Annotated in this window: 51 protein-coding genes (2 of these 51 cut by a window edge); 22 read left to right on the top strand and 29 right to left on the bottom strand. The window is 72.1% G+C overall.

Translation table 11 applies throughout. The features are described 5' to 3' along the window. From EV684_RS20015 to EV684_RS20000, 4 genes are all read left to right on the top strand, one after another. Window positions 1-114 carry the final stretch of a GFA family protein gene (locus tag EV684_RS20015; protein ID WP_132649114.1) on the top strand. The gene continues 402 nt to the left of window position 1, outside the view, so only the last 114 of its 516 coding nucleotides appear in the window; its start codon lies off the left edge, out of view; the stop codon is at window positions 112-114. Then, complete coding sequence (locus EV684_RS20010) at window positions 114-1,040, top strand: alpha/beta hydrolase (protein WP_132649113.1); 927 nt, start codon at window positions 114-116, stop codon at window positions 1,038-1,040. Before EV684_RS20015 ends, EV684_RS20010 begins: the two co-directional genes overlap by 1 nt. After that, complete coding sequence (locus EV684_RS20005; RefSeq protein ID WP_132649112.1) at window positions 1,037-1,738, top strand: class I SAM-dependent methyltransferase; 702 nt, start codon at window positions 1,037-1,039, stop codon at window positions 1,736-1,738. The genes EV684_RS20010 and EV684_RS20005 overlap by 4 nt, the downstream gene beginning before the upstream one ends. 67 nt (window positions 1,739-1,805) lie before the next feature. Next, window positions 1,806-2,267, top strand: coding sequence for a methyltransferase family protein (locus EV684_RS20000; RefSeq protein ID WP_243651227.1), 462 nt, complete (start codon window positions 1,806-1,808; stop codon window positions 2,265-2,267). 1 nt (window position 2,268) lies between these two features. Here EV684_RS20000 and EV684_RS19995 read toward each other — a convergent pair whose 3' ends face one another. Both EV684_RS19995 and EV684_RS19990 read right to left on the bottom strand, forming a co-directional pair. Beyond that, on the bottom strand, window positions 2,269-2,862 hold the full coding sequence (locus tag EV684_RS19995; RefSeq protein ID WP_132649110.1) for a L,D-transpeptidase: 594 nt from the start codon (window positions 2,860-2,862) through the stop codon (window positions 2,269-2,271). 133 nt (window positions 2,863-2,995) lie between these two features. Continuing rightward, on the bottom strand, window positions 2,996-3,430 hold the full coding sequence (locus EV684_RS19990; RefSeq protein WP_132649109.1) for a response regulator: 435 nt from the start codon (window positions 3,428-3,430) through the stop codon (window positions 2,996-2,998). Window positions 3,431-3,640: 210 nt separating this feature from the next. Here EV684_RS19990 and frdA point away from each other — a divergent pair, with 210 nt between their 5' ends. From frdA to ccoG, 11 genes are all read left to right on the top strand, one after another. Beyond that, window positions 3,641-5,410 carry a fumarate reductase (quinol) flavoprotein subunit gene (gene frdA / locus EV684_RS19985; RefSeq protein ID WP_132649108.1) on the top strand — a complete coding sequence of 590 codons (1,770 nt, stop codon included), beginning with the start codon at window positions 3,641-3,643 and terminating at the stop codon, window positions 5,408-5,410. Window positions 5,411-5,415: 5 nt separating this feature from the next. Further along, window positions 5,416-6,195, top strand: a complete 780-nt coding sequence (locus tag EV684_RS19980) for a succinate dehydrogenase/fumarate reductase iron-sulfur subunit (protein ID WP_132649107.1) — start codon at window positions 5,416-5,418, stop codon at window positions 6,193-6,195. Further along, entirely contained in the window at window positions 6,192-6,587 is a 396-nt protein-coding gene (locus EV684_RS19975; protein ID WP_132649106.1) for a fumarate reductase subunit C, read from the top strand. The genes EV684_RS19980 and EV684_RS19975 overlap by 4 nt, the downstream gene beginning before the upstream one ends. Continuing rightward, a complete protein-coding gene (gene frdD, locus EV684_RS19970) occupies window positions 6,584-6,940 on the top strand; it encodes a fumarate reductase subunit FrdD (protein ID WP_009858618.1) in 357 nt (118 codons plus the stop codon). The genes EV684_RS19975 and frdD overlap by 4 nt, the downstream gene beginning before the upstream one ends. A gap of 73 nt (window positions 6,941-7,013) precedes the next feature. After that, entirely contained in the window at window positions 7,014-10,502 is a 3,489-nt protein-coding gene (locus EV684_RS19965; RefSeq protein ID WP_132649105.1) for a pyruvate carboxylase, read from the top strand. A 115-nt stretch (window positions 10,503-10,617) separates the two neighbouring features. Continuing rightward, window positions 10,618-13,341: a pyruvate, phosphate dikinase gene (gene ppdK / locus EV684_RS19960; RefSeq protein ID WP_132649104.1), complete on the top strand. Its 2,724-nt coding sequence runs from the start codon at window positions 10,618-10,620 to the stop codon at window positions 13,339-13,341. Window positions 13,342-13,420: 79 nt separating this feature from the next. After that, on the top strand, window positions 13,421-15,046 hold the full coding sequence (locus EV684_RS19955; protein WP_132649103.1) for a FecR domain-containing protein: 1,626 nt from the start codon (window positions 13,421-13,423) through the stop codon (window positions 15,044-15,046). Further along, window positions 15,034-17,424: a hybrid sensor histidine kinase/response regulator gene (locus EV684_RS19950; protein ID WP_132649102.1), complete on the top strand. Its 2,391-nt coding sequence runs from the start codon at window positions 15,034-15,036 to the stop codon at window positions 17,422-17,424. Before EV684_RS19955 ends, EV684_RS19950 begins: the two co-directional genes overlap by 13 nt. An 89-nt stretch (window positions 17,425-17,513) precedes the next feature. Next, on the top strand, window positions 17,514-17,645 hold the full coding sequence (locus tag EV684_RS19945; RefSeq protein WP_132649101.1) for a DUF2249 domain-containing protein: 132 nt from the start codon (window positions 17,514-17,516) through the stop codon (window positions 17,643-17,645). A 7-nt stretch (window positions 17,646-17,652) separates the two neighbouring features. Continuing rightward, a complete protein-coding gene (fdxA, locus tag EV684_RS19940; RefSeq protein WP_132649100.1) occupies window positions 17,653-17,976 on the top strand; it encodes a ferredoxin FdxA in 324 nt (107 codons plus the stop codon). A gap of 58 nt (window positions 17,977-18,034) precedes the next feature. Continuing rightward, a complete protein-coding gene (gene ccoG / locus EV684_RS19935; protein ID WP_132649099.1) occupies window positions 18,035-19,492 on the top strand; it encodes a cytochrome c oxidase accessory protein CcoG in 1,458 nt (485 codons plus the stop codon). A gap of 10 nt (window positions 19,493-19,502) precedes the next feature. Here the strand turns inward: ccoG and EV684_RS19930 are convergent, their stop codons facing one another. The 5 genes from EV684_RS19930 to EV684_RS19910 form a co-directional block, all read right to left on the bottom strand. Then, the gene (locus EV684_RS19930; protein WP_132649098.1) at window positions 19,503-20,633 is read right to left on the bottom strand and encodes an acyl-CoA dehydrogenase family protein; all 1,131 of its coding nucleotides are present in this window, start codon (window positions 20,631-20,633) and stop codon (window positions 19,503-19,505) included. Window positions 20,634-20,697: 64 nt separating this feature from the next. Continuing rightward, window positions 20,698-22,071 (bottom strand): type II toxin-antitoxin system HipA family toxin YjjJ, encoded by a 1,374-nt coding sequence (gene yjjJ, locus EV684_RS19925; protein WP_132649097.1) that lies wholly within the window; start codon window positions 22,069-22,071, stop codon window positions 20,698-20,700. Window positions 22,072-22,160: 89 nt separating this feature from the next. Next, window positions 22,161-23,408, bottom strand: coding sequence for an acyl-CoA dehydrogenase family protein (locus EV684_RS19920; protein ID WP_132649096.1), 1,248 nt, complete (start codon window positions 23,406-23,408; stop codon window positions 22,161-22,163). Window positions 23,409-23,427: 19 nt separating this feature from the next. Continuing rightward, window positions 23,428-24,507 (bottom strand): CaiB/BaiF CoA transferase family protein, encoded by a 1,080-nt coding sequence (locus EV684_RS19915; RefSeq protein ID WP_132649095.1) that lies wholly within the window; start codon window positions 24,505-24,507, stop codon window positions 23,428-23,430. After that, window positions 24,504-25,682: an acetyl-CoA C-acetyltransferase gene (locus EV684_RS19910; protein ID WP_132649094.1), complete on the bottom strand. Its 1,179-nt coding sequence runs from the start codon at window positions 25,680-25,682 to the stop codon at window positions 24,504-24,506. Before EV684_RS19910 ends, EV684_RS19915 begins: the two co-directional genes overlap by 4 nt. Window positions 25,683-25,789: 107 nt before the next feature. Between EV684_RS19910 and EV684_RS19905 the strand changes: the two genes are divergently transcribed. Both EV684_RS19905 and EV684_RS19900 read left to right on the top strand, forming a co-directional pair. Then, window positions 25,790-27,340: a L,D-transpeptidase family protein gene (locus EV684_RS19905; RefSeq protein ID WP_165908548.1), complete on the top strand. Its 1,551-nt coding sequence runs from the start codon at window positions 25,790-25,792 to the stop codon at window positions 27,338-27,340. Between the two features lie 14 nt (window positions 27,341-27,354). Then, window positions 27,355-27,912, top strand: coding sequence for a YcbK family protein (locus tag EV684_RS19900; RefSeq protein ID WP_132649092.1), 558 nt, complete (start codon window positions 27,355-27,357; stop codon window positions 27,910-27,912). Window positions 27,913-27,963: 51 nt separating this feature from the next. On the opposite strand, the gene EV684_RS19895 is transcribed toward EV684_RS19900, so the two are convergent. From EV684_RS19895 to EV684_RS19815, 17 genes are all read right to left on the bottom strand, one after another. Continuing rightward, window positions 27,964-28,974, bottom strand: coding sequence for an FAD:protein FMN transferase (locus EV684_RS19895; protein WP_132649091.1), 1,011 nt, complete (start codon window positions 28,972-28,974; stop codon window positions 27,964-27,966). 23 nt (window positions 28,975-28,997) lie between these two features. Then, the gene (locus tag EV684_RS19890) at window positions 28,998-29,852 is read right to left on the bottom strand and encodes an FAD-binding oxidoreductase (protein ID WP_132649090.1); all 855 of its coding nucleotides are present in this window, start codon (window positions 29,850-29,852) and stop codon (window positions 28,998-29,000) included. 11 nt (window positions 29,853-29,863) lie between these two features. Beyond that, window positions 29,864-30,070 (bottom strand): hypothetical protein, encoded by a 207-nt coding sequence (locus tag EV684_RS19885; protein WP_132649089.1) that lies wholly within the window; start codon window positions 30,068-30,070, stop codon window positions 29,864-29,866. A gap of 1 nt (window position 30,071) precedes the next feature. Then, window positions 30,072-30,653, bottom strand: a complete 582-nt coding sequence (locus EV684_RS19880; protein ID WP_132649088.1) for an electron transport complex protein RnfA — start codon at window positions 30,651-30,653, stop codon at window positions 30,072-30,074. A gap of 1 nt (window position 30,654) precedes the next feature. Further along, window positions 30,655-31,341 (bottom strand): electron transport complex subunit RsxE, encoded by a 687-nt coding sequence (gene rsxE / locus EV684_RS19875; protein ID WP_132649087.1) that lies wholly within the window; start codon window positions 31,339-31,341, stop codon window positions 30,655-30,657. Further along, window positions 31,338-32,039, bottom strand: coding sequence for an FMN-binding protein (locus tag EV684_RS19870; RefSeq protein WP_132649086.1), 702 nt, complete (start codon window positions 32,037-32,039; stop codon window positions 31,338-31,340). Before EV684_RS19870 ends, rsxE begins: the two co-directional genes overlap by 4 nt. Continuing rightward, window positions 32,036-33,181 (bottom strand): RnfABCDGE type electron transport complex subunit D, encoded by a 1,146-nt coding sequence (locus EV684_RS19865; protein WP_132649085.1) that lies wholly within the window; start codon window positions 33,179-33,181, stop codon window positions 32,036-32,038. Before EV684_RS19865 ends, EV684_RS19870 begins: the two co-directional genes overlap by 4 nt. A 13-nt stretch (window positions 33,182-33,194) precedes the next feature. After that, complete coding sequence (gene rsxC / locus EV684_RS19860; RefSeq protein WP_132649084.1) at window positions 33,195-34,583, bottom strand: electron transport complex subunit RsxC; 1,389 nt, start codon at window positions 34,581-34,583, stop codon at window positions 33,195-33,197. Window positions 34,584-34,635: 52 nt separating this feature from the next. Beyond that, a complete protein-coding gene (locus tag EV684_RS19855) occupies window positions 34,636-39,723 on the bottom strand; it encodes a 2-oxoacid:acceptor oxidoreductase family protein (protein WP_132649083.1) in 5,088 nt (1,695 codons plus the stop codon). A 49-nt stretch (window positions 39,724-39,772) separates the two neighbouring features. Then, a complete protein-coding gene (locus tag EV684_RS19850) occupies window positions 39,773-40,651 on the bottom strand; it encodes a (Fe-S)-binding protein (protein WP_132649082.1) in 879 nt (292 codons plus the stop codon). 403 nt (window positions 40,652-41,054) lie between these two features. Beyond that, the gene (gene nhaD, locus EV684_RS19845; protein ID WP_132649181.1) at window positions 41,055-42,335 is read right to left on the bottom strand and encodes a sodium:proton antiporter NhaD; all 1,281 of its coding nucleotides are present in this window, start codon (window positions 42,333-42,335) and stop codon (window positions 41,055-41,057) included. Window positions 42,336-42,585: 250 nt separating this feature from the next. Then, complete coding sequence (locus EV684_RS19840; RefSeq protein WP_132649081.1) at window positions 42,586-44,844, bottom strand: helicase-related protein; 2,259 nt, start codon at window positions 44,842-44,844, stop codon at window positions 42,586-42,588. A 56-nt stretch (window positions 44,845-44,900) separates the two neighbouring features. Continuing rightward, a complete protein-coding gene (locus EV684_RS19835) occupies window positions 44,901-46,247 on the bottom strand; it encodes a phenylacetate--CoA ligase family protein (RefSeq protein ID WP_132649080.1) in 1,347 nt (448 codons plus the stop codon). A 67-nt stretch (window positions 46,248-46,314) separates the two neighbouring features. Beyond that, window positions 46,315-46,866 (bottom strand): 1,2-dihydroxy-3-keto-5-methylthiopentene dioxygenase, encoded by a 552-nt coding sequence (locus tag EV684_RS19830; RefSeq protein ID WP_132649079.1) that lies wholly within the window; start codon window positions 46,864-46,866, stop codon window positions 46,315-46,317. Between the two features lie 14 nt (window positions 46,867-46,880). Then, window positions 46,881-47,705 carry a MetQ/NlpA family ABC transporter substrate-binding protein gene (locus tag EV684_RS19825; protein WP_132649078.1) on the bottom strand — a complete coding sequence of 275 codons (825 nt, stop codon included), beginning with the start codon at window positions 47,703-47,705 and terminating at the stop codon, window positions 46,881-46,883. A 36-nt stretch (window positions 47,706-47,741) separates the two neighbouring features. Beyond that, window positions 47,742-48,404 carry a methionine ABC transporter permease gene (locus EV684_RS19820; RefSeq protein WP_132649077.1) on the bottom strand — a complete coding sequence of 221 codons (663 nt, stop codon included), beginning with the start codon at window positions 48,402-48,404 and terminating at the stop codon, window positions 47,742-47,744. Further along, the gene (locus tag EV684_RS19815; protein ID WP_132649076.1) at window positions 48,397-49,239 is read right to left on the bottom strand and encodes a methionine ABC transporter ATP-binding protein; all 843 of its coding nucleotides are present in this window, start codon (window positions 49,237-49,239) and stop codon (window positions 48,397-48,399) included. The genes EV684_RS19820 and EV684_RS19815 overlap by 8 nt, the downstream gene beginning before the upstream one ends. 188 nt (window positions 49,240-49,427) lie before the next feature. On the opposite strand from EV684_RS19815, the gene EV684_RS19810 reads away from it, so the two are divergent. The 3 genes from EV684_RS19810 to EV684_RS19800 are packed head-to-tail and all read left to right on the top strand — an operon-like array spanning window position 49,428 to window position 51,085. Beyond that, window positions 49,428-50,003, top strand: coding sequence for a DJ-1/PfpI family protein (locus EV684_RS19810; protein WP_132649075.1), 576 nt, complete (start codon window positions 49,428-49,430; stop codon window positions 50,001-50,003). A 30-nt stretch (window positions 50,004-50,033) separates the two neighbouring features. Then, window positions 50,034-50,411, top strand: coding sequence for a ribbon-helix-helix domain-containing protein (locus EV684_RS19805; protein ID WP_132649074.1), 378 nt, complete (start codon window positions 50,034-50,036; stop codon window positions 50,409-50,411). A 47-nt stretch (window positions 50,412-50,458) separates the two neighbouring features. After that, window positions 50,459-51,085 carry a LysE family translocator gene (locus tag EV684_RS19800; RefSeq protein WP_132649073.1) on the top strand — a complete coding sequence of 209 codons (627 nt, stop codon included), beginning with the start codon at window positions 50,459-50,461 and terminating at the stop codon, window positions 51,083-51,085. A 76-nt stretch (window positions 51,086-51,161) separates the two neighbouring features. Here EV684_RS19800 and EV684_RS19795 read toward each other — a convergent pair whose 3' ends face one another. The 5 genes from EV684_RS19795 to EV684_RS19775 form a co-directional block, all read right to left on the bottom strand. Continuing rightward, window positions 51,162-51,395 carry a thioredoxin family protein gene (locus tag EV684_RS19795; protein ID WP_132649072.1) on the bottom strand — a complete coding sequence of 78 codons (234 nt, stop codon included), beginning with the start codon at window positions 51,393-51,395 and terminating at the stop codon, window positions 51,162-51,164. Between the two features lie 47 nt (window positions 51,396-51,442). Further along, window positions 51,443-52,495, bottom strand: coding sequence for a permease (locus EV684_RS19790; protein ID WP_132649071.1), 1,053 nt, complete (start codon window positions 52,493-52,495; stop codon window positions 51,443-51,445). A gap of 75 nt (window positions 52,496-52,570) precedes the next feature. Continuing rightward, window positions 52,571-53,161 carry a sigma-70 family RNA polymerase sigma factor gene (locus tag EV684_RS19785; RefSeq protein ID WP_132649070.1) on the bottom strand — a complete coding sequence of 197 codons (591 nt, stop codon included), beginning with the start codon at window positions 53,159-53,161 and terminating at the stop codon, window positions 52,571-52,573. Between the two features lie 50 nt (window positions 53,162-53,211). Next, complete coding sequence (locus EV684_RS19780) at window positions 53,212-54,102, bottom strand: arsenite methyltransferase (protein WP_132649069.1); 891 nt, start codon at window positions 54,100-54,102, stop codon at window positions 53,212-53,214. Between the two features lie 36 nt (window positions 54,103-54,138). Then, window positions 54,139-54,480, bottom strand: a complete 342-nt coding sequence (locus EV684_RS19775) for an ArsR/SmtB family transcription factor (RefSeq protein ID WP_132649068.1) — start codon at window positions 54,478-54,480, stop codon at window positions 54,139-54,141. Window positions 54,481-54,662: 182 nt separating this feature from the next. Between EV684_RS19775 and arsD the strand changes: the two genes are divergently transcribed. Both arsD and arsA read left to right on the top strand, forming a co-directional pair. Then, on the top strand, window positions 54,663-55,022 hold the full coding sequence (gene arsD / locus EV684_RS19770) for an arsenite efflux transporter metallochaperone ArsD (RefSeq protein ID WP_132649067.1): 360 nt from the start codon (window positions 54,663-54,665) through the stop codon (window positions 55,020-55,022). Between the two features lie 17 nt (window positions 55,023-55,039). After that, window positions 55,040-56,008, top strand: the 5' portion of a protein-coding gene (gene arsA / locus EV684_RS19765; RefSeq protein WP_132649066.1) for an arsenical pump-driving ATPase. Its footprint extends 792 nt past the window's final position; the window shows 969 of its 1,761 coding nt (coding positions 1-969); the start codon lies at window positions 55,040-55,042; its stop codon lies off the right edge, out of view.

The following is a 56,008-nucleotide window of genomic DNA, read 5'->3' as shown; positions in this document are numbered from 1 at the left end:
GTTCCCGAGTACTACGACGCCGCCGAGGTCTGGCGCCCCGAGAGCCTGGAACGACGCCGCGCGCTGAAGCCGCGCATCGACGCCTGGCGGGCCGCCGGCCGGGCCTGGGACTGATGCTGGTCACCACCGCAGGCGTCGCCGCCGGCGCCGTCGCGCTGCGCACGCTGGCGCACCAGGCCATCCTGCGCGGGCTGCGTGCGCCGCGCATGGCGCACGACGGGTCGCACGCGCGCCACACGCTGACCGCCTCGCGCGTGCACGAAGTCCGCATCCCCGGGCCGCGCGGGCGCAGGTTGTTCGGCTGGCTGGTCTTGCCCGGAAGCACCGATCACAAGCCGGCACCCGCGGTGCTGGCGATGCACGGCTGGGGCGCCAACGCGACGACGATGTGGCCGGTGGCGCCGCCGCTGGTCGAAGCCGGTTTCGCCGTGCTGCTGCTGGACGCCCGCTGCCACGGCGACAGCGAAGACGAGGCCTTCACGTCGATGCCGCGTTTCGCCGAGGACATCGCCGCCGGCCTGGCCTGGCTGGGCACGCGCCCCGAGGTGCGGGCCGACCGGCTCGCGCTGGTCGGCCACTCGGTCGGCGCCGCGGCGTCGCTGCTGCACGCGGCGCGTGCGGGCGGCGTGCGCGGTGTCGTCAGCCTCTCGGCCTTCGCCCATCCCGACGAGGTGATGCGGCGCTTCCTGGCCGAAAAACGCGTGCCCTACCGGCCGCTGGGCTGGTACGTCATCCGCCACGTGCAGCGCGTGATCGGCGCGCGTTTCGACGACATCGCGCCGCTGGCCACCGTGCGCCGCGCCCGCTGCCCGGTGCTGCTGGTGCACGGCCGCCACGACACGACGGCGCCCTTCGACGACGCGCTGCGCCTGCAGGCCGCGGCGGCGCCCGGCACCGGCCTGCTGGCGGTCGACGGCGACCACGACCTGCGCGAGGCGCTGGCGCCGCATGTCGCGGACATCGTCGGCTTCCTGCGCCAGGCCTGCAGCGACGCGCCGGATACCATTGCCGGTATCGAAACCCCGCCCGCCGACCGATGAACCCGCCCACGCTCTGCCAGGACGAATACGAGGTGCTCTCGGCACTGGTGCCGCTGGCCGGGCGCCGCATCGTCGAACTCGGCTGCGGCGACGCCCGCCTGGTGCGCGGCGTGCTGCAGCGCCATCCCGACTGCCGCGTCACCGCGCTCGAGGTCGACACGGTGCAGCACGCGAAGAACCTGGCCGCGCCGCCGACATCGGGGCTGTGCTTCGTCGACGGCCGCGCCGAAGCCGTGCCCGCGCCGGACGCCAGCTTCGACCTGGCGCTGATGCTGAAGTCGCTGCACCACGTGCCGATCCCGGCGATGGCGCAGGCGCTGGCCGAGGCGGCGCGGGTGCTGGCGCCGGGCGGCCTGCTCTACGTCAGCGAGCCGGTCTACGACGGCGGCCTCAACGACATCGTGCGGCTGTACAACAACGAAGGCACGGTGCGTGCCGCGGCCCAGGCGGCGCTGGACGACGCGCTGGCCCGCGGCCCCTGGACGGAGGTCGTGCGCCACCGCTTCGTCCAGCCGGTGCGTTACGCCGATTTCGCCGACTTCGAGCGCCGCATGCTGCATTCCAGCTTCGCCACCTACAGGCTGGACGACGCGCTGGTCGAGCGCGTGCATGCGGCCTTCATGCCGCACTGCGGCCCCGACGGCGCGGCCTTCGAGCGGCCGTTGCTGGTGCGGCTGCTGCGCCGCGAGGCGGCATGAGCCACCCGGACTTGTCCGGGGCTCGTTCCCGCCCGGCGGGACCGGCCGAAGGCCGAAGGGTGCTCCCGTGAGCACCGCGGGCGACCGGCGTGCCGGCGCCGTGCTCGTGCTGCTGCAGTTCGTGCTGCTGGCGGCGCTGGCCTACGGCACGGCGCCGGCCTGGGCCGACCCGGCGGCGCCGTGGCTGGCGCTCGCGCTGGCCGCGGCATCGCTGGCCGTCGGGCTCGCGGCGGTCATGGCCAACCGCCCCGGCAACTTCAACGTGCACCCCGAGCCTCGCGCCGGCGGCCGGCTCGTCGAACACGGCGTCTACGCCTGGATACGGCACCCGATGTACAGCGCGCTGCTGCTGCTCGCGCTGGCCGCGATCGCGGTCTCGCCGGGCGCGACGACCTTGTGCGCCGGCGCCGCGCTGGCCGCGGTGCTGTGGGCCAAGTCCTCGATCGAGGAGCGCTGGATGGGCGAGGTCCACCCCGGCTACGCCGCCTACCGGGCCCGAACGAAACGTTTCGTTCCAGGGCTGTTCTGAATCAGCCCGGATCGGCGAACAGCGTGCGCCAGTCGCGTGTCTCGGGCAGCACGTAGACCACCGAACGACCGCGGCCGAGCCGCGCCAGCACGACCCGTTCGAAGAATTCCGGCTCGACGACGACACAGCCGGCCGAGATGCGGTTGTCTTCGGGCGTCGGCGAGGCCAGGCGCTGGGGCCGGCGTTCGGCCCACGGCGCGGGCCTCAGGCGATGGATCGCGAACGCCGTGTCGTACTCGACCCAGAGCACGGCCTCGCCGCGCAGGTTGCGCCCCGGTTCGGCCTCGAAACGCCCGGCCGGCGTCGTACGTTGCTCGGGCGGCAGATGCGCGGCCCGTTCACCGACGCCGGGCGCCGAGTCGTCGCCCCGCGCCAGGCCCAGCAGCACCGCGGTCTCGGCGACGAGCCGGCCCTCGGCGTCGAAGACGCTGAGCCGCGCCGTACCCTTGTCCACGACGGCCCAGGGCCGGCCGCCGGCATCCTGCGTCGCACGCACGTGCGCCACCAGCGCCTCGGCGGCCGTTCGCGGCGCCTCGGCAGCGGCTGCCATGCCCATCGTCAGCGCGCAGGCCCACGCCGCCAGCACTGGCTTCATCTCGCACTCCGTCCCGGCCCGCGGGAAGGGAGCCGACGTCGGCCATGCTAGGCAGCGCCCGACGGGGCCAACGAAGCAACAGCCGGGCAAAGCCGGCGCTGATCGCGCGCCAGCGCCCCGGGGTTGCGGCCTGTCAGCGGCCGGGTGTCTGCTGGCGCTTGGCCAGCAGCGCGCGGCGCACGCAGTCCTCGATCGTGCGCACCTCGACGGGTTTCACCAGGTACTCGAAGGCGCCCAGGCTCATCGCCTTCAGCACGTCCATCGTCAGCGTGTCGGCGGTGAGGATGGTGATGCGCAGCCGGCGCTCGGCGATCTCCTCGCTCAAGCGGCGCACGACCTCGAGCCCGGAGATGTCGGGCAGGTGCATGTCCAGCAGCACGAAGTCGGGCCGGCACTCCTGCACCATGCGCACGCCGTCCAGACCGTTGGCCGCACGCAGCAGCCGGATGCCGGGATGGCGTGCGAGGATGCCCTCGACGACGGCATAGTTCATCTCCACGTCCTCGATGTAGAGAACGGTTCCCTGGAGCTCTTCCAGCGGGGGGGCGGCAGGTGGAATCGAGGGCATGCAAAAAAACGCGACGGGAAACCGCCCCGGCGCGCAGCGGGCAAGCATAGTGCTTGTGGCCAGCCCTGCAACGCTCGGGGAGGGAGACATGGTCGGCAATGCACCGACCGTGTGCGCAAAACCGGGGGTGCGCGAAAGCCAATCCCGGTATAAGGGCGACCGGCGCGCGGGCCGCGTTCTGCGGCGCGGGCGGAGGATATCGGAGTTTCGATGGAAATCATCCAAAGCGACATCGTGATCGTCGGGGGCGGAGGCGCCGGCCTGCGCGCGGCGATCGCGGTCCAGGAAGCGGACCCCAGACTGAAGGTCGCGCTCGTGTCCAAGGTGGTGCCGATGCGCAGCCACACGGTGGCCGCCGAAGGCGGCTCGGCCGGCGTGATCCGCGACGACGACTCGCTGGACAACCACTTCGACGACACGGTCTCGGGCGGCGACTGGCTCTGCGACCAGGACGTCGTGCGTTTCTTCGTCGAGCGCTGCACCGAGGAGATGGTGCGTCTGGAGCACTGGGGCTGCCCCTGGAGCCGCAAGGACGACGGCAGCATCAACGTGCGCTTCTTCGGCGGCATGAAGGTGCAGCGCACGTGGTTCGCGGCCGACAAGACCGGCTTCCACATGCTGCACACGCTGTTCCAGACCTCGCTGCAGTACCCGGGCATCCAGCGTTTCGACGAGTTCTTCGTCGCCGAGCTGCTCGTCGAGGACGGCCGCGTTCAGGGCGTGCTGGCGATCGAGATCGCCACCGGCAAGTTCTTCCTGCTGCGCGCCAAGGCCGTGATCCTGGCCACCGGCGGCGCCGGCCGTGTCTACAGCCAGAACACCAACGCCGGCATCGTCACCGGCGACGGCATGGGCCTGGCCTACCGCCACGGCGTCGCGCTGCGCGACATGGAGTTCGTGCAGTACCACCCGACCGCCCTGCCCGGCAGCGGCATCCTGATCACCGAAGGCTGCCGCGGCGAAGGCGCGATCCTGACGAACAAGGACGGCCACCGCTACCTGCAGGACTACGGCCTGGGCCCGCTGGACCCGTGGCCGCGCCCGAAGGCGATGGAGCTGGGGCCGCGCGACCGGCTGTCGCAGGCCTTCTGGCACGAGGAGCGCAAGGGCAACACCATCGCCACGCGTCACGGCAGCGCCGTCAACCTCGACCTGCGCCACCTGGGCGCGAAGAAGATCCACGAGCGCCTGCCGCTGATCACCGAGGTCGCCAAGACCTTCGCCGGCATCGACCCGGTGCACGAGCCGATCCCGGTGCGCCCGGCGGTGCACTACACGATGGGCGGCATCGCCACCAACGGCCGCACCGAGACCACGCTGGCGGGGCTCTACGCCGCCGGCGAGTGCTCCAGCGTCGGCATCCACGGCGCCAACCGGCTGGGCTCGAACTCGCTGTCGGAGATCGTCGTCTTCGGCCGCGTCGCCGGCGAAGCCGCGGCGCAGTACGTGCGCTCGGCGAGCGCCGCGGCGCCGGCCTCGCTGGAACGCCAGGCCCGGGCCGCGGTCGCACGCCTGGAAGCGCTGCACCAGCACGAACGCGGCGAACGCGTGGCCGTGCTGCGCGACGCGCTCGGCGAGTGCATGGAGAAGAACGTCGGCATCTACCGCGAGGAGGCCGGCCTGGCCGAAGCCTGTTCGACGCTGGCCGAGCTGCGCGCGCGCTGGCGCGCCGGCGTCAGGCTCGACGACCGCAGCCGCGCCTTCAACACCGAGTGGCTGTCGGCGATCGAGCTCGGCTCGATGCTCGAGGTGGCCGAGGCGATGGCGCACTCGGCGCGCGAGCGCAAGGAGTCGCGCGGCGCCCACCAGCGCCTGGACGGCTACACCGAACGCGACGACGAACGTTTCCTCGTGCACACGCTGGCCGAACGCCGCGGCGACGAGGCCCCGGCGATCTCGCACCGCCCCGTCGTCATCACCACCTCGGCGCCGCGCGCGCGCAGCTACGGCGGCGCCGGCACCAAGGCCATCCTGACCTGAGCCCCATGACGGACACGAACCCGACGCCCGCGACCGGGCGCACGATCGAGATCGAATGCCTGCGCTTCGATCCCGAGAAGGACAGCGCCCCGCATTTCCAGAGCTGGCAGGTGCCGTTCGACGACGACACCTCGGTGCTGCAGGGCCTGCAGTACATCAAGGACCACTTCGACGGCAGCCTGACCTTCCGCTGGTCCTGCCGCATGGCGATCTGCGGCAGCTGCGGCAAGATGATCAACGGCGTGCCGCAGCTGTCCTGCCACGCCTTCCTGCGCGACTACTGGCCGAACAAGGTGCGCGTCGAGCCGCTGGCCAACTTCGCCATCGTGCGCGACCTGGTCGTCGACCAGAACGAGTTCCTCGACAAGCTGGAGTCGGTCAAGCCCTGGATCCAGCCCTGCGAGAACCGCAGCGTCGCCGACGGCCCGAGCCGGCAGACGCCGGCGCAGCTGGACCAGTACTACCAGTTCTCGCAGTGCATCAACTGCCTGCTGTGTTACGCCGCCTGCCCGCAGGTGGGGCTCAAGCCCGAGTTCATCGGCCCGGCGGCGCTGGCGCTGATGCACCGCTACAACGCCGACTCGCGCGACCGCGGCTGGGAGGCGCGGGCCGACGTCGCCAACGCCGAGGAAGGCGTCTGGGGCTGCACGCTGGTGGGCTACTGCTCCGAGGTCTGCCCCAAGGGCGTGGACCCGGCGCACGCGATCAACCAGAACAAGGTGAACAGCACGATGGACTACTTCGGCGTGCGCAAGCTGCTCGCGCCCAAGGGAGGCGCCCGATGAGCCGCTACAAGCCCACGCTGAAGACCTACCAGCGCCCGATGGCCGGCTGGTGGACGAAGAACCCGTTCTACGTGCTCTACATGATCCGCGAAGGCAGCGCGGTGCTGCTGGCGGCCTACGCCCTGGTGCTGCTCGTCGGCCTGGCGCGGCTGGCCCAGGGCGAGGCCGAGTACGAGGCCTGGCGCGCGGCGCTGGCCTCGCCGCTGGCGATCGGATTCCACCTCGTCGCCGCGGCGCTGGTCACGTACCACAGCATCACCTGGTTCGGCGTCATGCCCAAGACGGCGCCCAAGCTGCCCTTCCCGGGGCGGCTGGTCACCATCGGCGGCTGGATCACGGCGCTCGTGGTCTCGATCGGCCTCGTCGCCGTCGTCGCGGGGGTGACACGATGAAACGTTCGCACGAACCGATCTTCTGGTCGCTCTTCGGCGCCGGCGGGGTGCTGTCGGCGCTGGTCGGCCCGGCGCTGATCCTGATCACCGGGGTGCTGGCGCCGCTGGCCATCGTGCTGTCGCCCGACGCGCTCAGCTACGCCCATGTGCACGCCTTCGTGCTGCACCCGCTGGGCAAGCTGGCGGTGCTGGCGGTGATCGCGCTGTTCCTGTTCCACGGCTGCCACCGCATGCTGCACAGCCTGCACGACCTGGGCGTGCACGCCGGGCACGGCGCGGCGGTGTTCTTCTACGGCTTCGCCACCGTGGGCAGCCTGGTCTGCGCGGCGCTGCTGTTCGCGATCGGGTTCTGACTCCCCTTCAGGCGCGCCGGCGGACGGGCGGCGGCGCGCCAGGACTGCATCGACCGCCCGCGCGGGAGCCTCGATGGAGTTTCGTCCGATCCGGTCCATCCTGATCGCCAACCGGTCCGAGATCGCGATCCGCGTGATGCGCGCGGCCAGCGAGATGCGCATGCGCACGGTGGCGATCTATTCCCAGCAGGACCGCCAGGCGCTGCACCGCTTCAAGGCCGACGAGAGCTACCTCGTCGGCGAGGGCAAGAAGCCGCTGGAGGCCTACCTCGACGGCGAGGACATCCTGCGCATCGCACGCCGCGCCGGCGTCGACGCCATCCACCCGGGCTACGGCTTCCTGTCGGAGAACCCCGAGTTCGCCGAGCGCGTGATCGCCGCCGGGCTGCAGTGGATCGGGCCCTCGCCCGAGGTGATGCGCACGCTGGGCAACAAGGTCGCCGCGCGCCACGCCGCGGTGGCCGCCGGCGTGCCGGTGATGCCGGCGACACCGCCGCTGCCGCGCGAGGTCGACGAATGCCGCCGCCTGGCCGAGCAGATCGGCTTCCCGGTGATGCTCAAAGCCAGCTGGGGCGGCGGCGGCCGCGGCATGCGGGTCGTCGAGAGCGCGGCCGAGCTGCCGGCGGCGCTGGAGTCGGCGCGCCGCGAGGCGCTGGCCGCCTTCGGCAACGACGAGGTCTATTTCGAGAAGCTGATCCGCCGCGCGCGGCACGTCGAGGTGCAGATCCTCGGCGACCGGCACGGCAACCTCGTGCACCTGCACGAGCGCGACTGCACCGTGCAGCGCCGCAACCAGAAGGTCGTCGAGCGCGCCCCGGCGCCCTACCTCGACGCCGCGGCGCGCGCCGAACTCTGCGACAGCGCGCTGCGCCTGATGCGCTCGGTGGGCTACACGCACGCCGGCACCGTCGAGTTCCTGATGGACGCCGACACCGGCCGCTGCTGGTTCATCGAGGTCAACCCGCGCATCCAGGTCGAGCACACGGTGACCGAGATGATCACCGGCGTGGACATCGTGAAGGCGCAGATCCGCGTCACCGAAGGCGCCTGGATCGGCGTCGGTGACGACGACCCCGCACGCCCGTCGGCCGGCGTGCCGCCGCAGGCGCAGATCCCGCTCAACGGCCACGCGCTGCAGTGCCGCGTGACGACCGAGGACCCCGAGAACGGCTTCCTGCCCGACTACGGCGCGATCGCCGCCTACCGCAGCGCCGCCGGCTTCGGCATCCGCCTGGACGCCGGCACGGCCTACGGCGGCGCCGTCATCACGCCTTACTACGACTCGCTGCTGGTCAAGGTGACGGCCTGGGCGCCGACCGCCGGCGAGACCATCCAGCGCATGGACCGCGCGCTGCGCGAGTTCCGCGTGCGCGGGCTGGCGACCAATCTGCAGTTCCTCGAGAACGTCATCAACCACCCGAAGTTCGCGTCGGGCGACGTGACGACGCGTTTCATCGAGCAGACGCCCGAGCTGCTGGCTTTCGCCGCGCGCCGCGACCGCGCGACCAAGCTGCTGCGGTTCCTCGGCGAGGTCACGGTCGACGGCAACCCCGAGGTGCGCGGCCGCACGCTGCCGCCGCTGCCGCTGCCCAAGCCGGTGCTGCCGCGCGTCGACGACGAGACGCCGCCGCCTGCGGGCACGCGCCAGCGGCTGCAGCAGCTGGGCGCCAAGGGCTTCGCCGACTGGATGCTGGCGCAGAAACGTGTGCTGATGACCGACACGACGATGCGCGACGCGCACCAGTCGCTGCTGGCCACGCGCATGCGCACCGCCGACATGCTGCCGATCGCGCCGTACTACGCCCGTGAACTCCACAGCCTCTTCTCGCTGGAGTGCTGGGGCGGCGCGACCTTCGACGTCGCGATGCGTTTCCTGAAGGAAGACCCCTGGGAACGCCTGGCGGCGCTGCGCACGCGCGTGCCCAACGTCCTGTTCCAGATGCTGCTGCGCGGCTCCAACGCGGTCGGCTACACGAACTACGCCGACAACGTCGTGCAGCAGTTCGTGCGCACCGCGGCGAAGGAAGGCACCGACCTGTTCCGCGTCTTCGACTCGCTGAACTGGGTCGAGAACATGCGTGTCGCGATCGACGCCGTGCTCGACACCGGCGCCCTCTGCGAAGGCGCGATCTGCTACACGGGCGACCTGTTCGACGGCTCGCGCGGCAAGTACGACCTGACCTACTACGTCAAGACCGCGCGCGAGCTGCAGAAGGCCGGCGTGCACGTGCTGGGCATCAAGGACATGGCCGGCATCTGCCGGCCGCGCGCCGCCGCCGCACTCGTCAAGGCGATCAAGGAGGAGACCGGGCTGCCGGTGCACTTCCACACCCACGACACCAGCGGCGCCGCCGCGGCCTCGGTGCTGGCGGCGATCGACGCCGGCTGCGACGCGGTCGACGGAGCGCTCGACGCGATGAGCGGGCTGACCTCGCAGCCCAACCTGTCCTCGATCGCCGCGGCGCTGGCCGGCACCGAACGCGACCCCGGCCTGCCGCAGGAGGCGCTGCACGCCGCGTCGATGTACTGGGAGGGCGTGCGCCGCTTCTACGCGCCGTTCGAGTCCGAGATCCGCTCCGGCACCGCCGACGTCTACCGCCACGAGATGCCCGGCGGCCAGTACACCAACCTGCGCGAGCAGGCCCGTGCGATGGGCCTGGCGCACCGCTGGACCGAAGTGTCGCAGGCCTACGCCGACGTCAACCGGCTGTTCGGCGACATCGTCAAGGTCACGCCCACGTCCAAGGTCGTCGGCGACATGGCGCTGATGATGGTCGCCCAGGACCTGACGCCGGCCGACGTCGCCGACCCGGCACGCGAGATCGCCTTCCCCGAGTCGGTGGTCTCGCTGTTGCGCGGCGAGCTCGGTTTCCCGCCCGACGGGTTCCCCGAGGCGCTGTCGCGCAAGGTGCTGAAGCTGGCGCCCGAGGCCTCACCGCCGGCGCCCTACCGCCCCGGCGACCGCATCCCGCCGGTGGACCTGGCTGCCGCGCGCGAAAAGGCCGAGCGCGAATGCGGCACCAAGCTCGACGAGCGCGGCCTGGCCTCCTGGCTGATGTACCCGAAGGTGGCGCGCGAGTACCACGAGCACCTGCGCCGCTACGGCGACGTCTCGATGCTGCCGACGCCGGTGTTCTTCTACGGCCCGCAGCCGCAGCAGGAGATCGCCGTCGAGATCGACCCGGGCAAGTCGCTGCTGGTGATGCTGCAGAGCGTCGCCGCCGACGGCGACACGGCGCACAAGGTGCAGTTCGAACTCAACGGTCAGGCGCGCACGGTGCGTGTGCCGCGCGCCGGCGTGCAGGCCGCCGCGGCGCGGCCGATGGCCGAACCGGGCAACCCCTGGCAGGTGGCGGCGCCGATGCCCGGCGCCATCGTCAGCGTCGCCGTCGCCCCGGGCCAGCACGTGGCCGCCGGCGACACCCTGCTGGCGCTGGAGGCGATGAAGATGGAGACCCACGTGGCCGCCGACCGCGAGGCGGTCGTCGAGGCGGTGCACGTCAGGCCAGGCGAGCGTGTGCAGGCCAAGGAACTCTTGATCGTACTGCGGCCGGTGGGCTGATCCACCGGCCGCCGAGCGTGTCGTGGCGGCTCGGGCAGGGGACTGGACGAGCGGACGGCGTTGCGCAGAATGGCCGCAGAGGCTGGCAGCCGCCGGCCATCCGAAAGGTGTGGGCATGTCCGCGACGAAATACGTCTACCTGTTCGGCTCCCGTGTCACCGAAGGTGCGGCCGGAATGAAGAACCTGCTCGGCGGCAAGGGCGCCAACCTCGCGGAGATGTGCCGCCTGGGCATCCCGGTGCCGCCCGGCCTGACGATCAGCACGCAGGCCTGCACCGCCTACACGACGCTGGGCCGTGACCGTGTGCTGGAGATGATCCGCGACGAGGTGCTCGCCGGCATCGGCTCGATCGAGGCCGAGATGGGCAAACGTTTCGGCGACGCCGCCGACCCGCTGCTGCTGTCGGTGCGTTCGGGCGCGCGCGCGTCGATGCCCGGCATGATGGACACCATCCTCAACCTCGGCCTCAACGACGAAGCCGTCGACGGCCTGGCGCGCAAGGCCGGCAACGAACGTTTCGCCTGGGACTCCTACCGTCGCTTCGTGCAGATGTACGGCGACGTGGTGATGGGCCTCAAACCCGTGTCCAAGGAGGAGCACGACCCCTTCGAGGTCGTCATCGACATGGTCAAGGAGGCCCGCGGCGTGCAGCTCGACACCGAGCTCGACGCCTCGGACCTGAAGGAGCTGGTCGCGCGCTTCAAGGCGCTGATCCGCGCGCGCATCGGCCGCGAGTTCCCGACCGACCCCTGGGAACAGCTCTGGGGCGCGATCGTCGCCGTCTTCGACAGCTGGAACAACGACCGGGCGCGCGTCTACCGCGAACTGAACGACATCCCCGAGTCCTGGGGCACGGCGGTCAACGTGCAGGCCATGGTCTTCGGCAACCTGGGAGACCACAGCGCCACCGGCGTCGCCTTCACGCGTGACGCCGGCACCGGCGAGGACCTGTTCAACGGCGAGTTCCTGGTCAACGCGCAGGGCGAGGACGTCGTCGCCGGCATCCGCACGCCGCAGCAGGTGTCGCTGGTCGGCTCGCGGCGCTGGGCCGAACTGGCCCTCGTGCCCGAGGCCGAACGTGCCGAGAAGTACCCGTCGCTCGAGGAGCTGATGCCCGATCTGTACCGCCAGCTCATCGAGGCCGAGACCACGCTGGAGAACCATTTCCGCGACATGCAGGACCTGGAGTTCACGATCCAGGAAGGCCGGCTGTGGATGCTGCAGACACGCAACGGCAAACGCACCGGCGCGGCGATGGTGCGCATCGCGATGGAGATGCTCGAGCAGGGCATGATCGACGAGAAGACGGCGCTCGAGCGGGTCGCGCCCGACCGCCTGAACGAGCTGCTGCACCCGATCTTCGACCCGCGGGCGCTGGCCGCGGCGGCGCCGCTGGCGCGCGGCCTGCCGGCATCGCCCGGCGCGGCGACCGGCCAGATCGTCTTCTTCGCCGACGAAGCCGAGGCCTGGGCCCAGCGCGGCCGCGAGGTGATCCTCGTGCGCCAGGAGACCTCGCCCGAGGACCTGCGCGGCATGAGCGTCGCCAAGGGCATCCTGACCGCACGCGGCGGCATGACCTCGCACGCGGCCGTCGTCGCACGCGGCATGGGCAAGTGCTGCGTCAGCGGCTGCGGCGCGGTGCACGTCGACCTGAAGGCGCGCACGATGACCATCGACGGCACGGTCTACGCCGAAGGCGAGTGGATCTCGCTGAACGGCTCCACCGGCGAGGTCTACGCGGGGCGCATCGCCACGCGCGACGCCGAGCTGTCGGGCGACTTCGGCAAGCTGATGGCGCTGACCGACCAGTACCGCCGGCTGGAGATCCGCACCAACGCCGACACGCCGGAGGAAGCCGCCGTGGCGCGCAAGTTCGGCGCCACCGGCATCGGCCTGTGCCGCACCGAGCACATGTTCTTCGAGGGCGACCGCATCCTCGCGGTGCGCGAGATGATCCTCGCCGACGACGAAGCCGGCCGCCGCAAGGCGCTGTCCAAGCTGCTGCCGATGCAGCGCGGCGACTTCGAAGGCCTGTTCCGCGAGATGGACGGGCTGCCGGTGACGATCCGCCTGCTCGACCCGCCGCTGCACGAGTTCGTGCCGCACGACGACGCCGGCCAGCTGGCGATGGCGCGCGACATGGGGGTCTCGCTGGGCCGCATCAAGCTGCGGGTCGAGCAGCTGCACGAGTTCAACCCCATGCTCGGCCACCGCGGCTGTCGCCTGGGCATCAGCTTCCCGGAGATCACCGAGATGCAGGCGCGCGCGATCTTCGAGGCCGCGCTCAACGCCAAGGCGCGCGGCACGGCGGTGGTGCCCGAGATCATGGTGCCGCTGGTCGGCACGATCCGCGAGCTCGACCAGCAGGCCGCCGTGATCCGCCGCGTCGCCGAGCAGGTGTTCGCCGAACGCGGCGAGACGCTGCACTGGATGCTGGGCACGATGATCGAGACGCCGCGCGCGGCGCTCGTGGCCGACAGCATCGCCAGGAGCGCCGAGTTCTTCTCCTTCGGCACCAACGACCTGACGCAGATGACGATGGGCTTCTCGCGCGACGACGCGGGCAGCTTCCTGCCGCGCTACCTGAAGCTCGGGCTCTACGAGCACGACCCCTTCCGCTCGATCGACCAGAAGGGCGTGGGCCAGCTCGTCGAGATGGCGGTGGCCAAGGGGCGCGCGACGCGGCCGGACATCGAGCTGGGCGTCTGCGGCGAACACGGCGGCGACCCGGCCTCGATCGCCTTCTTCCACCGTGCCGGGCTGCGCTACGTGAGCTGCTCGCCGTTCCGCGTGCCGATCGCGCGGCTGGCCGCGGCCCAGGCGGCGATCGTGTCATGAGCTGATCGTCGGGATCAGGTCCGACCCGTAGAATCTTTCGCATCCTTACGCGACGGCTTCGGGTCGTCGGTCGCACGGCATGTCGTACCTTCCGAGACACCGCGGCGTCCTGCCCGGTCTGCTGGCCCTCGTCGCGTCGACCTCCCCGGTGCTGGCGGCCGCCGACGGTCCGCTCTGGGCCTACCGCGTGCGCCAGGGCGACACGCTGATCGCGCTGCAGGCGCAACTGCTGCGCCCCGGCATCGGCTGGCAGGCGCTGCAGCAGCGCAACCAGGTGGCCGACCCCCGCCGCCTGCCGATCGGCCAGACGCTGCAGATCCCCGTGGCCTGGCTGCGTTCGCGGCCCGTCGAGGCCGAGGTGCTGTTCGTGCACGGCGAGGTCGAGCTGCGCCGCCACGGCGAGGCGCCGCGGCCGCTGGCCTCGGGCGAGCGTGTCGCCGACGGCGACGAGATCGTCACCGGGCCGCGTTCGTCGTCCACGGTGCTGCGTTTCGACGACGGCTCGCGCCTGCTCGTCGAGCCTGCGAGCCGGCTGCGCATCGAGGCGCTGATCCGCCGCGGCGCCAGCGCCTACCGCGAGTCGCGGCTGCGGCTGGACGGCGGCGCCGAAGCCAGCGTGCAGACCCAGCCGCCGGCCCCGCCGCAGCCGCGCCTGCAGATCCGCACCCCGGTCGTGAATCTGGCGGTGCGCGGCACCGAGTTCCGCGCCCGCAGCGACGACAGCGGCACCCGGCTGGAAGTGCTGCAGGGCCGCGTCGCCGCCGGTGCACGCCCGGTGGCCTCCGGGCTGGGTGTCGTCGCCACCCGCAGCGGCGTGCAGCGCGCAGCGCCGCTGTTGCCGGCACCGGCGCTGCAGGCGCCGGCCGCGCCGATGGAACGGCTGCCGCTGGCGTTCTCCTGGCCCCCCCTGCCCGGCGCGGCCGCCTACCGCGCCCAGGTGCTGGACGCCGACGGCGACACCCGGTTGCGCCTGGACGGCCGCTTCGACGCCCCGGCCGCCGACTGGCCCGACGAACTGCCGGACGGCCGCTACCTGCTGCGTGTGCGCGCCATCGGCGCCGACGGCCTGGAAGGTCTGGACGCTCGCGCCGTGATCGAGCTGAAGGCCCGGCCCGAGCCGCCGATGCCGATGCTGCCGACACCCGGCGCACGCGTGGACGCCGGCCGCGTCCTGCTGCGCTGGACGCGCCATCCCGAGGCCGGGCACTACCGCCTGCAGATCGCGGCCACCGCAGACTTCGCCACGCCGCTCGTCGACCGGGAAGTGACGGCCACCGAGGCCGAGGCCGAGCTCGCACCGGGCGACTACGTCTGGCGGCTGCGCAGCGTGCGTGCCGGCGGCGACGCCGGCCCCTGGGGCGAGGCGCTGCCGCTGCAGGTCGTCGAGCCGCCGCCGGCCGAACCACCGAAGGCCGAGGCCGGGTCCGACCGTGTCTCGCTCGCCTGGGCCGCCTCGCCGCGCCCGGGCGTGCACTACGAGATCCAGGTCGCGCGCGACGCCGGCTTCGCCGAACCGGTGGCCGAAGGCCGCGCCGACACGCCGGCCTGGAGCTTCGAGCCCCCGGGCGCCGGGCTGTACCACGTGCGCGTACGCACCGTCGGTGCCGATGGGCAGCCCGGCGGCTGGGGCGCCGCGCAGCAGTTCGAAGTCCCTGGTGCCTGGCGCTGGTGGTGGTTGTTGCCGGCGCTGTTGTGGCTGCTCTGAGCCCTGATCCACGCCGCTGGAGCATCCCCGCCGCAGGCCTGGCCGCCGCCCTGGTGGTGGCGCTGACGCCGCTGCAGTCCTGGTGGTCGCGGCCCCTGGAAGACTGGGCTCAGCGCAGCGCGACACCCTCGGACGCACCTGCCGGCGTGCTGGTCGTCGACGCCGACGACCGATCGATCGAGGAACTCAAGGGCAACGGCGCCTGGCCCTACTCGCGCGACACGCACGCGCTGCTGATCGACGGCCTGCGCCGGCACGGCGCACGCGCCGTGGTGCTGCAGCTGCTGCTGGCCGAGCGCCGCGACACCGTCGACGGCCGCCCGGTGAGCGGCCCGGCCACCGACGGCCGCAGGCTCGACGATCGCCGGCTGGCCGCTGCCATCGGAGCCGGCGGTGCGCCGGTCGTGCTGGCCGCCGCCGGCATCGAGGCCATGGCGCCATCGCCGGCCATCGACGCGGAGACCGCCGCCCAGCGCTGGCGCGAGCTGCTGCTGCCCGCCGGCTCGGTGCAGCCCGACAACCCGGCGGCGCTGCGGCTGGGGGTCGTGACGACGCCGCTGGACGAAGACGGCGTGCTGCGCCACGTGCCGCTGTGGCATGCCGCGGGCAGCCAGCGCCTGCCGGGCATCTCGCTGGCGGCGCTGATCGCCGCAGGCGGCCGGGTCGACTCCCGCTGGCCGGTCGACGCCCAGGGCCGCGTCCAGCCGCTGCTGGGGCCGCCGGGCCGCGTGCCGCGCCTGTCCTACCGCGACGCCTGGATGCTGGCGACGGCCGGCCCCGACGCCCTGCCGCGCGGCCATGAGCTGGCCGAGGCCGTGCGCGGCCGCGTCGTCTTCGTCGGCAGCAGCGCGCTGCTGGCCGGGCGCACGATGACGGTGGCCGGCCAGGCCGACGCCACCGAGATCGCGGCGCAGACCTACACCGCCCTGCGCGACGGCCAGCTCGTGCGGCCCGCGCCCGTGGCGCTGCAGGCGGCCCTGCTGCTGCTGGCGCTGCTGCCGGCGCTGGCGGCCGCGACGACGCGCCTGGGAATGCGCGTTCTGCTGGCGGGCTCGGTGCTGGTCGTGCTGGCGCTGCTGGCCGCCGCCGCGGCGGTGATGCACGCGGCCGCGACGAGCCTGCCGCTGGCAGCCCCGCTGGCGGCAGTGGCGGCCGCGCTGGTCGCGCTGCTGGTGCAGCAGCGGCGCGAGCAGTCCGAGTGCGAGCGCCGCCTGGCGCTCGAACGCGAGGTCGCCGCACGTTCCAGCGCCGCCAAGTCGGCGTTCCTGGCCACCGTCAGCCACGAGATCCGCACGCCGCTGAACGCGGTGCTCGGCGTTGCCGACCTGATGGCCGGCACGGTGATGTCGGCCGAGCAGCGCCGCCACGTCGAGGTCTTCCGCCACGCCGGGCAGACGCTGGCCGCGCTGATCGACGACCTGCTGGATCTGGGCAAAGTCGAGGCGGGGCGCCTGGAGCTGGCGGCGGAGCCCTTCGTGCTGCGGGCGTCGATCGCCTCGGTCGACGGCCTGCTGCGCCCGCGCGCCGAACACAAGGGGCTGCGTTTCGTCGTCGAACTGGCGGATGACCTGCCGGACGGCGTGATCGGCGACCGACGCCGCATCGAACAGGCGCTGACCAACCTGGTCGGCAACGCGATCAAGTTCACCCCTCGGGGCGAGATCGCTCTGCGCGTCTCGCGCACCGCGGCCGGACGCATCGCGTTCGTGGTGAGCGACACCGGCATCGGCATCACGCCCGATCAGCAGCGGCTGGTGTTCGAGCCCTTCGTGCAGGCCGACGAACGCATCTCGCGCGACTACGGCGGCACCGGGCTGGGCCTGGCGATCACGCGGGCGATGGCGCGGCAGATGGGCGGCGAGGTCTCGTTGAGCAGCCAGCCGGGCCTGGGCTCGACCTTCACGCTCGAACTGCCGCTGGCAGCGCAAGACATCCCGGATGCCGCGCCCGCCGGGCCGCCACCGCGGGCGCCCGCCGAGGCTGGGCCGCCGCAGCTGCAGCAGGTGCTGCTGGCCGAGGACAACGAACTCAACGTCTACATCGTCAGCGCCATGCTGGAGGGGCACGTCGGCCGCCTGGAGGTCGCCAACGACGGCCGCGAGGCGCTCGAACGCCTGCGCACGCAGCACTACGACCTGGTCTTCATGGACGTCCAGATGCCGGTGCTGGACGGCCTGTCGGCCACGCGCGAGCTGCGCCGGCGCGAAGCCGAGCAGGGGCTGCCGCGCACGCCGGTGGTGGCGCTCACGGCCAACGCCTATGACGAGGACGTGCGCGACAGCCGCGAAGCCGGCTGCGACGCGCACCTGGCCAAACCCGTGTCGCGCGCCGCGCTGCTGGAGGCGCTGCAGCGTTGGGGCACGCAGCGGCCCGGCTGAGCGCCGAAAGGCCTAAAGGTGCATTCCTGAAGTTGCTTTGCGACTTGACGCGCGTTAATATGCTCGCGTCATACACCTTAGTGCCGACCATGAGCTTCCCCTGCCCCTCCGTCCTGGACCTGCGCGGCGTCGCGCCGGCCGAGCGTCACGCCCTCGTCTTCGGCCGCCTGGCCGAGCTGGCCGCCGGCTCCTGCGGCTCGGAAGGCCGCTGCGGCGGCTGAGCGCCCGATGACCTTCGTCGTCACCGAAGCCTGCATCCGCTGCAAGTACACCGACTGCGTCGACGTCTGCCCAACCGACGCCTTCCGCGAAGGCCCGAACTTCCTCGCCATCGACCCCGAGGACTGCATCGACTGCGCGCTCTGCGTGCCCGAGTGCCCGGTGCAGGCGATCTACGCCGACGCCGACGTGCCCGGCGACCAGCAGGACTTCGTGGCGCTGAACGCCGAGCTGGCGCGCGCCTGGCCGGCGATCACGCGCTCGCACGCCGCGCTGCCCGACGCCGAGGCCTGGGCCCCGGTGAAGTTCAAGCGCACCGAGCTGAAGCGCTGAGCGCTTCTCCCCGTTCCCCCCGGCCGGCGCGGCGACGCGGCGGCACCCCGGAGTGCCCGTGACCAAGCTGCCCGATGCCCGCGTGATCCCGATCCGCCCCGTGGCCGCCGCCGCCGGGGCGCCGGAAGTCGTCTCGCTCTACCAGAAGCGCCAGCCGATCTACGCGCGCGCCGTCAGCGGCCGCTACGCCACCTGGCGCTGGGTCTTCGTCTGGCTGACCCAGCTCTTCTTCTACGGCCTGCCCTGGCTGCAGACCGGCGGCCGCCAGGCGGTGCTGTTCGACCTGGACGCGCAGCGTTTCTACCTCTTCGACCTGGTGCTCGTGCCGCAGGACCTGATCTTCCTGGCCGCGCTGCTGGTGCTGTCGGCGCTGGCGCTGTTCTTCTTCACCGCGGTCGCCGGGCGGCTGTGGTGCGGCTACGCCTGCCCGCAGACGGTCTACACCTCGATCTTCATGTGGATCGAGCGCCAGTTCGAAGGCGACCGCCTGGCGCGGATGCGCCTGGACCGTGCCCCCTGGAGCGCCGCCAAGGTCGCCCGCCGCAGCGGCAAGATCGCCGCGTGGACCGTGTTCAGCCTGTTGACCGGCCTGACCTTCGTCGGCTGGTTCACGCCGATCCGCGAGTTCGTGCCGGCCACGCTGCAGGGCGACATCGGCGGCTGGAGCGCCTTCTGGGCGCTGTTCTACGGCGCCTTCACCTACGGCAACGCCGGCCTGCTGCGCGAGCAGATGTGCAAGTACATCTGCCCCTACGCGCGTTTCCAGAGCGCGATGATCGACCGCGACTCGCTGGTCATCGCCTACGACAGCGGCCGCGGCGAACCGCGCGGCGCACGTTCGAAGAAAGCCGACGCCGGCGCGCTGGGCCTGGGCGCCTGCGTCGACTGCACGCTGTGCGTGCAGGTCTGCCCGACCGGCATCGACATCCGCCACGGCCTGCAGAACGAGTGCATCGGCTGCGCCGCCTGCATCGACGCCTGCGACGGCGTGATGGACAAACTCGGCTACCCACGCGGGCTGATCCGCTACTCGACCGAGAACGCGGTGGCCGGCGGCTGGAGCCGGCGCGAGACGCTGCGCCGCGTGCTGCGCCCGCGGGTGCTGATCTACGGCGCGCTGCTCGCGGCGCTGACGCTGGCCTTCGCCGCCAGCCTGGCGCTGCGCAGCCCCTTCCAGTTCGACGTGCTGAAGGACCGCAGCACGCTGGCGCGCCTGGTCGACGAGGGCGCGATCGAGAACGTCTACCGGCTGCAGGTGACCAACCGCAGCGAGCACCCGAAGCAGCTGGCCGTCACCGCCGAAGGCCCGGCCGGGCTGGTGGTCGACGCGCCGACCATCGCCGTCGACGCTGCCGGCGCGGCCCAGGTCGTCGTGCGGCTGCGCCTGCCGGCCGAAGCCGCAGCGCCGCTGGCCGGGCAGTCGGTGCCGGTGACCTTCGTGCTGAGCGAGGCCGCGCACGACGGCGAACCGGCGCTGTCGCGGCGCGAGAAGTCGACCTTCCTCGTGCCGCGCTGAGGCGCGCCCGTCAGGCCAGCGCGCGGCCGATCAGGATGCGCTGCACGTCGCTCGTGCCTTCGTAGATCTGGCAGACGCGCACGTCGCGGTAGAGGCGCTCGACCGGGAAGTCGTTGACGTAGCCGTAGCCGCCGAAGGTCTGGATCGCGGTGCTGCAGACACGCTCGGCCATCTCGCTGGCGAAGAGCTTGGCCATCGCCGCCTCCTTCAGGCAGGGCAGCCCAGCATCCTTCAGCGCCGCGGCATGGTGCACGAGCTGGCGCGCGGCCTCGATCTGCGTCGCCGCGTCGGCGAGGCGGAACTGCACCGCCTGGTGCTCGAAGATCGGCTTGCCGAAGGCGACACGCTCCTTGGCGTAGGCGGTGGCCGCCTCCAGCGCCGCACGCGCCATGCCGACACACTGCGAGGCGATGCCGATGCGCCCGCCTTCCAGCCCCGACAGCGCGACCTTCAGGCCCTCGCCTTCGGCGCCGATGCGGTTCGCGGCCGGCACGCGGCAGCCTTCGAAGACGATCTGCGCGGTGTCGCTGGCGTGCTGGCCCATCTTGTCCTCGAGCCGGGCGACGACGTAGCCCGGCGTCGAGGTCGGCACGAGGAAGGCGCTGAAGCCCTTCTTGCCGGCGTCCTTGTCGGTGACGGCGATGACGATCGCGACGTCGCCGTTCTTGCCGCTGGTGATGAACTGCTTGACGCCGTCGATGACGTAGTCGTCGCCGTCGCGGCGCGCCGTGGTCTTCAGCCCCGAGGCCTCGGAGCCGACCTGCGGCTCGGTCAGGCAGAAGGCGCCGAGCATCGTGCCGCGCGCCAGCGGGCGCAGCCACTGCGCCTTCTGCGCCTCGTCGCCCCAGGCCATCAGGATGCTGCAGACGGGGCAGTTGTTGACGCTGACGATGGTGCTGGTGGCGCCGCAGCCGGCGGCGATCTCCTCCAGGATCAGCGACAGCGCCAGGTAGTCGAGCCCGGCGCCGTCGTACTCGGCGGGCACCGCCACGCCATAGCAGCCGAGTTCGGCGAGCCCGGCCAGTGCCTCGCGCGGGAAGGTGTGGGCGCGGTCCCATTCGGCCGCGTGCGGCGCGATGCGGTCCTGCACGTAGGCGCGCACCGCGTCCTGCACCGCGCGGTGGTCGTCGTCGAGGATCATCGGGTCTCCGGTCTGGTGTCGAACGGCCAGCCTAGCCCAGGCCTGACGTGCGCGGCATCCGGATTCAGCCCAGCAGCGCGGCCAGCCGGCGCGTGTTCTCGGCGCAGACGGCGCGGAACCCGGCGCTGATGCGCTCGTCGGCCGCGGCACGCTGCCAGAAGGCCAGCGCCACCGGCGCCGCCGCCTGCCAGGCGGCGGCGTCCTGCGGCAGCGGCAGCTCGGGCCGGTACTCGCGCGGCGGCAGTTCCACGCCGCGGGCCGGCGCGTAGAGCATCGGCAGCATGTCGTAGACCGGCGCGATGCGAAGCGGCACAGCGCCCTCTCCAGGCCGGAACGACAGGTTGCCGTCGTGCATGTCGGTGTTGGCCAGCAGCCGGCCGAACTGCCACAGCCGTGCCAGCGCCTCGGCGTCCTGCGCGGCCAGCCAGCCGCGCGCCGCCAGCGCCCGCCCGGCCTCGGCCCAGGAGCGCCCCGCGAGGCCGAAACACTCGCCGTTCAGCGCGCCCCAGGACAGCAGCCCCGAGCGGCCCAGCGCGCCGTGGCGGTCGAACCGTTCGACTTCCAGGAAGGTCCGCCCGCCGGCCTGCACGATGCGCGAGACGGCCGCCGGCAGGCCCAGCGCCGGCAGCACGCCGCCGGCGAGGTGTTCGCAGACCAGCAGGTCGGCCCATCGCCGTGTGCCGGGCGAATCGTCCGAGCCGCTGAACTTGACGAGAACCGCCTGCGGCCGACCGTCTGCGCCGTCGCGCCAGGCCGTGAACTTGGGGAACTCGCCCCCGGCCGAAGAGCCCGGCAGGCCAGCGGCCATCGCGGCGTCGGCCTGCGCGGGATAGGCCTGCGCCAGCGCCGCCTCGCGCAGCGGCGCCTCGGCCTCGCCGGCACGCACCGCGCGCACGCGCTGCAGCCAGCGCCGGCAGGCCGCTTCGCCGACGATCAGGTCGCCGGGTGCGTCCTCGCCGAGCAGCGACAGCGCGTGCAGCGTGTCGTCGTCGCTCCAGGCCGCCGGGTCCTCGGCCACCTGCAGCGTGGCCGCGTGGTGGCGCGCGAAGGCGCGGCCGAGGAAGCCTTGCGGCCGCAAGTCCTGCAGCGGGTACGGCAGGCCGTCGAACCAGCCGTCGCGGGCGGCCTCGTCCAGCGGCCAGCCCAGCGGCTGCAGCATCTCCAGTGCCGAGCCGTCGGGCGCCGTCAGGTGCAGCCAGGCGATCTGCTGCGGCGTGCCCTCGGCGTCGACGCGGTAGACCGGCAGCGGCGCCGCCTGCCCGCGCAGCGCCCGGCGCGCGGCGTACTGGGTGCGGCGCGCGGCACCACGCACGACGAGCTCGTCGCCCGCGGCGCGCACGGCCCGCATCAGCGTCGCGCGGCTGATGCCCAGCTGTTCGGCGAGCGCGCCGGCCGCTTGCCGGCCGCGGCGCCGCAGGAAGTCGACGATCGGGAGCACGATGAAACGATCCTCGTCGCCATCAAATCTTTTGGCGACAAGGCATTAGAGCACTTCACGGGCCCCGCGTGAAACGATTTATGAAACGATCAACCGATCAGGTAATAAGCCGCCGTCGAACCGCGCCGTGCCTTGGCCTTGGCCAGTTCATCGCGCGCGACGACGCGGCAGTGCACCTCGTCGGGGCCGTCGAAGAAACGCATCGCACGCCCCCAGCTGAACATCTGCGCCAGCGGCGTGTCGGGCGTCAGGCCCATCGCGCCGAAGACCTGGATCGCGCGGTCCAGCACGCGCTGGTGCAGCTGCGCGGCGACGAGCTTGATCGCCGAGACGTCGATGCGCGCCGCCTGGTTGCCGGCGCGGTCCATCTTGGCGGCGGCGCGCAGCACCAGCAGCCGCGCCTGGTCGACCTCGACACGCGAATGCGCGATCCAGTCCTGGATGTTGGCGAAGTCGGCCAGATGGCGGCCGAAGGCGCGGCGCTCCAGCGCGCGCTCGCACATCATCTCGATGGCCAGCTCGCACTGGCCGATCGTGCGCATGCAGTGGTGCACACGCCCCGGGCCCAGGCGCGCCTGGGCGAGCGCGAAGCCGCTGCCCTCTTCGCCCAGCAGGTTGGCGACCGGCACGCGCACGTCGCGGTAGACGATCTCGCAATGGCCGTCGGGCGCGAGGTGCGACAGCACCGCGACGTTGCGCACCACCTGCACGCCCGGCGTGTCCAGCGGCACGAGGATCATCGAGTGGCGGCGGTGGCGGTCGGCGTCGGGGCGCTCGTCGGTGACGCCCATCACGACGGCGACCTTGCAGTTCGGGTGCGCGGCGCCGGTGGAGAACCACTTGCGGCCGTTGACGACGTAATGCTCGCCGTCGCGGCGGATCGTGGTCTCGATGTTGGTGGCGTCGGAGCTGGCGACGTCGGGCTCGGTCATCGAAAAACACGAGCGGATCTCGCCGGCCAGCAGCGGTTTCAGCCAGCGCTCGTGCTGCTCCGGCGTGGCGAACAGGTGCAGCAGCTCCATGTTGCCGGTGTCCGGCGCGTTGCAGTTGAAGACCTCCGAGGCCCAGCCGATGCGGCCCATCAGCTCGGCCAGCGGCGCGTACTCCAGGTTGCTGAGCGCGGTGCCGGGCTCGTCGGCCTTGAGCCCCGGCAGGAAGAGGTTCCACAGGCCGAGCTCGCGAGCGCGCGCCTTCAGCGGCTCGACGACCTCGGTCGGGTAGCGGCCTTCGTCGGCGATGCGGTGCCAGTCGCGGTTGCGTGGCAGCACCTCCTCGTCGAGGAAGCGGCGCAGCGTGCGCTGCATCTCCAGGTTCTCGGGGCTGTATTCGAAGTCCATCGTGGTGCTCTCTCGGGGGTCAGCGCGCCGGCCAGGCGGCCAGCGCGGCGGCGAGCGTCGTCGCCGTCGGGGGTTCGGGGGTTCGCGCCGCGGTGCGCGAGAAACGCGGCGCCGGCGCCGGCTGCATCACGCCGCCGGCCTCCAGCCAGTTGCCGCGTGCGGCGTTGTGCGAGTGATGCGGCGCCTCGTCCCAGTCGAGCACCGGGGCGAAGCAGGCGTCCGTGCCTTCGAGCAGCGCACACCACTCGGCGCGCGTGCGGGTGCGGAAGACGGCGGCCAGCCGGTCCTTCAGCTCGGGCCAGCGCCCGGCGTCGAGCTGGGCGTCGAAGGCCGGGTCGTCGAGCCCGGCGCGGCGGCGCAGCTCGGCGTAGAACTGCGGTTCGATCGCGCCGACGGCGATCGGCTTGCCGTCGGCACAGTCGTAGCAGGCGTAGAAGTGCGCGCCGCCGTCGAGCATGTTCTCGCCGCGCGGGCGCGACCACAGGCCTTGCGCCTTCCAGCCGACCATGAAGGCCGACAGCAGCGCCGCGCCGTCGCACATCGCGGCGTCGACGACCTGGCCGCGGCCCGAGCCGCGCGCTTCCAGGAGCGCCGCGAGCAGGCCGACGACGAGCAGCATCGCGCCGCCGCCGAAGTCGCCGAGGTAGTTGGCCGGCGGCACCGGCGGCCGGCCGGGCACGCCGATGGCGGCCAGCGCGCCGCTGATCGCGATGTAATCGATGTCGTGGCCGGCGGCCTGCGCCAGCGGGCCGTCCTGGCCCCAGCCGGTCATGCGGCCGTAGACCAGCGAGGGCCGGCGCGCCAGCACCACGTCCGGCCCCAGGCCCAGGCGCTCCATCACGCCGGGGCGGAAACCTTCGATCAGCAGGTCGGCACGGGCCGCCAGCGCCAGCGCGGCGGCGGCGCCGTCGGGGTCGCGCAGGTCCAGCGCCAGCGCCGCGCGGCTGCGGGTCGTGACGTCGCGCGGGTCGGGCTCGACACCCGGGCGCGTGATGCGCAGCACCTCGGCGCCCAGGTCGGCCAGCAGCATCGCGGCGAACGGCGCCGGGCCCAGGCCGGCGAACTCGATCACACGCAGGCCGGCGAGCGGGCCGCTCACAAGCGCTCCACGATGGTGACGTTGGCCAGCCCGCCGCCTTCGCACATCGTCTGCAGCCCCCAGCGCCCGCCACGGCGGCGCAGCGTGTGCACCAGCGTCGCCATCAGCCGCGTGCCCGAGGCGCCCAGCGGGTGGCCGAGCGCGATCGCGCCGCCGTGCACGTTGAGCCGCGCCGGGTCGGCGCCGGTGGCCTGCAGCCAGGCCAGCGGCACCGAGGCGAAGGCCTCGTTGACCTCGAAGCAGTCGATGTCGGCCAGCGCCAGCCCGGCCTTCTGCAGCGCCGCGGCGGTGGCCGGGATCGGCGCCTCCAGCATGATCACCGGGTCGTGGCCGATGACCGTCATCGTGTGGATGCGCGCCAGCGGCGCCAGCCCCAGCGCCCGCAGGCCACGTTCGTTGACGACGAGCACGCCGCTGGCACCGTCGGCGATCTGGCTGGCGTTGGCGGCGGTGATGCTGCCGCCTTCGCGCAGCAGGCGTACGCCGGCGATGCTCTCGGCGCTGGCGTCGGCGCGGATGCCTTCGTCATGCGCCAGCGGCTCGGCCTCGGTCGTGCCGTCGGCGCGGCGCACGGCCAGCGGCAGGATCTCGGCGGCGAAGGCGCCGTCGCGTGTCGCAGCGGCAGCGCGCTCGTGGCTCTGCAGCGCCCAGGCGTCCAGCGCCGGCTTCGCCAGGCCGTACTTCGTGGCCAGCCTCTCGGCGCCGGTGAACTGGCTGAACTCGGCGCCCGGGTAACGCGCCGCGATGGCCGGGCTGAGGTAGTGGCCGAAACCGGCCTGGCGCGGCAGCTCCATCGGCAGGCCCATCGGCACCCGCGACATGCTCTCGACGCCGCCGGCGATGACGCAGTCCATCGTGCCCGACATCACCGCCTGCGCAGCGAAGTGCAGCGCCTGCTGCGACGAGCCGCACTGGCGGTCCACCGTCGTGCCCGGCACCGACTCGGGCAGCGACGAGGCCAGCACCGCGTTGCGCGCGACGTTGGCCGCCTGCTCGCCGACCTGGCCGACGCAGCCGAGGATCACGTCGTCGACCGCCGCCGGGTCGATGCCGCAGCGTGCGACCAGCGCGTCGATGACCTGCGCTGCCAGCTCGGCCGGATGCCAGCCGCTCAAGCGGCCGTTGCGGCGCCCGCACGGGCTGCGCAGCGCGGCGACGATGAAGGCTTCGGCCATGGCGGGCTCCTCGAATGGTCTGCGAGCCATTCTGCGGCGCTGGCCGGCGGCGCGCCGTCACCATGGCGACGCTGGCCCGCCTGCGGGTCGAGGCGGACAATGGCCGCATGCGCCCTGCCCCGTTCCCACGCCGCATCGCCGCGCTGGCCCTGGTGTTCGCCACCGCCGCGGCGCAGGCGTCGCCCTGGTTCGACGCCGGCGCCCGCCCCGGCCCGCGGGCCCACGAAGCCGTCGCGCTGCTGGCCGCCGCACCCGAGCACGGCCTCGTCGCCGAGGACTACCGCGTCGCCGCGCTGGCCCAGGCGCTGGACGCCGCAGCGCACACGCCCTCGCGCGAGGCCGCCATGCGGCTGGAAGCCGAGCTCGACGCCGCGATGCGCCGCTACCTGGCCGACCTGCACCAGGGCCGGCTCGACCCGCGCACGCTGTACCGATCGCTGACGCTGCCCGAACGCCCGCCCTTCGACGCCCGCGCCGCGCTCGACGCCGGCCTGGCCGCCGGCTCGCTGGCGCTGGCCGTGCGCCGCGCCGAGCCGCTGCTGCCGCAGTACGCCGAGTTGCGCCAGGCGCTGGCGCGCTACCGCACGCTCGAACACGACCCGGCCTGGGCGGCACCGCTGCCGCCGCTGCCGCAGGCCGGTCGCACGCGCAAGCTCGAACCCGGCGCCGCCTGGCCCGGCCTGCCGGCGCTGGCCGCGCGCCTGGTCGCGCTCGGCGACCTGCCGGCCGGCACCCGCGCCGGCCCGGTCTACGCCGAGCCGCTGCTCGGCGGCGTGCGCCGCTTCCAGCAGCGCCACGGCGTCAGCGCCGACGGCGTCATCGGCGCGGCGACCTTCTCGCGGCTGGAGGTCAAACCGGCGGCCCGCGCCGCCCAGCTCGTGCTGGCGCTGGAGCGGCTGCGCTGGACGCCGCTGCTCGAATCGCGGCGCATGGTGGTCGTCAACATCCCCGAGTTCGTGCTGCGCGCCTACGAGGTGCAGGACGGGCGCATCGACATCGCCCAGCGCATGCGCGTCGTCGTCGGCCAGGCGCTGGACAAACGCACGCCGCTGATCGACGCCGAGCTGCGCGCCGTCGAGTTCAGCCCCTACTGGAACGTGCCGCCGTCGATCGTGCGCTCCGAGACCCTGCCCAAGCTGCGCCGCGACCCGGGCTACCTGACGCGCGAAGGCTTCGAGTTCGTCGCCGCCGACGGCAGCGTGCACGGCGAGGTCTCGGCCGAGGCGCTGGACGCGCTGGCCACCGGGCGCTGGCGCATCCGCCAGCGGCCCGGGCCGCGCAACGCGCTGGGCGACATCAAGTTCGTCTTCCCCAACGCCGAGCAGATCTACCTGCACCACACGCCGTCGACGGGGTTGTTCGCGCGCGACCGGCGCGACTTCAGCCACGGCTGCGTGCGTGTCGAGGACCCGCTGGCGCTGGCGATGTTCGTGCTGCGGGACATGCCCGACTGGCCCGAGGCGCGCATCCGCGAGGCGATGGACGCCGGCGAGTCGCGCACGCTGCGGCTGACGACGCCGGTGCGTGTGCTGATCGCCTACGGCACCGCGCTCGTCAAGGACGGGCAGGTGTTTTTCTTCGACGATATCTACCGTCAGGACCCGCGCCTGCAGGCCGCGCTGCGCGAACGCGCCGCGCCCGCCGCCCGCGCCGACTGACGACGAGGAGGACCATGATGCGCAATCAGGACCGCCGCCGTTTCCTGCGCCACGGCGCCAAGCTGGCCGTCGGCGTGCTACCGGTGGCCGCCGCCACGCGCCCGGCGCTGGCCGCGCTGCCCGGCCCGCGTGCGCTGGCGATGAAGCACACCCACACCGGCGAGTCGCTGGACCTGGTCTACGCGGTGGACACGCAGTTCGTGCCGGCAGCGCTGGGCACGCTGAACCGTTTCCTGCGCGACCACTACAGCGGCAGCGTCGGCGTCATCGACCCGCAACTCTTCGAGCTGCTGCACCGCGTGCGCGGCCTGCTCGGCACCGAGAGCGCGGTCTACGAGGTGATCTCGGGCTACCGCTGCCCGGAAACCAACGACCGCTTGCGCAACACACGCGGCGGCGGCGTCGCGCGGCGCAGCCTGCACATGGACGGCCGCGCGATCGACGTGCGCCTGAAGGGGGTGCCGCTGAAGGAGCTGCGCGACGCGGCGCTGTCGCTGCAGGCCGGCGGCGTGGGCTACTACGAGCAGGAGCGTTTCGTGCACCTGGACACCGGGCGCGTGCGCCACTGGTGACGTGAAAACGCCCGGCCAGGGCCGGGCGTGGTCAGTCGCGGGTGCGGCGGATCAGGCCGCCGTCGGGAAGCCGCCGCTGGCCCAGCGCCGGCCGTCCTTGGCGATCAGCAGCGTGTCGACGCCTTCCAGCGTCTCGGCCAGCGCCAGCGATCGCTCGGCGCCCATCACCATGAAGGCGGTCGACAGGCCGTCGGCCTGCAGCCCGGTGGGCGCCAGCACGGTGACGCTGGCCAGCTCGGTCGGCGAGTCGCCGACGGCCGGGTCGAAGATGTGGTGGTGGCGGAAGTCGGCCGAGAACACCGTCTCGTAGTCGCCCGAGGTCGACAGCGCGCGGCCGTCCATCGCCAGGCGCGCGGCCACGGCCTGGGCGTCGCGGGGGTCGCGCACGCCCAGCATCCAGGGGCGGCCGCCGTCCTTGGCGCCGAGGGTCGCGAACTCGCCGGTGTCCAGCAGCGCGTGCTCGATGCCGTGGCGCACGAGCGCGGCGCGCGCCAGGTCGGCGGCGTAGCCCTGGGCCAGGCCGTTGACGGTGACGCCCATGCCGGCGTCGGCCAGCGTCACGCGCTCGGGCGACACCTGCAGCCGCTGCCAGCCGACCTGCGCGCGCGCGGCGGCGATCGTCGCCGCGTCGGGCAGGCCGCCGGCGTCGTGCGCGGCCTCGAAGGCACGCCACAACGGCTGCACCGTCAGGTCGAACGCACCGCCGGTCAGGCGCGACAGCTCCTGGCCGGCCTGCAGCACGGCCACCAGGCGCGCGTCGGGCGAGTCGAGCACGCCGTCGCGGTTCAGGCGCACGAGCTGGCTGCCGTCCTGGCGCAGGCTCATCAGCGCATCGACCGCCTTCACCTCGGCCAGCGCGGCGTCGATCGCGGTGCGCGCCGTGGCCGCGTCGGGATGCAGCACGGTCAGCGTGACGGTGGTGCCGAAGGCACGGGCGCTGCCTTCGTGGCGCGCCAGCGCGGCGGTGGCCGCCGGGCCGGCGTCGCGGCGGCTCCAGGCCAGGGCCCCGAGGGCGCCCAGGCCCAGCGAGGCGGAGATCAGGGTGCGTCGCTTCATCAGCATCGTGTTTCCTTCGCGCACGGCGATCAGTACAGGACCTCGTGCCAGCGGCCGCCGGCGATCAGGGTCTGGCGCAGCAGCGCCCAGCGGCCGGGTGCGCCGGCGATGCGCGCCAGCGCGACCTCGGTGCTCGACCTCAGCGCCTCGGGCCCGGCGACGTAGACGTGGGTGCGCTCGTCCTCGAGCAGGCCGCGCAGTTCGTCGGCGTTGTCCTCGACGCTGCGGCCCAGCGCCGGCAGCACACTCAGGTGCGGGCGCTGGCTGACGGCCTGGAAGGCCTTGAAGCTGGCCTCGTCGTAGTACTGCGCGATGTCGGCGTTCTGCTCGTTCATGTAGAGCATCTCCAGGCCCGAACGTGCGCCGTAGAACAGCCGCACCGGGCCGTCCCAGGTGCCCAGCGTCTCGTAGATGCGGCGCACCAGGCCGCGGAACGGCGCGATGCCGGTACCCATGCCGATCATGATCATCGGCGAGTGCCGGTCCGCGGGCACCGGGAACGGGTGGCCGACCGGGCCGCTGAACTCGATGCGATCGCCGGGTTTCAGGTCGCAGAGGAAGTTGGACGCGACGCCGGGATGGCGCTCGCCGTTGAAGTCGTCGATCTCGTGGCAGCGGCGCACCAGCAGCGCGAACTCGGTGCGCTCGGGATCGCTGACGTCCAGGTCGGCCAGCGAGTACAGGCGCTCGTGCCAGGCCTGGCCGTAGCGGCCGGGCACACGCAGGCGCAGGCACTGGCCGAGGCGGATGTCGAAGGACGGGTCGTGGGTCTCGAAGACGAGGTGGTGCACGTCTTCGGGCGAGTCGGCCGGCGTGATGCGGGCGCTGGAGACCAGCGCGGCGCTCAGCTGCGATGCGGCCACGGGGGCGTCGGTGAGGATCATGGCAGGGTCTCTCAAAGCGGGCGCGGCGGGGCGACGGGAGCCTCGGCCGGCTGCTCGCAGGGCTGGCCGCAATGGCCGCAGCCGCCGGCGCAGCCGACCTCGCGGTACGGGCCGGTCTCGGGGTGGCGTTCGGCATAGCCGCGCGTGATGCGCTGCACGACGACCCAGCCGAGCAGCAGGCCGGCGATGGCGCCGAAGGCGACGAGGTAGTTCAGCATTTCAACCGCCCAGGCCGGCGAAGCCCATGAAGGCAAGGGACAGCACGCCGGCGAGCATCAGCGTCAGCGCCGAGCCGCGCGCGATCTCGGGCACCTCGACGAGCTGCAGGCGCTCGCGCAGGCCGGCCATCAGCACCAGCGCCAGCGTGAAGCCGGCGCCACCGCCGGCGGCGAAGGCCAGCGACTGCCAGAGGCTGTAGTCGCGAGCGGTCTGGATCAGCGCCACGCCGAGCACGGCGCAGTTGGTGGTGATCAGCGGCAGGTAGATGCCCAGCGCGCGAAACAGCGTCGGGCTGTGCTTCTTCAGCACCATCTCGACGAGCTGCACCGCCGAGGCGATGACGACGATGTAGGAGATCAGGCGCAGGAACTCCAGCCCGAGCAGGCCCAGCAGCCAGTTCAGCGCGAACGCGAACAGCGAGGCCACGGCCATCACGAAGGTCGTGGCCACGCCCATCGGCAGCGCCGTGCCGAGCTTGCCCGAGACCCCGAGGAAGGGGCACAGGCCGAGGAACATCGCGAGCACGAAGTTGTTGGCCAGCAGCGCGCCGATGAAGACCTGGAAGACGGTGTCGTGGGCCATCTCAAGCTCCGGTCGCGGCCGAGGCCGGGGTGGCGCCGGTGGCGGCGAGGCGGCGCTTGCGCTTTTCCCACCAGGCGAAGAACAGCAGCCAGGAGCCGAGCACGAAGAAGCCGCCCGGCGGCAGCACCATCACCACCCAGGGCTGGAATTGCGCGCCGAACAGCGCCACGCCGAACAGCGTGCCGGCGCCGAGGATCTCGCGCACCGCGCCCAGCGCGAACAGCCCGAGCGTGAAGCCGGCGCCCATGCCCAGCGCGTTGAGCATCGCCGGCAGCGGCGGGTTCTTCGACGCATGGGCCTCGGCGCGGCCGAGGATGATGCAGTTGACGACGATGAGCTGGATGAAGGCGCCCAGCGCCTCGTAGAGCTTCAGGCTCACGGCCTGGATCGTGTAGTCCACCACCGTGACGAAGGTGGCGATGATCACGATGTAGGTCGCGATGCGCACCTCCTTGGGCACCAGGCGGCGCAGCAGCGACACCAGCGCGCAGGAGGCGACGAGCACGAAGGTCGTCGCGACGCCCATCGACAGCGCGTTGATCGCCGACACCGTGACGGCCAGCGCCGGGCACATGCCCAGCATCATCACGAACACCGGGTTCTGCTTCCAGACGCCTTCGGTCAGTTGCTCCCAGGCGCCGGTGATGCCGGCGGGCGCGCCGGCGCCTTGTGCGTGGTCATGACTCATGGAGCTCTTCCGATCTGCTCGAGCTTCGGGACGATGCGCGGCAGCAGGGCCTGCGCCGCCTCGTCGATGCCGCGGCCGACGGCGCGCGAGGTGACGGTGGCGCCGGAGATCGCGTCGATCTGCCAGGGCTGGGTCTTGGTGCCGTGCTTGACGGTGGTGATGGCGTTGGCCAGCGCCTTCATGTCGGGCGCGAGGCGCGCGTCCAGCGCCTCGAAGTTCTTCAGGAACGCGGCGTCCTTGACGATCTTGTCGCCGATGCCCGGCGTCTCGCGGCTGCTGACGAGCGCGAAGCCGACGACGCACTGGCAGGCCGGCTTGTAGCCGAACATGATGCGCACGGTGTCGGCGTAGCCCTTGGCCGCGCCTTCGGCGGCGATGCCCATCAGCGCGCCGCTGGCGTCGTAGGCGGCCTGGAACGGGCGCGCGCCGGCCGGGGCGCCCTCGGCGCCGCCGGCGACGACGCTGCCGTCGGGCAGCGCCAGGTACGACACCGTCTTCCGCGCGCCGGGCAGCACGCTGGCCACCGCACGTTCGAGCGCGATGCGGCGGTTCTCCTTCACCGCCGGCAGGCTGCCTTCGTAGGCGGTGACGATCAGCAGGCCGCAGATCGCGGCGACGAGGCCCAGCGTCGCGATCATCGCGAGCGTGGGCGTCGGCGGGGGCGGCGGCAGGGCCGCCGGGGACTGGGGCGCGTTCATTTGCGGGGTTTGTTGATCGGCATGCGCTTCTTCGGCGTGGTGGCGCCGGCTTCCTCGCGCGAGATGTACTCGGGGTGCAGCGCGTAGCTGGCGCCGCGGCGCGGGCGCAGCAGCCCGCTCTTGCCGAAGGGGCGCGGCTGCGTGAAACGCTCGATCAGCGGCGACGCGGCGTTGCCGATCAGGATCGCGTACATCACGCCCTCGGGCAGGCCGCCGTAGTAGCGGATCAGCACCGTCAGCACGCCGATCAGGCCGCCGTAGACCCACATGCCGCGCGGCGTCACCGGCGAGGTCGCCATGTCGGTGGCCATGTAGATCGCGCCGAGCATCAGGCCGCCCGAGAACATCATGAAGAACGGGTCCGGGAAGCGCACCGGGTTCCAGGCGTACAGCGCGAACGCGGTCAGGCCGGCGCTGCCGAGGATGGCCGCCGGGATGCGCCAGTCCAGGTAGCGGCGCAGCGCCAGATAGGCACCGCAGACCAGGATGAGCAGCGGCGACGGCCCCACGGCCATGTGGCCCGACAGCGAGGACAGCAGCTGCAGCGGGTCGGCGGCGACGCCTTCGAACTTCCACTTCGCCAGCGGCGTGGCGCCGGTGATGCCGTCCAGGTGCAGGCTCTGCAGCCAGGCAGCGGTATCGGCCGGCATCATCAGCGGCCAGGCCAGCGTGCTCGGCACGAAGCTCGCGAAGCGGCCGTCCAGGAACGACGGCGTGTAGGTGGCGATGGCCACCGGGAACGCCGCCTGCACGAAGGCACGGCCGACCAGCGCCGGATTGAAGACGTTGAAGCCGATGCCGCCGAACAGCGCCTTGCCCAGCGCGATGGCGACGATGCCAGCCACCGCGCCCATCCACAGCGGGAAACCCGGCGGCAGCGACAGCGCCAGCAGCAGGCCGGTGATGACCGCCGACCAGTCGGCGAGCGTGCCCGACTGGGTGCCGGTCTTGACGAAGAAACGTTCGGTGGCCAGGCAGGCGGCGGTGACGACGGCCAGCGAGGCCAGTGCCGACAGCCCGTACTGGTAGACGAAGAAGGCGCACACCGGCAGCAGCGAGCCGACGACGTTGCGCATGATCTGCTCGACGCTGCGCTGCGTCTTGATGTGCGGCGCGCTGCGGATCTCGATCGTGGTGCTCATCGTGTCGGGGCCCTCAGCCGCGCGTGGCCGCGGGCGCGGCAGGAGCCGAGGCGGCGCGTTCGCGCAGCACCTGCTTGGCGACGCGGAACTGCTGCACCAGCGGGATGTTGGACGGGCAGACGTAGGTGCAGCAGCCGCACTCGAAACACTCGCCGAGGTGGTAGTGCGCGCCCATCTCGTCGTACTCGCGCTTGGCCGCCAGCATGCCCAGCGCCGACGGGTTCAGGCCCATCGGGCAGCTCTCGACGCACTGGCCGCACTTGATGCACGGGTAGGTGCGGCGCTCGTCGCGCTCGGCCATGTCCTCGCGGCGGAAGACGAGCACGCCGGAGACGCCCTTGGTCACCGGCGTGTCCAGCGCGGCCACCGACTGGCCCATCATCGGGCCACCGAGCACCAGCTGGCAGGCGCTGGTGGCGTCGCGCGGCGCGCCGGCGAAGTCGAGCACGAAGGAGATCGGCGTGCCCAGCGGCACGCGGTAGTCGCCCGGGCGCACGACGCCGGGGCCGGCGATCGTCACCACGCGCTCGGTCAGCCCCTGGCCGGCCGGCAGCAGCTTGCCGATCGCGGCCATCGTGCCGACGTTGTTCATCACCATGCCCAGCGACACCGGCAGCTGCCCGGACGGGATCTCCACCCCGAACAGCGACATGATCAGCATCTTCTCCGAGCCCTGCGGGTACTTGGTCGGCACCGCCTCGGCGAAGACGTTCTCCAGCCCGGCCGCGGCGATCGCGGCCTTCACCGCCAGCACCGCGTCGGGCTTGTTGTCCTCGATGCCGACGATGGCGCGCACCGCCCCGGTGGCGCGCATCGACAGCGCGATGCCGCGCACCAGCGCCGCCGCCTCCTCGACCATCGTGCGGTGGTCGCATGTCAGGTACGGCTCGCACTCGCAGCCGTTGATGACCAGCGTGTGCACCTGGGCCTGCGGCGGCACCTTCAGCTTGGCGTGCGTCGGGAAGGCCGCGCCGCCCAGGCCGACGAGGCCGGCATCCCAGACGGCCTGCAGGATCTCGTCGGGCGTCATCGTGTCGGTGTCGCGCGCCACGCCCCACAGGTCTTCCTGGGTCGCGGCGGCGTGCGGACGGATGACGATGGACGGTGTCCACGGCCCGCGTGCGCTGGGCCGCAGCTCGATCGCCTTGACGACGCCGGTGGCCGGCGCGTGATGCGGCACCGACAACCAGCCGTCGGCCTTGGCGATCGGCTGGCCGCGCACGAGCTCCTCGCCGACACGCACGAGAGCCTGCGCCGGCTTGCCGATGTGCTGCGCCAGCGGCACGACGAGCTCGTCGGCCCAGGGCAGGCGCCGGATCGGCGTCGCCGCCGTGTGCTTGTGCTCCGGCGGGTGGATGCCGCGTGCGAAGGTCTCGCCACGCAGGAAGTTGAGCAGCTTCATCAGTTCCCCTCGGGAACCGGCCGCCGCAGGCGGCCGGGGGCGCTCTTGTCCATCAGTTGTACTTCGCCGCCCGCTTCTTCAGCTTCTCGAGGTTCGGCTCGGCGGGGTTCCACGGGGTTCCCGGGTGCAGGCAGCCGGCGGTGCACTTCTCCGCCGCCTTCACGATGTCCGAGTAGCTCGCGCCCTTCGGGTTGATGACGACCGCCCGGCGGCGGCCGTCGTAGGCGAAGACGCCCGGGGCCAGCGTGATGCACTCGTCGCAGGCCGAGCACTCGGGGCTCTCGACCCAGACCGGCTCGTGCGCCGTCTCGGCCGGTGCCGCTTCGGCGGCAGGCGCGGCGGGTGCGGCCGCCTTGGCGGCCGGAGCCGGCTCGGATGGCGCCACCGCAGCGGCAGGCGCCGCCGGGGCCACGGCTGCCACCGGCGCCGCGGCGATCGGTGCGGGCACCACGGCCACCGGCGCAACCACCGGCGCAACCACCGGTGCGGCGACCGGCGCGGCCACGGGGGCAGCCACCGGAGCGGCCGCCGCCGGCGCCGCGAGCGCCGAACTCAGCTTCTGCAGCAGTTCACCGCGCACACGCTCGGTGATGGCGCCGATGTCGGCCGGCTTCTCGCGCGTCACCAGGTCGCGCAGCTGCTTCCAGTACTGCAGCCGCTCCTCGCAGGCCTTGACCAGTTCCTCGGCCACCAGCAGGCGCATCAGGCGGCGCTTGGCGTCGACGGCCCAGATGTAGGGGTAACGGCCGCCGCGCTCGGCCGGCGGCAGCGCCACCAGCTCGGCCAGCGGGATCATCGAGTCGTTCCAGGTCTCCGGCGGCGCCTTGCGGAAGTGCTTGGCGAAACGGGCCTCGGTGGCGGCGAAGTCGGCGAAGGTCACCGGCAGGTCCATGCGCTGCTCGGTGCCGTTCTCGTCGAGGTACTTCAGCTTGTAGGTCGGCCAGTCGGCGCTCATCGCCGGGTTGCCGGCCAGGCTGACGCATTCGGCGAAGGTGGTGCCGGCGTCCGGGTCGTAGCGGAACAGCGGGTAGGCGCGGCTCTCGACGGCCAGCTTGCTCTGGTCGACGCTCTTGTCGTCGCCGACGCCGTGTTCCGGCGGGCAGACGGCGTAGACGTTGAACAGCGCCGGGCGGCGCGAGTTCAGGCCGTCGATGAAGCCGTCGAGCAGCTTGGTCGCGTGGGCGATCGTGCCCTGCATGACGAAGGCGGTGCGGTGCGCCATGCCGATCAGGCTGATCTCCTTGCGCGGCTCGACCTTGCCGTGCCAGGCGCTGCCGTAGGGCGCCATGTCCGACACCTGACCGATGAAGCCCGAGGTGCAGGCCTGGCCGCCGGTGTTGGAATAGACCTGGGTGTCGACGACCAGCACCTTCACCGGCTTGCCCGACATCAGCAGGCGCGACAGGTTCTGGAAGCCGATGTCGTACATCGCGCCGTCACCGCCGAGGCTGACGACCGGCGGGCACAGCTTCCATTCCTCGTCGCTGAACTGCTCCCAGTTGAAGCGCTTGAAGAAGTTGCCGTCACGCTCCTCGACGTACTTGCCGCCGAGCTCCATCTCGGCCATGCGCACGGCCTTGAAGCCCTCGGCCATCTTGGCCATGTGGCCCTCGAACAGGCCCATCGCCACCGACGGCGAGTCCTGGAACAGGTGCGAGGTCCAGGGGAAGGGGTACGGGTGGTACGGGAAGCTCGAGCCCCACACCGAGGTGCAGCCCGTGGAGTTGACCAGGCCCATCGTCGAGCGGCCGCGGCCCGTCGGACCCTCGACATAGCGCCAGCGCAGGTCCTTGAGCTTCTCCAGCAGCTGCGCCACGCGGCGCACCCAGGCCGGGTCCAGCGGCTGCGAGGGCTTGCCGGCGGACAGGCTGTCGGCGAGCTTGGACAGCGTCAGGTCGTGCTGGGCGTTGGCCTCCACCGCACGCAGCACGGCGCCGGTGTCGGAGACGTCCACCGACTCCGCCAGGCGGTTGCGCAGATGCTGCTGCAGGCCGTCGATCAGCGTGTCGAGCTTGGCGACGAAGGGCTTGACGCGGTGCTGCATCAGCGCCGCGACGGCGGCGGTGAAGAGGTGGATCGCGGTCTTCTCGCCGCAGCCCAGGCAGGCGCCGTCGCCGCAGTTCATCGAGTTGTAGACTGCCTTGTCGAACAGCAGCGTCTCCAGCGCGCCGCTCTTCTCGTCGATGTTCTCGACGCGGATGAACTCGCGGCTGGTCGTCGGCAGGTCGAGCCAGAAGTTCCAGTCGCGGCGCAGCGCCTCGACCGACTCCTCGGTCTGCGTGACCATCTTCAGCGCGCCGTCGTTGCAGACGTTGACGCACAGGCCGCAGGCCTTGCAGGTCAGCGGGTTGACGGTGATCGAGAACAGGCCGCCGCTGCCGGGGTTCTTCTTCTCGCGCACCTGCCAGTAGGGCTTGGTGGCGGAGAACTTGAAGTCGCCGAGCTGGGCCTTCAGCAGCTCGAACTCGGCGGCCATCTTCTCGCGGTCCTCCTCCGGCGCCTCGGCGACGGTGGCGGCGATCGCCTGATCGACGAGCGGGCGCACGGCGACGCCGTCACCCTTGCCGATCAGGCCGCGCAGCTTCTTGTCGGCGGTGCGCACCGCACGGCGCAGGAAGCGTGTCGGCGTGCCGCCGCACTCGACGCGGTTGAGCGCCGTGGCGAAGACCTCGTCGGTCTTGTTGACCAGGCCCGGCATCGCGCTGTCGGGGCAGGCGGTGACGCACTTGCCGCAGGCGGTGCACTTGTCGGCGATCCACTCCGGGTGCTCGAAGCGGATGCCGGTCATGTCGCGGAAGATGCCGGTGGCCGCCGGCACCAGCGAGGCGCCGATGAACGGGTCGAGCAGGTTGTCGTTGCCCTTGCCGGTGGCGTAGAAGTGGCCGGTCTGCTCCCAGAAGCGGTGGATGTCGGCCACCGGAGGCAGCGCCTTGTCGTCGCCCTTGGGCGTGCGCAGCAGCGTGATCGGCAGCGCGGCGGCGGCGGCGCGCGGCGCGACCGCGGTGCCGACGGTCTTGTCGACGATCTCGCGCAGCTCGTCGAAGCCGCGGCGCACGACGGTGACATTGTTCTGCACGACACGCGCGCCCTTGGAGCCGAACTTGGCCTCGAGCTGCTTCTCGATGGCGCGGAACAGCGCCTCCTCGGACAGGCCGGCGTTCTCGCGCACCGAGGTGGCAGCGAAGAACGCGCCCTGGAAGGCGTTGCCCTGCATGCGCAGCTGCAGGTCGGCGCTGCCGGCCTCCTCGCGCGCGATCTGGAAGGCGTCGAGGTAGAAGACGCGGATGCCGTTGTCGACGATGTGCTGCTGCGCCCAGCGCGGGAACGCGGCCCAGGTGGCGTCACCCAGGTTGCTCTGGATGATGAAGACGCCGCCCTTCTTCAGGCCGGCCAGCGGGTTGGAGTGGCCGAACACCGCCGGGTCGGGCGACAGCACGACGTCGACGCTGACGTACTCGCAGTTGACGCGGATGGTCTCGGGCGCCGCCGACAGGTAGTAGGTCGTCGGCTGGCCCTTCTTCTCCGAGCCGTACTTCGGGTTGGCCTTGATCTCGTAGTCCAGCAGCTCGAACAGCGTCATCGCCAGGTTCTTGCCGGTGGTCATCGCGCCCCAGCCGCCGATCGAGTGCATGCGCACCGTGATCGCGCCCTTGGGCATCAGGTTCGGGTTCTCGCTGCCGCGCACGACGACGTCGGCGGCCTTCGGGTAGCCGGCCTTCACGGCCTGCTGGTGCAGCTCGTCCTTCGGGTTCAGCGGGTCGCGCTCGACGTCCACCGAGAGGTAGAAGAACGGCTTCTTCGCGCCGCCCGGCAGCATGTTCTCGACGGCACCGATCAGGCCCTCGGGCTGCAGGTCGCGCGAACCCAGGCCGTAGCAGCCCGAGTACAGGCGCGGCATCTCCTGCGGCGTGATCGAGGCGTAGTTCTTGTGCGGCAGCGTGTCGGCGCCGGCCAGGCCGTTCTCCAGCGCCTTGGACAGCGAGGCGCGCAGCTCGCGCACCAGCGGCAGGTCCTCGGCCAGCGGCTGGTCGGTGCGCTCGAGCACGACGACGCCCTTCTTGCCGCGCAGCGCCTGGCCGACCAGGTCACCCGGGAAGGGGCGGAACATCGTGATGTTGAGGACACCCACCTTCAGCTTGCGGGTCTCGCGCAGGTAGTCGGCGACGGCCTCGGCCTGCACGACCATGCTGCCCATGCCAACGATGACGTAGTCGGCGTCCTCCAGCTTCCAGCCGCCGACGCGGCCGTAGCGGCGGCCGGTCAGCGCGGCGTACTCGGCCATGCACTGCTCGGACAGCGCCTCGATGGCGTCGAAGAAGTACGGCCGCTGCGCGGCCACGGCCTGCATGTAGGCGTCCTGGTTCTGCACCGAACCCGACAGCAGCGGCACGTCGACGTCCCAGATCGCCGGCACGCGGCGGCGCTTGGGGCCGTAGACCATGGCCTGCGCCGGCGTCGGCGAATCGATCAGGTCGTCGGGGCGGCCGAGGTACTCGGCGACGAGCTCACGCTCGGGGATGCGCGCCGACTCGATCAGGTGCGTCGTCAGGAAGCCGTCCTGGCCGACGATGGCCGGCGTCAGCGACAGCTCGGCGAGCTTGCGCGCGATGAGGTTCAGGTCGGCGGCCTCGGTGGCGCTCTTGGCCATCACCTGGATGAAGCCGGTGTCGTCGATGCAGTGGTAGTCGTCGTGGCCGGCGTGCACGTTCAGGCTGGCCTTGGTGATCGCGCGGCAGCCCATGTTCAGCACGTAGGGCAGGCGCTTGCCGACCGTCGCGTACAGCGACTCGTGCATGAAGGCGATGCCCTGGCCGGAGGAGAAGTTGGTCGCGCGCAGGCCCGTCATCGACATGCCGGCGGTGACGCCGGCGGCGGCGTGTTCGCTCTCGGGCTCGACGAAGATCAGCGGCCGGTCGGAGACGTTCAGATGGCCGGCGGCCACTTCCTGCGCCCAGTACTCGCCCATCTGCGTCGACGGCGTGATCGGGTAGGCGCCGGCGGCGTCCGAGGCCTCGCGCTCGACCATGATGACGGCGGTGTTGCCGTCGACCGCGTCGCGCACGCCGGGGTACTTGACGGTTTGCGGCCCGCTGTCGCGGCGGTGCTCGCCGGTCAGGTAGTCGATGACCTTCTTCAGCATTTGGGGTTCCTCGGGCGGATGTTGAAAACGGTGGGGCGGGTGCGCGGGATTACTGGCGCACCGGCAGCGCGTCGTGGCGCAGGATCTTCTTGGCGGCATGGCCGCGCAGCGGGCGGCCGCGGTCGTCGAACCAGACGATCGCGCCGGTCGGACAGCGGTCGGTGAAGCGGCGCTCGGCCTGGTCGTTCCAGCCGTAGTCGATCTCCACCAGGTTGTTCTTCAGCGCCATCAGGCCGTCGGGCGCGTCGGCGACGCAGCGGCCGCAGGCGGTGCAGGCGACTTCGCAGGAGGCTTCGGCGACATCGCCCTCGGCGCGGTTGCGGCAGGCGATCCACAGCCGGCGGTCGGCCGGCTCGACCGAGAACAGCCCCTTGGGGCAGACCTCGACGCAGTCGTTGCAGGCGGTGCACTTGTCGACGTCGACGACCGGCAGGCCGTGCAGGTCCAGCGTGATCGCGCCGTGCTTGCAGACGGAGACGCAGTCGCCCAGGCCCAGGCAGCCCCACGCGCATTCCTTGCCGCCGCCGCTGACCACGGCCGCGGCGCGGCAGGTCTCCAGGCCGGCGTAATGGGCGCGCATGCGCGCCACGTGCTTGCCGCCGGCGCAGGCCAGGCGGGCAACGCGCTTCTCGACCTCGCCGGCACCGACACCCAGCAGCTTCGCGATCGAGCCGACCTGGTCCGGGCTGCTGACCGTGCAGCGCGCCGGCACCACCTCGCCGCAGACGACCTTCTCGGCGAAGTTGCGGCAGCCGGCCAGGCCGCAGGCGCCGCAGTTGGACTTGGGCAGCAGTTCCTCGACCTGGTCGATGCGCGGATCCTCCTGCACCGACAGGCGCCGGTTGGCGAACGCGAGCACGCCGGCCAGCGCAACGCCCAGCGCCGCCATGAAGCCACCCGCGATGCCGAAGACCCCTAACTGCTCCATCGAAACCTCTCCCGGACCGTCCTGCTCATGCGCCACACAGCGCCCAGCCCGCAAGAGCGTCCGATGCCAGTGCGAAAGTCGAGCCGCGGCCGGCGACAGCCGGATGCGGCGGGGCTACGCATGCAAAGCGTCGGCAACTCCTGACGCCGGTCGGCGGCGGGATGAAGCGTCGTTCACAGGGCAGCCAGAGATCGGTCTGACAGACCACTTCACTACGCCGGCGACCACGTTGACCGCCGAAACCCGGGCCGTACCACGATGGCGGTGCGGCCCTGAAACGAATTGGACGCGTCGCCCCACCCACCCGGATTGACGAACGACAAACGACTTCATCTGGCGGGAAACGCGGCCCGGGCAAACCCCAAAATCACAAGCACGAATCGCTGAATCCAGCGCTCGTGCGTCAACTCAGGTGGTGCTGCAGCAGGAAGATCGCGACGCCGGCGAAGTACCCCAGCAGCGCCAGCCCGCTGATCCGGCGCACGTACCAGAAGAAGTCGATCTTCTCCATGCCCATCGCCGCCACGCCCGCGGCCGAGCCGATGACGAGGATCGAACCGCCGGTGCCGGCGCAGTAGGCCATGAAGCTCCAGAGGAAATGGTCCGGCGGGTAGTCGGCCAGGCTGTACATGCCCATCGACGCGGCGACCAGCGGCACGTTGTCGACCACCGCGCTGGCCATGCCGATGACGACGACGATGAGGTCCAGGCGGCCGATCGAGGCGTCCAGCCAGTGCGCCAGTGCCGCCAGCACGTGGGTGTGCTCCAGCGTCGCCACGCACAGCAGGATGCCGATGAAGAACACCAGCGAGCTCATGTCGATCTTGCCGAGCGCATGCGCGAGCGTGAACCGCAGCTTGTACTCGTCGTCCTTGTTGCGGTGCACCAGGTCGCCGACCAGCCACAGGATGCCCAGGCCGAACAGGATGCCCATGAACGGCGGCAGGTGCGTCAGCGTCTTGAAGACCGGCACCGCGACCAGGATGCCCAGCCCGAGGAAGAACATCAGCTTGCGTTCGAAGGCGGTCGTGACGACACCGTCGTCCTCCTCGCGTTCGGCCGGCGCCAGCACCGGCCGGCCACGCAGCACGAAGGCCGTCACCGCCAACGGCACCGCCAGGCTGGCGACCGACGGCAGGAAGACGCTCTTCATCACCTCCAGCGCACTGATCTGGCCGCCGATCCACAGCATCGTCGTCGTGACGTCGCCGATCGGCGTCCAGGCGCCGCCGGCATTGGCGGCGATGACGATGATGCCGGCGAAGAACAGCCGATCCTCGCGCCGGTCGAGCAGCTTGCGCATCAGCGAGACCATGACGATGGTCGTCGTCAGGTTGTCCAGGATCGCGCTGAGGAAGAAGGCGACGACGCCCACCAGCCACAGCAACGACGACAGCGTCTTCGTGCGGATGCGCTCGGTGATGACCTGGAAGCCGTTGTGCGCGTCGACGACCTCGACGATGGTCATCGCGCCCATCAGGAAGAACACGATCTGCGCCGTGCCCATCAGCGACTCGCCGAGTTCGGCGCCGACACGCTGGTGGTCGGCCGAGACGGTGGCGTAGATCGTCCACAGCAGGCCGGCGCCGAGCAGCGCCGAAGCCGACTTGTTGACCTTGAGCGGATGTTCCAGGGCGATCGCCGCATAGGCGGCGACGAACACGAGCACGAGCGCTGTCGTCAGCATTTCATCGAACCGGGGAAACGAAGGAAGTGGCGGGGCCGCCGTGGCCCCGGACCGTGCCAGCCTGGGGCCGCGCGGAGATCGTTCCGCAGGCCCGCCTCACCCCGGAGCCGGCCGCGGGTGCCGTCGGGGGAGCGGTCGTGCCGCGATGACAACACGATCCGTGGGGGATTGGACGCCGCAGGAGACCGCAGCCGATTGACGAACCGCAAGCTTTCCCACGATGTGACATTTTGGGGCGTTTTCGCCCTTATCGGTGCGTGCCGGGCTGCCGTCGTGCACGGCGCATCTGCGCCAGCGGGCGTTTGCCCTGCAGCTGGCGCTCGATGCCGTCGTTCAGCTCGGAACGCAGTGCATGCACCTCCTCGACAAGGCCGTAGATGCCCGGGAAACGCAGGTCCAGCCACAGCCACAGCGTGCAGGCGCGCAGCGCCTGCTCGATGCGGTCGAGCCGGCTCCAGCCGTCGACCGTGTCGAGAAAGCTCGGCCGCCCGGCACGGCCGCCCCTGGCGTGGCCGCGCGCCCAGTCGAGGTACTCCTGCAAGGTGTCTTCGTTGCGCGTGTCCACCGGCGCCTGCGCGTAGACGAAACGCGCCGCCAGCGGCAGCGCGCCGGCGGCGTGGTCCAGCTGCTCGGCCAGCGCCAGCATCGCGTCGAGCTCGGCGACGGCGAAATGGGCGTCGTCGAGCCTGAGCCGGTCGACGAAGACGCCGAGCACCTCGCGCAGCCGCGTCGCCTGAAGGCGCTCTGCGATGGTGCGCACGTGCCAGCCGTTGGGCGCCACCGGCGCCTTGAAGTGGCGCGGCGCCTTGGGCTGGCGGTGCAGCAGCTCCTTCAGCGTGCGCGCCGCGGTCGGCTCGGCGAGGTCGAGCACGCCGGCGAAACCTTCCTCGTGGAAGCCGAAACGCCCGGCGCGGCCGGCGATCTGGTGCACCTCGGACTCGTCGAGCAGCCGGTCACCGACGCCGTCGAACTTGCTCAGTGTCGAGAACAGCACGCGGCGGATCGGCAGGTTCAGGCCCATGCCGATGGCGTCGGTGGCGACCAGGATCTGCGACTCGCCGCTGGCAAAACGTTCGGCCTCGCGCCGCCGCACCTCGGGCGGCAGCGCGCCGTAGATCACCGACACCGGCCGGCCGTTGGCGGCGATCGCGTCGCGCAGCGTCAGCACGTCGCGCCGGCTGAAGGCGACGACGGCGTCGCCGGCCTGCAGCGCGTCCAGCGCCACCGGCCGCGGCAGCAGCTCCACGTGCTGCTTGCGCTCGAAGCGCCGCACCGTGCAGCGTTCGCCGCAGACGCCGAGCAGGATCTCGATCGCCGGCACCGCGTACTCGCTGCAGATGATGATCAGCTCGCTGGCCGGCACGGCGACGATGGCCTGGGTCCAGGCCCAGCCGCGCGAGCCGTCGAAGATCATCTGCGCCTCGTCGACGACCGCCACCTCGACCGGGTTGTTGGTCGAGACCATCTCGATCGTGCTGGAGACGAAGTGCGCGCCTTCGGCGGGCACGTTCTCCTCGCCGGTCAGCAGCGAGCAGGCGACGCCGCGCGCGACCATGCGGTCACGGCCTTCCAGCGCCAGCAGCCGCAGCGGCGCGAGATACGCGCCGTCGCGCGCCTGGCACAGGCGCTCGAACGCGGCGTGCGTCTTGCCGCTGTTGGGCGGGCCGACGTAGAGCGTCACCGTGCGCTGCTGCGCGCGCGCCTTCGGGAAGGTGTCGGGGTAACCCTGGAACGCCAGCTCGCTGTTCAGGCCCTGCAGCGTGTCGAGTTCGGTGACGCGGTGCTCCCAGCGGTCCTGCACACGCGTGCAGGCGGCCATCAGCTCGTCGGCGCCCTGCGGGCGCGCACACTCGGCCGACAGGCGCGGCAGCAGCGAGACCAGCTCGTTCGGCGACAGCGCGTGGCTGCGCGCCACCAGCCGCGCCAGGTGCGCGACGATGGCCTCGCGCTGCGGATGCAACACGCCGGCGCCGAGCGCGGCCTGCAGCGCCGCGGCGTCGCCGTCGCGCCAGAAGGCCCAGACCGGCGCGTCGTCGACGCGCACACGGAAGGGCAGCACCACCGGGAACGGGGCCTCCTCGGGCACCGGGATCTCGACCGTGTCCTGCAGCAGCCGCGTGAAGGTGCCGGCGTGGCGCAGCAGGCCCAGCGACTCCAGCGTCGCGGCGCGCGCATGCATCAGCGCGCGCACGTCGGGGCCGGTGCCGACCGCGTCGAGGTGGGCCAGCGCCAGCGGCACCAGACGGGGTTCGATCCAGCGGCTGGGCCGCGTGCCGGCGGCCTTCTGCAGCAGGATCAGGCCCAGCTTGTCGAGGTGGGCCTCGAAGCCGGGCGCGTGCGGCTCCAGGTATTCGGCGGGTTTGGTGACCTGCGGCAGCAGGTGCGCGGCGCGGCGCACGCGCTCGAAGTCTTCGGGGGAGACACCGGCGGGCACTCTCGCCAGGTGGCGGGGCTCGGGCAGGTGGGGCAGCGGGCGCGGCGTGTCGGTCGGGCGTGGAACGGTCATGGAACAGGATCGAGCGAAGCACGCACTCTAACCGCCCGCGCCGGCGCCCTGCCCGCTCATCCCCAGAGCGCGCCCCTGCGGTCGTCGACGCGGCGCGCCTTGTGCGTGGCGCGCGGCAGCGTCTCGGGCGCCAGCAGCCGGACCTCGGCCGAGACGCCGCTGGCGCTCTTCAGCGCATGCGCGAAACGTCCGGCCAGCCCGGGCGCGTCGCCGGTGAAACCGGGCGCGGTCTCGGCTTCCACCGTCAGCCGGTCCAGGTGCTGCACGCGTTCGACGACCAGGCGGTACTCGCCGTTGAACTCGGCGAAGCGCCGCACGACGGCCTCGACGTCGCTGGGAAAGAGATTGACGCCCTTGACGATCAGCATGTCGTCGAGCCGGCCGTGCACGCCCAGCAGGCGCGCGCTGGTGCGGCCGCAGCGGCAGGGTTCGGTGGTGAACGAGACGATGTCGCCGGTGCGGAAACGGATCATCGGCCGCGCGCGCTTGGTCAGCGTGGTCAGCACCAGCTCGCCGCGATCGCCCTCGCGCACCGGCTCGCCGGCCGCGTCGAGCACCTCCCAGTGGATGTGGTCCTCGGCCCAGTGCAGCCCGTCCTGGCGCTCGCACATGCCGGCGCAGGAGCCGAAGATGTCCGACAGGCCGTAGTAGTCGTAGACCCGGGCGCCCCACAGCGCCTCGATGCGATGGCGCGTCTGCGGGATCGAGCCGCCGGGCTCGCCGGCGACGAAGAGGCGGCGCACCTGCAGGTCGCGGCGCGGGTCGATGCCCTGCTTCAGCGCCGTCTCGCCGAGATACCAGGCGTAGGACGGCGTCGTCCACAGCGCCGTCAGCCGGAACTGCTGCGCGATCTGCAGCAGGCGTTCGGACGGCAGCGTGCCGGCGTGCACGCTCAAGGCGCCCAGGCGCTGCGCACCGAGCACGCAGGGCCCGCCGACGAACAGCGACAGGTTCAGCGCGTGGCCGTAGCGGTCCTCGGGCCGCAGCCCCGAGGACCAGAACTGGCGCGCCTCGTAATCGATCCAGTCGTCGAAGTCCTCGGCGGTGAACGGCGAGGCGGTCGGCACGCCGGTCGAGCCGCTGGAGGCGCAGACGTAGACCACGTCGCGCTCGGGCACGGCGAGGATGTCGCCCAGCGGCGGCACCGCCAGCTGGCGGTCGCGCAGCGTGCGTTTGTCCAACGTCGGGAAGCGCCGCAGGTCGTCCAGCGTGCGCAGGTCCTCGGGGCGCACGCCGGCGGCGGCGAACGCGGCGCGGTAGTACGGCGAGCCCTCGGCGGCGTGGCGCAGATGGCGGCGCAGGCGGTCGAGCTTCAGCGCGTCCCAGTCGGCGCGCGACTGGGTCTCCAGCGCCGGCGCCCAGAAGCGCCGCGCGCTGCCGATCTCGGCCAGCACGGCGCTCACTGGGCACCCTCCGGCCTGGCGGCCGGTCCCGCCGAGCGGGAATGAGCCCCGGACAAGTCCTGAGGGCTCATGCGAGCCTCGCCTCGGGCTGCGTCGTCGCGCGCCTGGCCAGCAACTCGTCCAGCAGCGGCAGCGTCGGCGCACCCGCCCCGGTGGGCTGCGCCTCCCAGCCCTGGGCACGCGAGAAGAAGCGCAGCGCCTCGAAGTCGGCCAGGCGGCCGCCGTCGAAGCGGTGGGCCAGACCGGCCGGCACGGCGATCCAGTCGCCGGCGGTGCACAGCACGGCCAGGCCGCCCGCCGGCAGGCGCACGTGGAACAGGCCGCGGCCGTTGACGAAGACGCGCAACTCCAGATCGGCGTGCGTGTGCTCCTCGAGGAAACGCGCGCGCAGCGCCGGCCAGGCCGGATCGCCCGGGCGAACCGTCACGCGGTCCTCGTGCACGATGCCGTAGTGCCGGCGCAGCGCATCCAGCGCCGCGTGGTGGCCCGAGTCGGCGTCGGGCTCGATCTCGACACGGCCGGCATCCACGCCCAGGCGCGCCAGCAGCGCCGCACTGGCGGCCGCGCCGCGTGCGTGCTCGCGCACGCCGCCGTCTTCGTCGAAGAGCCAGGCCTGCATCGTGCGCTCCCGGTTCACTGCAGGAAGGACGGGCGGGCGTAGCCGGCGAAGTTCCTGTCCAGCACCTGCTTGAAATACGGCGTCTTGAAGGCTTCGGCGATGTCGCGCGCCCAGGGCGTGGCGGCGTCGGCGCGTTTGACCGCGGCGACGAGCAGGTAGTAGTCGGGCGTCTTCTCCAGCGCCACCGCTTCGGTGAGCTTGAGGCCCGATGAGATCGCGAAGTTGCCGTTGACGACGGCGAAGTCGGTGTCGTCCAGCGCGCGCGGCAGCTGCGCGGCTTCCAGCGGCACGAGCTGGATCTTCTTCGGGTTGGCAACGATGTCCTTCTCGGTCACGCGCAGCGGGTCGACGCCGGGCTTGACCGTCAGCAGCTTGTGCTGTTCCAGGAAGACCAGCGAGCGCGCGAGGTTGGTCGGGTCGTTGGGCAGCGCGATGCGCGCGCCTTCGCGCACGTCGGCCACGGTCTTGAACTTGCGCGAGTACAGGCCCAGCGGCGCGATCGGGCCCTGCACGATGTCGACGATGTCGAGCTTCTGGTCGGCGGCGAACTTCTTCAGGTAGATGATGTGCTGGAAGAAGTTGGCGTCGAGCGCGCCGTCGGCCAGCGCCTTGTTCGGCTGCACGTAGTCGTTGAACTCGACGAGCTTCACCTTGTAGCCCTTCTGTTCGAGCTGCGGCTTGATGCCGAGCTTCAGCACGTCGAGGTTGGAGCCGGCGGTGGCGCCGATCACCAGCTCCTTCTTCTGCTGCGCATGGGCCTGGGAGGCGAGCATCGCGGCGCCGAAGACGGCGGCGAGAGCGACGGCGGCGGACAGCAGCGAGCGGCGCGAGAACGACATGGGACGGGTTCCTTGTGATCGGAGAGGACGGGGAAGTCAGCGCTTGTCCAGCCGGCGCGCGAGCGCGTTGCCGGCGAACTGGATGAGCTGCACGAGCACGACCAGGATCGCGACGGTGAACACCATCACGTCGGTCTGGAAGCGGTAGTAGCCGTAGCGGATCGCGAGGTCGCCGATGCCGCCGCCGCCGACGACGCCGGCCACCGCCGAGTACGACAGGAAGCTGATCGCCAGCACCGTCAGCGCCAGCACCAGCCCCGAGCGCGCCTCGACGACGAGCACGCGCCAGACGATCTGCAGCTCCGAGGCGCCCATCGCGTGCGCCGCCTCGACGACGCCGCGCGGCACCTCGCGCAGCGTCTGCTCGACGAGGCGCGCGAAGTACGGGATCGCCGCGAAGGACAGCGGCACCGCCGCGGCCAGCGGCCCGATCGAGGTGCCGGCGATGACGCGCGTCACCGGCACCAGGGCCACCAGCAGGATGATGAACGGGAAGGAGCGCACCAGGTTCACGACCCAGCTGACGACGCCGTAGACCGGCGTCGAGGCCAGCGGCTGGCCCGGGCCGAGCAGGAACAGCCAGACGCCCAGCGGCCCGCCGACGATCAGCGCCGAGCCCAGGCCGATGGCCAGCATCAGCGCGGTCTGGCCGACCGCCGTCCACAGCTCGGGCAGCAGCGCGACGATGTTCTCAGGCATGGACGGGCTCCGGTTCTTCGGCCACGGCTTCGTCGCCTTCGGCGTCGAGTTCGGGCGGGTGGTCCACGAGGCGCTGCAGCGCCCGGCCCAGCGAGGTGCGGCGGCGCACGCCGTGCTCCGACAGCGGGAACTGCTCGGCCACCGCGCCGCGTTCGACGACCGCGACGTGGCGGCACAGCGAGCGCACGACCTCCAGCTCGTGGGTGACGATGACGATGGTCACGCCCAGCCGGGTGTTGATGTCGGCCAGCGTGCGCAGCACCTGGCGCGTGGTGTCGGCGTCCAGCGCCGAGGTCGGCTCGTCGCACAGCAGCACCGACGGATGCGGCGCCAGAGCGCGCGCGATGGCCACACGCTGCTTCTGGCCGCCGGACAGCTGCGCCGGGTGGCTGTCGCGCTTGTCGGTCAGGCCGACGATGGCCAGGCACTCGGCGACACGCTCGGCGACTTCGGCACGCGAGCGCCGGCCGTGCAGGCGCAGCGGGAAGGCGACGTTGTCGAAGACGGTCGCGTTCTGCAGCAGGTTGAACTGCTGGAAGATCATGCCGATGGACTGGCGCGCCAGGCGCAGCTCGCGCTTGCCGAGTTCGGTCAGCACGCGGCCGTCGACCTCGACGCGTCCGCGGTCGGGGGTCTCCAGCAGGTTGATCAGGCGCAGCAGCGTCGACTTGCCGGCGCCGCTGGCGCCGACGATGCCGAAGACGTCGCCGCGGCGCACCTGCAGCGAGACCTCGTGCACGGCGGCAAAGACCTCGCCGCCGGGCAGGCGGAAGCGTTTGCCGAGGCCGTCGAGCCGGATCAGCGGCGGGGCGGCGGAAGGGTCCTGGACGGGCATGGGAACGGCAGGGGGAGGAAACGGCTCATGAGTTTCCCCAGCCAACCCGCCGCGCCGAACGAAGGAAACCGAGTTTGGTTCTTCGCCCTCCGGGAAAACCACGCCCGCCGCGGTAGGCCGCTACTACCGCGCGCCGCCGGCTCGTGGCGAAGATGAGGCCCATCGCAACGACCCAGGAGACACGGGCGATGAGCAAGATCCTGATGCTGTGCGGCGACTTCGGCGAGGACTACGAGGTCATGGTGCCGTTCCAGGCGCTGCAGGCCGTGGGCCACACGGTGCACGCGGTGGCGCCGGACAAGAAACGCGGCGAGTACGTGATGACCGCGATCCACGACTTCGAGGGCCAGCAGACCTACAGCGAGAAGCCCGGCCACCGCTTCGCGCTCAACGCCAGCTTCGCCGACATCGACCCGGCGGCTTACGACGCGCTCGTGATCCCCGGCGGTCGCGCGCCCGAGTACCTGCGCATGAACACGCGCGTCGTCGAGATCACGCGCCACTTCCTGGCGGCCGACAAGCCGGTGGCCGCGATCTGCCACGGCGCGCAGCTGCTCGCCGCCACCGGGCTCATCAAGGGCCGGCGCGTCAGCGCCTACCCGGCCTGCCAGGTCGAGGTGGAGCTGGCCGGCGCCGAGTACATGGGCATCGCGATCGACGGCGCGGTCACCGACGGCAAGCTCGTCACCGCCCCGGCCTGGCCGGCGCACCCGGCCTGGATCGCGCAGTTCCTGGCCGTGCTGGGCACGCGCATCAGCCTGTAGCATCGTCCTGCAACGCCCAGGGAGACGCCCATGTGCCGGATCTTCGTCAGCGCCGACCCCGCCAGCTACGAGAGCCGCACGCGCTCGGTGCGGCTGCACGGCGTCGTCACCAGCGTGCGGCTGGAGAACCTGCACTGGGCGGTGCTCGAGGAGATCGCCGCGCGCGACGGCCTGAGCGTCGCCCAGCTCATCGAGACGCTGTACGACGAGCTGGTGGCCGAACGCGGCGCGGTCGGCAACTTCGCGTCCTTCCTGCGCGTCTGCGCGCTGCGCTACGAGAACCTGATCGCCCAGGGCCTGATCCCGCGCGACGCCTCGGTGCCGATCCGCTCGCTGGACGCCGAGCGTGTGCTCGGCGCGCTGCCGCGGCCGGTGGCCGCCTGGCGCGGGCAGCGCACGCTGAGCTGAAGCGGCGGGCGCGAGACAATCCGGGGCCCGCCCCCGGCCGCCGCCCGATGCTGACGCTCTCCCAACTGCTCGCCTTCCTCGCCGCCGCCGTGCTGATCACGGCCACGCCCGGCCCCGACAACCTGATGGTGCTGAGCACCGGCATGTCACGCGGCCGGCGGCGCGGCATCGCCTTCGGGCTGGGCTGCGCGCTCGGCTGCCTCAGCCACACGGCGTTGGCGGTGCTGGGCGTCAGCGCGCTGATCGCGGCGTCGCCGGCGGCCTTCACGGCGCTGAAGTGGATCGGCGGCGGCTACCTCGTCTGGCTCGGGCTGCGTGCGCTGCGCAGCCGCGGCGGCACCTTGTCGGGCGGCGCCGCCCTGGCCGACGAGACGACGGCGGCGCTGTTCCGCCGCGGTCTGCTGGCCAACGCGGTGAACCCGAAGGTCGTGCTGTTCTTCCTGTCCTTCCTGCCGCAGTTCGTCGTGCCGGAACAGGGACCGGTGGCGCTGCAGCTGGGCGTGCTGGGTCTCGTGTTCACCGCGCAGGCGGCGCTGATCTTCGCGCTGCTGGGCGCCTTTGCCGGCAGCATCGGCGCCTGGCTGAACCGCCGCCCCGGCGCCGGCGCCTGGCTGGACCGCATCGCCGGCGTCGTCTTCATCGGACTGGGGCTGCGCATCATCACCAGCCGCTGAGGCGGCAGCGTCTTCACCCGGCGCCGGCACCTGCTCGAACACCGCCCCGAGCGCCGGCGCGTTCAGCGCGCCGGGCTCAGGCGCCGAACCACTGCTCGACCTTGACGCGTGCGGGCACGCCGCCGGCATGCACCACCTGGCCGTCGATGACGACCCCCGGCGTGCTCATCACGCCGTAGGCCATGATGTCGCGCAGCTCCTGCACCTTGGACACCGTCACCGCGACGCCCTTGGCGCGGGCGACTTCCTCGATCAGCGCGATCGTGTTCCGACAGTTGGTGCAGCCGGTACCGAGAACCTTGACGTCCATTTCCGTTCCTTTCGTTGGAGTTGAGGGGTGTCGAGAAGGCTCGACGCTCAGAGCACGGCGTTGAAGACGAATCCCACCGCCAGGATCCCGCAGGCCACCACGCTCACGAAGGTGGCGATCAGGCGCGGCTTGAGCACCTTGCGCAGGATGACCATCTCGGGCAGCGACAGCGCGATGACGCTCATCATGAAAGCCAGCACGGTGCCCAGTGCCGCGCCCTTGGCCAGCAGGGCCTGCACGATCGGGATGATCCCGGCGGCGTTGGTGTACATCGGCACGCCCAGCAGCACTGCCAGCGGCACCGACCACCAGGCGCCCTTGCCCATGAACGAGGCCATGAAGTCCTGCGGCACCCAGCCGTGGATGCCGGCGCCGATCGCGATGCCGGCCAGGATGTAGGGCCAGACGCGGCCGACGATCTCGCGCACGCTGGCGAAACCGCCGTCGATGCGCTCGGCCAGCGTCAGCGTGTCGGCGCTGGCGGTGGCGTGCAGCCTGGGCATCTCGCGCACCCAGTCTTCGAGGTGGCGCTCCATCTTCAGCCGCCCGATCACCCAGCCGGCGAGGATGGCCACCGCGAGCCCCAGGCCCAGGTACAGCAGCGCAATGCGCCAGCCGAACAGGCCGAACAGCAGCGCCAGCGCCACCTCGTTGACCATCGGCGCGGCGATCAGGAACGAGAAGGTCACGCCCAGCGGCACGCCGGCCTGCACGAAGCCGATGAACAGCGGCACCGCCGAGCACGAGCAGAACGGCGTGACGATGCCCAGGCTGGCCGCCATCACGTTGGCCGCACCCTCGCTGCGCCCGGCCAGCAGCGCACGCGTGCGCTCGGGAGTGAAGTACGAGTTCACCATGCCCATCACGAACACGACCGCGGTCAGCAGCAGCAGCACCTTCGGCGTGTCGTAGAGGAAGAACTGCAGCGCGCCGCCCAGGTGGCTGTCGCGCTCGACCGGCAGCCAGGCGACCAGCGCCTCGGACGCCGGCGCCAGCCAGCGGTACAGCAGCCACCAGGCGACGGCGGCGACGGCGATGAACAGCTTGGGCTGGCGTCGCGGCCAGGCGGACAGGCTTCGGGGCAGGGTCAGGACGGACATCGGCGCACCTTCGTTCAACCCTGTAGACGAACGAGGGGCGAAAAGGATGCAGGCCCTGCCGCCTGCCGCCGGAATTCAGGTGCCGTCGACGCGGCCCTGGTGGCAGCAGACGCGGCCGTCGGCCGGGTCGAACCGGACCCGGCACGCGAGCGTCATGCGCTCGCGCAGGCGCCGGCGCGCGCGCAGCAGCCGCGCCTTCGCCGCCGGCAGGCTGAGCCCGCGCGCCGCCGCGTAGTCCTTCTGCGTCATGCCCTCGAGGTCGCAGGCACGGAGGCAGTCGGCGTCGTCGGCCGACAACTCCTGCAGCACACGCGCGATGCAGCCGGTCAGCGCGTCGACGGCCGGCGCCGGCTCGGGCTCGGCTGCGGCCAGCGTCTGGGCGTGCTCGTCGATCGGATCCTGCGGCCGGGCCAGCCGCAGGCGGTCGGTCAGCGCGTTGCGCGCCACGCGGAACAGCCAGGCGCGCGCGTCGTCGAGCGCGCAGAACTGCGCGCCGGCGCGCATCGCCTTCAGGAAGGTGTCCTGCAGCAGGTCCTCGGCAGCGTCGCGGTCGCCGGTCTGGTGGCGCAGGAAGCCACGCAGCTCGGCCTCGTGCGCCGTCCAGGCCTTGACGACGCAGGCGAAGGTCGGCGCGCCGACGCGGGTAGGAACGGGAGCCTCTGCCATGGCCTCAGCTTAACGACGCCAGGGCGTCGCGCAGGCGCGCACGATTCGATTCAGCAGCGGCGAGGCCCGCAGCACGACGACGCGGCCGCAGCGGCCGACGGCCCGGCCAGCGCCGGCTGCCGCGGCTTGGTGGCGCGGACGAAACCGCTGACGAACTTCCCGTCGACCTCGCGCGCCAGTTCCTGCAGGGCCTCGCCCTGCGTGGCGAGGAACTCCTTCGCGTCCTCGGCGCCGTAGACGCGTGTCACCTCGATGCCGGCGTTCTCGAAGCCGGCCGCCTGCAGCTTGGCGAAATAGTCGGTGTCGGACAGCGCGCCGGCCACACAGCCGACCCACAGCTCCATGTTGCGGCGGATCGCCGGCGGCACCTCGCCGCGCACGACGACGTCGCTGACGGCGAAGCGGCCACCGGGCTTCAGCACCCGGAACGCCTCGCGCAGCACGCGGTCCTTGTCGGCCGACAGGTTGATGACGCAGTTGGAGATGATCACGTCCACCGTGTCGTCGGGCAGCGGGATGTTCTCGATCTCGCCGCGCAGGAAGAAGACGTTGGTGCGCCCGCTCTTGCGTTTGTTCTGCTCGGCCAGCGCGAGCATCTCGCGCGTCATGTCCAGGCCGAAGGCCATGCCGGTCGGGCCGACGCGCTTGGCCGACAGCAGCACGTCGATGCCGCCGCCCGAGCCGAGGTCGAGCACCGTCTCGCCAGGGTGCAGCTCGGCCAGCGCCGTCGGGTTGCCGCAGCCCAGCGACGCGAGCAGCGCGGTGTCGGGCAGCTCGCCGGCCTGCACCGCGTCGTACAGGTTCGAGGTGATCGGGTCGGCACCGCCGAGCGCTTGCGACGCGCTGCCGCAGCAGGATCCGCCAGCACCTGCCGAGACGCTCGCGGCGGCGGCGCCGTAGCGGTTGCGCACGACTTCCTTGACGTCGGCTTCGGTGTTCATCGTTCGGGTCCTTTCGGTGGGGGGAGCCATGGCGCCTCAGGCGCGGCGGACGATCGCCTGCGGCTCGACGGCCTGGTTGCGGGTGCAGCACTCGGCGTACAGGAAGGCCAGCAGGTCCTGAAGCGCCTGCGCGTTGGCGGCGTAGCGCAGGAAGGTGCCTTCGCGCCGCACCGTCACGAGACCCTCGTGCTTCAGCTTCTCGAGGTGGTGCGACAGCGTCGAGCCGGTGATCTGCAGTTCCGCCGCGATGTCGCCGACGAACAGACCGCCGGGGTGCGCGCTCAGCAAAAGGCGCACGATGCGCAGCCGGGGTGCGGTGCCCATCGCGCTGAGCATGTCGGCGAAGCGGGCGGTGGATTCGTCGTCGAGGGCAGGCATGGGATGGCCGTTGGATTCGTTATTTCGACAATAAACGAACTTCTGTCCGCCTGCAAGCCGCCATCTTCCGCAGCGGGCCATCTGGACAAAGCTCGGGTCCGGCGTCATAGTTCCATAACATTGGAAACGTAGAGTGCTGCAGGTGGCCCCCGCCGGCGGCGCCCCCACAGCAGGAGAAGACGATGACGACGATCCAGGTATTCGACCCCGCGATGTGCTGCAGCAGCGGCGTCTGCGGTGCCGATGTCGACGAGGCCGTGGTGGCGTTTGCCGCCGACTTCGCGTGGGCCCGGGAGGCCGGCGCGCGCATCGAGCGCTTCAACCTCGCGCAGCAGCCGACGGCCTTTGCCGCGAACACGGCGGTCGCCGGCTTCCTGCAGCGTTCGGGCTCGCAGGCGCTGCCGCTGATCCTCGTCGACGGCGAGGTGGCGCTCGCCGGCCGCTACCCGAAGCGCGACGAGCTCGCCCGCTGGGCCGGGCTGGCGGCGGCACCGGCCCCCGCGGCGGCCGGCGGCTGCTGCAGCGGCGGGCGTTGCTGCTGAAGCGGCAGGACGCTGCGATGCGCTTCCTCGACCACCCGCCGCGCTTCCTGTTCTTCACCGGCAAGGGCGGCGTCGGCAAGACCTCGATCGCCTGCGCCAGCGCCGTGCGCCTGGCCGACCAGGGCCGCCGCGTGCTGCTCGTCAGCACCGACCCGGCGTCCAACGTCGGCCAGGTCTTCGGCGTCACGATCGGCAACCGCACGACGGCGATCGAGGCGGTGCCCGGCCTGCAGGCGCTGGAGATCGACCCTCAGGCCGCGGCGCAGGCCTATCGCGACCGGCTCGTCGGCCCGGTGCGCGGCGTGCTGCCCGAGGACGTGGTGCGCGGCATCGAGGAACAGCTCTCGGGCGCCTGCACGACCGAGATCGCCGCGTTCGACGAGTTCACCGCGCTGCTGGCCGACGACGCGGCCACCGCCGGTTTCGACCACGTCGTCTTCGATACCGCGCCGACCGGGCACACCATCCGCCTGCTGCAGCTGCCCGGCGCCTGGACCGGGTTCCTCGACGCCGGCAAGGGCGACGCGTCGTGCCTGGGCCCGCTGGCGGGGCTGGAGAAGCACCGCGCGCAGTACCGCGCCGCGCTCGACGCGCTGGCCGACGCGGGCCGCACCCGGCTCGTGCTCGTCGCCCGCGCCCAGGGCGCCGCGCTGCGCGAACTGGCGCGCACGCAGCACGAGCTGGCCGGCGCCGGGCTGCGCAGCGCCTTCCTCGTCGTCAACGGGCTGATGCCGGCCGATGCGGGCCGTGGCGACCCGCTGGCCGCGGCGATCCACGAGCGCGAGACGGCCGCGCTGCAGGGCATGCCCGAGACCGTGCGCGCGCTGCCGGCCGACCGGCTTGCTCTGCAATCATTCAATCTGGTCGGCGTCAAGGCGCTGCGCCGCCTGCTCGAGGCCGCACCGGCAGATGCCGCGGCGTCTGCTCACGAAGAGCTGCCCGCGATCGACCGACGCCCGCTGTCCGCGCTGGTCGACGGCATCGCG

Origin of the sequence: Rubrivivax gelatinosus (assembly GCF_004340905.1) — a bacterium.
Taxonomy (GTDB): domain Bacteria; phylum Pseudomonadota; class Gammaproteobacteria; order Burkholderiales; family Burkholderiaceae_C; genus Rubrivivax; species Rubrivivax gelatinosus.
Note: the sequence above shows the minus strand (reverse complement) of the source record. Positions and strands in the feature narration are given on the sequence as shown.

Bases quoted from the DNA above. Each gene is read 5' to 3' on its own strand.
- EV684_RS20010 (WP_132649113.1), top strand. From the start codon at position 114: ATGCTGGTCACCACCGCAGGCGTCGCCGCCGGCGCCGTCGCGCTGCGC.
- EV684_RS20005 (WP_132649112.1), top strand. From the start codon at position 1,037: ATGAACCCGCCCACGCTCTGCCAGGACGAATACGAGGTGCTCTCGGCA.
- EV684_RS19995 (WP_132649110.1), bottom strand. From the start codon at position 2,862: ATGAAGCCAGTGCTGGCGGCGTGGGCCTGCGCGCTGACGATGGGCATG.
- EV684_RS19990 (WP_132649109.1), bottom strand. From the start codon at position 3,430: ATGCCCTCGATTCCACCTGCCGCCCCCCCGCTGGAAGAGCTCCAGGGA.
- frdA (WP_132649108.1), top strand. From the start codon at position 3,641: ATGGAAATCATCCAAAGCGACATCGTGATCGTCGGGGGCGGAGGCGCC.
- EV684_RS19980 (WP_132649107.1), top strand. From the start codon at position 5,416: ATGACGGACACGAACCCGACGCCCGCGACCGGGCGCACGATCGAGATC.
- EV684_RS19975 (WP_132649106.1), top strand. From the start codon at position 6,192: ATGAGCCGCTACAAGCCCACGCTGAAGACCTACCAGCGCCCGATGGCC.
- frdD (WP_009858618.1), top strand. From the start codon at position 6,584: ATGAAACGTTCGCACGAACCGATCTTCTGGTCGCTCTTCGGCGCCGGC.
- EV684_RS19965 (WP_132649105.1), top strand. From the start codon at position 7,014: ATGGAGTTTCGTCCGATCCGGTCCATCCTGATCGCCAACCGGTCCGAG.
- ppdK (WP_132649104.1), top strand. From the start codon at position 10,618: ATGTCCGCGACGAAATACGTCTACCTGTTCGGCTCCCGTGTCACCGAA.
- EV684_RS19955 (WP_132649103.1), top strand. From the start codon at position 13,421: ATGTCGTACCTTCCGAGACACCGCGGCGTCCTGCCCGGTCTGCTGGCC.
- EV684_RS19945 (WP_132649101.1), top strand. From the start codon at position 17,514: ATGAGCTTCCCCTGCCCCTCCGTCCTGGACCTGCGCGGCGTCGCGCCG.
- fdxA (WP_132649100.1), top strand. From the start codon at position 17,653: ATGACCTTCGTCGTCACCGAAGCCTGCATCCGCTGCAAGTACACCGAC.
- EV684_RS19930 (WP_132649098.1), bottom strand. From the start codon at position 20,633: ATGATCCTCGACGACGACCACCGCGCGGTGCAGGACGCGGTGCGCGCC.
- EV684_RS19920 (WP_132649096.1), bottom strand. From the start codon at position 23,408: ATGGACTTCGAATACAGCCCCGAGAACCTGGAGATGCAGCGCACGCTG.
- EV684_RS19910 (WP_132649094.1), bottom strand. From the start codon at position 25,682: ATGGCCGAAGCCTTCATCGTCGCCGCGCTGCGCAGCCCGTGCGGGCGC.
- EV684_RS19905 (WP_165908548.1), top strand. From the start codon at position 25,790: ATGCGCCCTGCCCCGTTCCCACGCCGCATCGCCGCGCTGGCCCTGGTG.
- EV684_RS19900 (WP_132649092.1), top strand. From the start codon at position 27,355: ATGATGCGCAATCAGGACCGCCGCCGTTTCCTGCGCCACGGCGCCAAG.
- EV684_RS19895 (WP_132649091.1), bottom strand. From the start codon at position 28,974: ATGCTGATGAAGCGACGCACCCTGATCTCCGCCTCGCTGGGCCTGGGC.
- EV684_RS19890 (WP_132649090.1), bottom strand. From the start codon at position 29,852: ATGATCCTCACCGACGCCCCCGTGGCCGCATCGCAGCTGAGCGCCGCG.
- EV684_RS19885 (WP_132649089.1), bottom strand. From the start codon at position 30,070: ATGCTGAACTACCTCGTCGCCTTCGGCGCCATCGCCGGCCTGCTGCTC.
- EV684_RS19880 (WP_132649088.1), bottom strand. From the start codon at position 30,653: ATGGCCCACGACACCGTCTTCCAGGTCTTCATCGGCGCGCTGCTGGCC.
- rsxE (WP_132649087.1), bottom strand. From the start codon at position 31,341: ATGAGTCATGACCACGCACAAGGCGCCGGCGCGCCCGCCGGCATCACC.
- EV684_RS19870 (WP_132649086.1), bottom strand. From the start codon at position 32,039: ATGAACGCGCCCCAGTCCCCGGCGGCCCTGCCGCCGCCCCCGCCGACG.
- EV684_RS19865 (WP_132649085.1), bottom strand. From the start codon at position 33,181: ATGAGCACCACGATCGAGATCCGCAGCGCGCCGCACATCAAGACGCAG.
- rsxC (WP_132649084.1), bottom strand. From the start codon at position 34,583: ATGAAGCTGCTCAACTTCCTGCGTGGCGAGACCTTCGCACGCGGCATC.
- EV684_RS19855 (WP_132649083.1), bottom strand. From the start codon at position 39,723: ATGCTGAAGAAGGTCATCGACTACCTGACCGGCGAGCACCGCCGCGAC.
- EV684_RS19850 (WP_132649082.1), bottom strand. From the start codon at position 40,651: ATGGAGCAGTTAGGGGTCTTCGGCATCGCGGGTGGCTTCATGGCGGCG.
- EV684_RS19840 (WP_132649081.1), bottom strand. From the start codon at position 44,844: ATGACCGTTCCACGCCCGACCGACACGCCGCGCCCGCTGCCCCACCTG.
- EV684_RS19830 (WP_132649079.1), bottom strand. From the start codon at position 46,866: ATGCAGGCCTGGCTCTTCGACGAAGACGGCGGCGTGCGCGAGCACGCA.
- EV684_RS19825 (WP_132649078.1), bottom strand. From the start codon at position 47,705: ATGTCGTTCTCGCGCCGCTCGCTGCTGTCCGCCGCCGTCGCTCTCGCC.
- EV684_RS19820 (WP_132649077.1), bottom strand. From the start codon at position 48,404: ATGCCTGAGAACATCGTCGCGCTGCTGCCCGAGCTGTGGACGGCGGTC.
- EV684_RS19815 (WP_132649076.1), bottom strand. From the start codon at position 49,239: ATGCCCGTCCAGGACCCTTCCGCCGCCCCGCCGCTGATCCGGCTCGAC.
- EV684_RS19810 (WP_132649075.1), top strand. From the start codon at position 49,428: ATGAGCAAGATCCTGATGCTGTGCGGCGACTTCGGCGAGGACTACGAG.
- EV684_RS19805 (WP_132649074.1), top strand. From the start codon at position 50,034: ATGTGCCGGATCTTCGTCAGCGCCGACCCCGCCAGCTACGAGAGCCGC.
- EV684_RS19800 (WP_132649073.1), top strand. From the start codon at position 50,459: ATGCTGACGCTCTCCCAACTGCTCGCCTTCCTCGCCGCCGCCGTGCTG.
- EV684_RS19795 (WP_132649072.1), bottom strand. From the start codon at position 51,395: ATGGACGTCAAGGTTCTCGGTACCGGCTGCACCAACTGTCGGAACACG.
- EV684_RS19790 (WP_132649071.1), bottom strand. From the start codon at position 52,495: ATGTCCGTCCTGACCCTGCCCCGAAGCCTGTCCGCCTGGCCGCGACGC.
- EV684_RS19785 (WP_132649070.1), bottom strand. From the start codon at position 53,161: ATGGCAGAGGCTCCCGTTCCTACCCGCGTCGGCGCGCCGACCTTCGCC.
- EV684_RS19780 (WP_132649069.1), bottom strand. From the start codon at position 54,102: ATGAACACCGAAGCCGACGTCAAGGAAGTCGTGCGCAACCGCTACGGC.
- EV684_RS19775 (WP_132649068.1), bottom strand. From the start codon at position 54,480: ATGCCTGCCCTCGACGACGAATCCACCGCCCGCTTCGCCGACATGCTC.
- arsD (WP_132649067.1), top strand. From the start codon at position 54,663: ATGACGACGATCCAGGTATTCGACCCCGCGATGTGCTGCAGCAGCGGC.